Source organism: Leisingera sp. ANG-M1 (assembly GCF_000813745.1).
Taxonomy (GTDB): domain Bacteria; phylum Pseudomonadota; class Alphaproteobacteria; order Rhodobacterales; family Rhodobacteraceae; genus Leisingera.
On the sequence record NZ_JWLC01000014.1, the window covers coordinates 115,344 to 169,739 of the forward strand.

Consider the following 54,396-nt stretch of genomic DNA (forward strand, 5'->3'; position numbering starts at 1 on the left):
GCTTCGGAAAGCGGTGACAAGCATACTGATGCGCAGGCAGCACAGGCGCTGCGCCGCCACTACCCGGACCGCGAGCTGGTGATGCTGAATACTGACCTGCTGTCAGAGCTGGGCGGCGGCATCCATTGCGCCACGCAGCAGATGCCGGCCTGAGGCGCTGCCAGCCCGGCACAACCTTGAGCGCAGGCAACTATTGGCCGGTGCGGCGGGTTTTCCCACTTGACCTGCGGCCTTTCCATGTCATGAACACCGCATGAGCACGGCAAAACTGACAATCAACCTGGATGCGCTGGTGACCAACTGGCGCAATCTGGATGCGCTGACCGGCTGCGAGACCGCCGCTGTCGTCAAAGCGAACGGGTATGGCCTGGATGCAGGCCGGGTGGGAACCGCATTGGCCAAGGCGGGCGCCCGCAATTTCTTTGTGGCCGCGGCCGAGGAAGGCGGCGCGCTGCGCCGCGCATTGGGGCCCGGCCCCGGCATTTCGGTGTTTTCCGGCCATATGGACGGCGACACCAAGCTGCTGAAAGACTTCCAGCTGACGCCGATGCTGAACTCGCTGGATCAGATGCTGCGCCATTTCGAGGCCCTGCCGGGACACCCCTTCGGCGTGCAGCTGGACAGCGGCATGAACCGGCTGGGCATGGAGCCTGGTGAATGGGCCGCAGTGGCCGAGATTGCCCTGGGCCAGAACCCGGTTCTGCTGATGTCGCATCTGGCCTGTGCTGACGAGCCTGACCACGCAATGAACGCGCGGCAGCTGGCCAGCTTCCGTGAGATGACGGATGGATTGGACGTGCCCCGTTCGCTAGCTGCCACCGGCGGCATTCTGCTGGGCAAGGACTATCACTTTGACCTGTGCCGCCCCGGTGTTGGCCTGTACGGCGGGCTGCCGTTCAAGGACGCGGTGCCGGTGGTGCATCTTGATCTGCCGGTCATTCAGGTCCGCGATCTGGAACCGGGCGAAAGCGCCGGCTACGGCAATGCCTGGGTGGCCAAGCGCCCCAGCCGCATCGCCACTGTTGCCGCGGGCTATGCCGATGGCTTGCACCGGGCAATGGGCAACGGCGGCATCAAGGTTTTTGCCGGCCAGACGCCCTGCCCCGTCGTCGGCCGCGTCTCGATGGATCTGATCACCGTTGACGTGACGGATCTCGCCGAGGTGCCGGAAGCGCTGGCGATCCTCAACGAGCAGCAGACCGTCGACATGCTGGCCGATGCGGCCGGCACCATCGGCTATGAAATCCTGACCTCCACCGGCCACCGCTACGCACGGACCTATCAGGGATGAACCCAATTGCCCTCCTGGCCCGGCTGGGCCGCACCGCCTTGGCCGGGATGGCGGCGGTCGGGCGCGCGGCGCTGTTTGCGCTTGGCGCCTTCAGCCACATGCTGCGCCCGCCCTATTACCCGCGCGAGTTCTTTCAAGCGCTGCTGAACATCGGCTGGCTGTCGCTGCCCGTCGTGGGCCTCACTGCGATCTTCACCGGCGGCGCGCTGGCGCTGCAGATCTACGCCGGCGGCGCCCGTTTCAACGCTGAAGCCGTGGTGCCGCAGATTGTCGCCATCGGCATGGTGCGGGAACTTGGCCCGGTTCTGGTGGGCCTGATGATCGCCGCTCGCGTCACCTCTTCCATCGCGGCCGAGATCGCCACCATGAAGGTGACCGAGCAGATCGACGCGCTTGTGACGCTCTCCACGGATCCGATGAAATACCTGGTGGCGCCGCGGGTGCTGGCCGCGCTGATTACCGTTCCAGTGCTGGTAGGCGTTGGCGATATTATCGGCATCATGGGCGGCTATACTGTCGCAGTGCAGAACCTCGGCTTCAACGCTGCCGCCTATCTGAAGAACACGGTCGACTTCCTGGAAGCGCTCGACATCATCTCGTCGCTGACCAAGGGCGCTGCCTTCGGCACCATCGCAGCACTTATGGGCTGTTACTACGGCATGCAGTCGGGCCGCGGCGCCCAGGGCGTGGGCCGCGCCACCAAGGGCTCGGTCGAATCCGCAGCCGTGCTGATCCTGGCCGCCAACTTCATTCTGACAGGGGTGTTTTTCTCGCTATGATCCGCATGGAAAACGTCCGCAAAGCCTTTGGCGACAATGCTGTGCTGAATGGCATGAGCCTGGAAATCCCCAAAGGCACCTCGATGGTGATCATCGGAGGCTCCGGCACCGGCAAGTCGGTGGCACTGAAAAGCATCCTGGGGCTGATCCATCCCGACAGCGGCGAAATCTACGTCGACGGCCGCCCCTCCGGTTCCGGCGACCGCGACAAGTTCCTGGCCCGCTTCGGCATGCTGTTCCAGGGCGCGGCCCTGTTTGACAGCTTGCCGGTCTGGCAGAACGTCGCCTTCCGCCTGCTGCGCGGCCACCTGAAGCGCCCGGCAGAAGAGGCGCGCGAGATCGCCATCGAGAAACTGCGCCGCGTCGGCCTGAAAGCCAATGTCGCCGACCGCTACCCGGCAGAGCTGTCGGGCGGCATGCAGAAACGCGTCGGCCTGGCCCGCGCCATTGCCGCCGAGCCTGAGATCATCTTTTTCGACGAGCCAACCACCGGCCTCGACCCGATCATGTCCGGCGTGATCAACGACCTCATTCGCGAGATCGTGGTGGAGATGGGCGCCACTGCGATGACCATCACCCACGACATGACCTCGGTCCGTGCCATCGCCGACAATGTGGCGATGCTGCATGGCGGGGTGATCCAGTGGACCGGCCCGGTGGCCGAGATGGATCAATCAGGCGATCCTTACATGGAGCAATTCATCCACGGCCGCGCGGAGGGGCCGATTGAGGCGGTGCGGTAAGGCATGGCTGAGGATTGCCTTCCGCTTCATAACCTTCTTGGCTCCGCCCCGAGCCCTTATGCGGTTGCGATGTCCTATATCATCCTGGCCCTGCCTGTTGCCGCAGGCCTTTCCCTGACTGCAAAGCGGCTGAACGGGCAAGCCTCGTCCCGCATCGCAATCGGGATCGCCTCTGCACTTCTCTGGTCCGTCCTGCTGGCGGCAAATTGGGTATCGCCCGGGTTCAGCAGCCGACTCCTGCCGCAAGGCCTGAACACATTGGTTTTTGTGCTGTTGTTCGCCAGCACCATGCTTGACTGGACCGTCCAGGCGTTTCGCAGCAAGCTGCGCCCGCGCCTGAACGATGCATTTGTCCTCCTCCTCATTGCCGCCCTGCCCGCAATGGGCTACGCCGCGTCCAACTCTGCAAGACCGGTATGCGAAGACAGCTTCCAGTAAGAAGCCTTGCCCCCCTTTTCACCTTCTCCAAATACTCCCGCCGGAGGCGTCCTTCACAGGGCCGCAGAAGCCTCAGCAGGAAAGGTTTCCGGTGTTTTCCCCCTTTCCAATCCGGTGCAGAAGGCCCAAGTCTTGGCGGACCAAATATACGAGCCGCCATGATCCTCCGCCTCCTCACCCTGTCGCTGCTGATCCTCTACCCTGTCGCCTGGTTTGCCCCCTTAATGCGGGCGGGGCTGCTGCCGATCTTCGGGCTCAGCGAAATTTCGGTGATCACCGGGCTGCAAAGCCTTTGGGGCAGCGACGCGGCGCTGGCGCTGATTGTCACCTTCTTTGCGATCTTTGCCCCCTACCTGAAAACCATCGGGCTGGCGCTGGTGCAGTGGGATCTCTTGGATGCCAAGGTGCAGCCGGTGCTGCATGTGCTGGGAAAGCTGGCAATGGCGGATGTGTTCCTTATTGCGCTTTACATCACACTGGCCAAGGGCATTGGCCTTGCGACCATAGAAACTGCCTGGGGGCTCTACATGTTCACCGTCTGCATCGTGGTGTCTCTTGTACTCGGCATGCTGACCGAGCGCGCAATGCGCCTCCAAAATTAGGGGCTCTGCCCCCGGCCTGCGGCCTCCCCCGGGGTACTTAAGACCAGAAAGAAGCTGCTTCTTTTTGGTCACAAATACCCCGGAGCGCGAGGCAGAGCCTCGCATCCGCCGGGGCAACAAACGCAGACACTTGAACAAAAGGGAAACATCTGCCAGTGATCCGGCATGGCTAAAACATCATTCTCCTGCTCCGCCTGCGGAGCCAGCTTTTCGAAATGGTCGGGCCGCTGCGAGGGCTGCGGCGAGTGGAACACCATCAGTGAGGATCAGGGGCTGTCCTCCGGCCCCGCCAAGAAGTCGCTGGGCGTCAAGCGCGGCCGCACAATCCCGCTGACCGATCTGTCGGCACGGGAAACGCCGCCGCCGCGGACCTGCTGCGGTGTTGGCGAACTGGACCGGGTGCTGGGCGGCGGGCTGGTGCAGGCTTCGGCCATTCTGGTGGGCGGCGATCCGGGGATCGGCAAATCCACCCTGCTGTTGCAGGCGGCGGCGCGGTTTGCGCAGGCAGGCGTCAAAACCGTTTATGTGAGCGGCGAAGAAGCCAGCGCCCAGGTGCGGATGCGGGCGCAGCGCCTGGGGCTGGCGGATGCGCCGGTGCAGCTGGCGGCGGAGACCAACCTGCGCGATATCCTGACGACGCTGGAAGCGGAAAAGCCGCAGCTGGCCATTATCGACTCGATCCAGACCATGTGGGCCGATCATGTGGACAGCGCGCCGGGATCCGTCAGCCAGGTGCGCGCGGCGGCGCATGAGCTGACCACCTTTGCCAAGCGGCACGGGATTTCGGTGATCATGGTCGGCCATGTCACCAAGGAGGGACAGATCGCAGGCCCCCGGGTGGTCGAACATATGGTCGACACCGTTTTGTATTTCGAGGGCGAACGCGGCCATCAGTTCCGTATCCTGCGCGCGGTCAAGAACCGCTTTGGCCCCGCGGATGAAATCGGCGTCTTCGAGATGACCGGCGGCGGCTTGAGCGAGGTGATCAACCCTTCCGCGCTGTTCCTGTCGGAACGCGGCGAACCTTCGCCTGGCTCGGTCGTGTTTGCAGGCATCGAAGGCACCCGCCCGGTGCTGGTCGAGATGCAGGCGCTGATTGCGCCCTCGCCGCATTCCCAGCCGCGCCGGGCGGTGGTGGGCTGGGACAGCTCGCGGCTTGCCATGATCCTGGCGGTGCTCGAGGCGCGCTGCGGCATCCCATTTGCCGGACTCGATGTCTATTTGAACGTGGCCGGCGGCATGAAAATCTCGGAACCGGCCGCCGACCTGGCGGTGGCCGCAGCGCTGCTGAGCGCGCGGGAAGACGTGGCATTGCCCGCCGACACCGTGATTTTCGGAGAAATTTCGCTATCCGGGGCATTGCGCCCGGCACCGCAGACCGAAAACCGGTTGAAAGAGGCGCAAAAACTTGGTTTCACGGCGGCAATAGCCCCCGGCGGCAGCAAACCGATCTCTGTGACTGGCTTGAAGTTACGTAAAGCCAGCGATTTGGCAGGTTTTGTTGGCGAATTCTTCGGGGCCGGCTAAAGTCGCCAAAATTTGAAATCGCAGGCAACGGGCGAGGGACATGGAAGGTTTCACAATCATCGACGGGGTCGTGGCCCTGGTTCTGGTCGTATCGGCGCTGCTGGCCTATTCGCGCGGTTTCGTGCGCGAAGCCATGGCGATTGCAGGCTGGATCGCCGCCGGTGTCCTCGCCTTTATCTTTGCCCCCCAGGTGGAGCCGCTGATGGCGGAGATTCCGGTGATCGGCGAGTTCATTGCCGACAGCTGCGAACTGGCGATCATCGCCGCCTTTGCCGCGGTGTTTGCGCTGGCGCTGATTGTGGTCTCTTTCTTCACGCCGCTGTTTTCCACCCTGGTGCAGCGCTCTGCGCTTGGCGGGCTGGATCAGGGCGCCGGGTTCTTCTTCGGGGTTCTGCGCGGCATCCTTTTGGTGGCGATTGCCTTCTTCCTTTATAATGTGGTGATGACCGGGCAGAGCTTTACCATTGTTGACGAGAGCCGCTCGGCGGAGGTCTTTGAGCGCTTGATCGGCAAGATCGAAAAGCGCAACCCAGAAGAGGCTCTGGGCTGGGTCACCGCGCAATATGAGGCGCTGATCGGCACCTGCGGCCAGTAATTCCTAGGTTTTACCACCTTCAGCTGAACACACGGGCGCCTCATTGGCGCCCGTTTTGCTTTGAATTCAAAGAGTTCACACAGTTATCCACAGGATCCGGAGGGCAAAGATTAATCACGATCTCCAGCGTTAACCCTTTGTTAACCAACGAGAATCGCGATTCGTGCAGACCGTGAGGCAAGCGTCAAAACCGGGGAAGATATTAACAAATCCTCATCTGGCCCCTCTAAATGGTTAACAATCCCCCGGAAAAACCGGGTTTTGTCCCCAAAAAACCGCCCCATCCCGAAATGGGACGCAAGCCTGCCCCAATTTGGTCCCAATTCAGCGGCTTGATGGCTTCAACGGCAAAACGCCGGGCTAGAAAAGCTCAGAAGGGACGAAACGATGCAGCTGGATCACTTCACACATTTCGCTGACTACCAGCCGGTTGATGTGCTGCTGCTGACCAATCCGCTGCCGCAAAGCCTGAAGCCGGCCCCGGCGCCGAAACGCGAGCGTCTGCGCAGCGGCGGCTTCCTGCCTTCTACCCTCGTCGAGACCGAAGAGGGCTTTAAGCAAGCCCGCGACGTGAAGCCCGGCGACATGGTGTTCACTTTCGATGGCGGCGCCCAGGAAGTGAAATCGGTGAAACACGCGGTGCCGCGCCTGACCACCTGCATGCATGTTCCCGCCGGCGCCCTGGGCAACGACACCGACCTGATGCTGCCGTCCGACCAGAAAGTGGTGCTGGAAATGGAAACCGCCGAGCGCCTGTTCGGCCTGCCGGTTGTCGTTACCAAGCTGATCGCGCTGTCCGGCTACAAGGGCATCACCCCTGCCGCTCCGGAGCGCCTCGGCCGCATCCATTTCGAATTTGAAGAAGAAGAGCTGGTCTGGGCCGAAAGCGGAATGCTGCTGCCCGCAGGTGATGCGGCAGAGGACTCTGCCTTTCACCAGCTGTCCCTGTCCGAGACCCGCCAGGTGCTGGCAAGCGACGAAGGCCGTGCCCTGGCCGAGACCGGCATGGGCGAGGAAGACGCCCGCCTGCCCAGCGCCCTGGACAACCTGCTGGACCGCATTCTGGCGGCCTGACCGCCATCTGATCCCAAGACTTCCCTCCCCCCTCGGGCCCGCCACTGTGCGGGCCTTTCCTTTGCGGTGTACCCAGGCCAGCGGCTGCCGGACCCGGTTGCGAATGCCAAGCTGACGAAAATGTGATACGATGCCAGGCGGGGCGTGAGCGGGCCGGACGGTGCGGCATCCTGCCCATGGGCGGTGCGTTTCTCCACCCCAGGGAGAGTATCCATGCCAAGATTTATTGTGACTGGAAGTTACACAGGGTCTGCCATGAAGGCGATGATCGAGAGCCCCAGCGACCGCGAGGCAGCGGCGCGGGCACTGATCGAGGCAGCTGGCGGCACGCTGGAAAGCTTTCATTTGACCACCGGCGACAGCGATTTTGCAATCATGGTGACCATTGATGACGCAACCGCCCTTTTGGCGGGCCTATTGGTCACCGGCGCCAGCGGCGCGGTCAGCAATCTGAAAACCCAGCGCGCCTTTACTGCGGCTGAGTTTACCGCGATGCAGCAGAAGGCCGGTCAGATCGCCAACGCTTACAAGGCGCCCGGTGGCTAAGCCTCTTAGGCTGCGCCCGCCGCATAGATATGTGTGGCGTCCCTTGCTCCGGTTCTGCGAAAGCCAAGCGTTTCATAGAACCGGGCAGCTTCTGCAGTGGAGGTCCGCAGGCGGATCGTTTGAAAATCCTTTGCGCTCTGTTTCAGCAGCTCATTGACAAGCAGGGTCGCGACGCCACGGCGTCTCGCGGCCTTTAGAACATAGACATGCCGGACACGGCCCATTTGCTCTGCCGTGTAAGGATCCCGGCTGATGCCGCCGCAGGCAACCAGTGAAGTGTCCTGAAAAACGCCGCAGAAGCGCTCCCCCGCCTTCTGAAAGCAGACGCTGCCTGCGTCTGCTTCGGCGATCATCCTGTCCACGAACCGGAAACCCTCCAGACGCGCTTCCGCCGCCAGATGGCGGAGCAGGCGGGAATTAGGGTCAAGGCGGCGGATAGCGGAGTTGGGCAGCATGTCCGCTGGCTACCACCAATGCGTGCCGCAGTCAGCACCGTGATTTCCAAGGGCCGTAAACCTTTCAGCAAATGCCTTCGAAACGCAGCAACGCTGCTTGCGGCAGCGCTCTGCGATCTGTTCCGCTGCCGCCGGTTTCAAGATCCGGCCTGTCGCTTCCATCTCAGCCATAGAGATCCCGGAGACCTAGCGTCATCGCAAGGCGCCCTGCTTGGGCGGCGTCATGGTACCGGTCGCTGCCGGGCCAATCCGGAGAGCAATCACGTTGAGCAATCACAGCGTCGCCACCGAAGACACCACCCTGAAAGGGATCACCCTGCTGGTTCTGGGCCTTGCGGTGTTTTCACTGCAGGATGTCATCATGAAGGTGTTCAGCAGCCAGATGGCGGTGCAGGAAGTGATTTTCCTGCGCGGGCTGGTGACATTGCTGCCGGTCGGCCTTGGTCTCTATCTGACGGGCGGGCGGCGGGCCTTTGCGACACGGCGGCTGGGGCTTTCCTGCCTGCGGGGGCTGGCCGGGTTCATCTGCTTTTCAACGTTTTCCATGGCGCTGGCGGTGCTGCCGCTGGCGGATGCGATGCCGCTTTACTACACCGCCCCGCTGTTTGTGGTGATGTTCTCGATCCCGCTCTTGGGGGAGACTGTTGGCTGGCGCAGCTGGCTGGCGATCTGCACCGGCTTCATCGGGGTGGTGTTTGTGGCGCAGCCCAGCGCAGACGGCATCGAGCCCGCGATGATCCTGGCGGTGATCTCGGCCTGCGCCTACAGCGCCCAAAGCCTGCTGGCGCGGATCCTGGCACCGACCGAGAGCGCGTTGCGCATGACCTTCTATTCGATGCTGACTTTTGTGGCTCTCAGCGGCGCCTTGGGGCTGGTCTTTGGCAGCGGCTGGACGGACCGGTTCGATCACCCCAGCGCCCAGTATATGTTCCGCGCCTGGAGCTGGCCGGACCTCGCCCAGACCGGCCTGATCGTGGCGGTGGGTCTGATTGCCGCCGCCGGGTTCTACTGCATCAGCCAAGCTTACCGGCTGGGCGAGGCCAGCGCCGTTGCCCCGTTCGAGTACAGCTCGCTGCCGGTTGCGGTGCTGTGGGGCTGGCTGTTCTGGGGAGACATTCCAGGCAGCCAGACGCTGATCGGCAGCACCCTGATCGTTGGCGGCGGGCTGTTCATCCTGCACCGCGAAGTTGTGAAGCGGCGCCGGTCCCGCCGGCCGGCCGCCGTAAGCTAGGGACGCGCCGGGGCCTCCCGCCGGATTGTACGGCTGCGAAATCCCGAGCGGCCTATGTTATCTTTGCACAAGCTGGACTATGAGAGCCCGGAACGGATTGCTCCCGGGCCGCCGCGCCCCGGCCTCCTACGAACCTGGAACCCTATGAACAGGACACTTTCGCCATGACTGCCAGCAAACGCATTGCCCTCTCCAGCGACCACGCCGCCATCGAGCTGCGCCAGGCCGTTGCCAAGCATATCGCCGCCAACGGCTGGGAGGTGGAAGACATCGGCCCGACCAGCCCTGAAAGCACCCATTATCCCAAGCACGGCGAGGCAGCGGCACGGCTGGTGGCCTCGGGCGACTGCGGGCTGGGCATTGTGCTCTGCGGCACCGGCCAGGGCATCATGATGGCCGCCAACAAGGTGAAGGGCATCCGCTGCGGCGTGTGTTCGGACACGTTCTCGGCTGCGATGATCCGCCAGCACAACAACGCCAACATGCTGTCGATCGGCGCCCGTGTGGTGGGTGAAGGCCTGGCGCTGGAGATCGTTGACGCCTTCCTGAACGCAAACTTCGAAGGCGGCCGCCACGCCACCCGCGTCGAGATGATCGAGGCGCTGGAGGGCTGACGCCCAAAACCCGCAGGCGGCTGTCTGAGGCTGCCTGCGCATTTGCAGCCGCCGCGCTGCAGCAAGGATTTGTGATCCTTTGATGACAGATCGCAAGAAAGCCTCTATGTGGGGGCCGGAACAGGAAACGGATTCGGAGCCTCACCGCCTTGCCGCTGCTGCAGACGCTGCCCGCCTGCCATCGTGAACACGCCCCCGCGCGCCTCGCGCGTGCTGCCGTGCACCCGAATGGCACTATGGCCCCGGCCCGTTCCCAGCTCTGCGGCCTTGGCGGACCCAGGGCCTCCCGGTTGGCACGCGCATTGGGAAATGCGCTAGACTGCCAGCCGAGCCGCTTCCAGCAGCAACCGAACAGCAAAGCCTAAGTGGGATTGGAGCCAGCCAATGTGCGGGATTTTGGGGATCGCAAGCCGGGACACGGATGTCTTTGCGGAGATATATGACGGCCTACTGATGCTGCAGCACCGCGGCCAGGACGCCTCGGGGATTGTCACCTACACCGGCGAGTTTTTCCGCGAGCGCAAGGCCAACGGGCTGGTCAAGGACGTGTTCGGGCCTTCAGATGCCGAGACTCTCACCGGCCGCACCGGCATGGGCCATGTCCGCTACCCCACTGCGGGCTCGCTGAGCGCGTCCGAGGCGCAGCCGTTCTTCGTGAACGCGCCTTACGGCATCTACCTGGTCCACAACGGCAACATCACCAACACCGCCGAACAGCGCGAGAAGGTGACCGGCAAATACAGCCGCCACCTGCGCACCACGTCGGACTCGGAAATCCTGCTGAACGTGCTGGCTGACAAGGTGGCCGATGCGATCAAAGTGAACGGCAACGCCGAGCCGATCCGCAACATCTTTGCCGGTGTGAAGATGACCATGGAACGGATCCAGGGCGCCTATTCGGTGATCTGCATGATCGCCGGTGTCGGCCTGCTGGCCTTCCGCGACCCGCATGGCATCCGGCCGCTGTCCGTCGGCAAGCGCCCGGCGCAAAGCGGCGGCGAGGATTTCTGCTTTGCCTCGGAAGACGTGGCCTTTGGCATCAACGGCTTTGAGAAGATCCGCGATGTAAAGCCGGGCGAAGCGATCCTGGTGGATCTCGACGGCAACATGCATGAATTCCAGGCGGTCGAGGGCAAGCTGACGCCCTGCATCTTCGAATACGTCTATCTGGCGCGCCCCGATTCCATGATGGACGGTGTTTCGGTCTACAAGACCCAGCTGCGCATGGGCCAGGCGCTGGCCAAGCAGATCCAGGAGGCGGGCCTGGAGATCGACAGCATCATCCCGGTGCCTGATTCGGCCCGCCCGGTGGCGCTGGAAGTCGCCAATGCCACCGGCATCCGCTACCGCGAAGGCCTGGTGAAGAACCGCTACGTCGGCCGCACCTTCATCATGCCCGGCCAGGCCGAGCGGCAGAAATCGGTGCGCCGCAAGCTCAACGCCATTCCGCTGGAGTTCAAGGACCGCAATGTGCTGCTGATCGACGACTCGATCGTGCGCGGCAACACCATCAAGAAGATCGTGCAGATGTGCCGCGAAGCCGGTGCCAAGAAGGTTTATATCGCCTCCGCCTCGCCGCCGGTCGTCTATCCGAACGTCTATGGCATCGACATGCCCACCAAGCATGAGCTGATCGCAAACGGCCTCAGCATCGAGGAAATCCGCGAAGAGCTGGGAGCGGACGCGCTGTTCTACCAGAAGCTCGAGGACCTGATCTGGGCGGCGCAGGAAGGCAACCCGGACATCCAGGGCTTTGACTGCTCCTGCTTTGACGGCAACTACATCACCGGCGTCACCGAAGAGTATCTGGACGCGCTGGAAAACAGCAGCCGGGTGAGTGCGAAGATCAAGGACATGCCGGCGCCGGGCGCCTCCTGGAACGCCTCCAAACTGGCCGCAGGCTGACACTGCTCTCCTCCCGGGCAGGGAGGGGTTTGAACTTCCGGCGGCTTCCGCGTATGAGGGCCGCCAACTGTGCATCGGGGAGGCGCTGGCCGTGACGGCCCGCGCCTTTTCCTATGCTTTTCGACGAAAGGCCGCCCCTTGGACCCGCATCTCGCCCGCATGCTGACTTCCCCGCGCCAGTGCCGCTGCTGCGGCGCAACCTTTGCGCAGCTGCTCAGCCTGTCCTGCGACCGGCCCGACATCTGTCCCGAAGATATGGAGGTCGAGGACAACTCCGCGGTGCTGGCCACCCGCGGCGATATCCTGACCGATGATTTCTGCCGCCTTGGCGATCTGCGCTTTATCCGCGCCGTGCTGGCAGTGCCTTTGGCGAACAGCCGCGGCGAGGAGTTTATCCTCGGCACTTGGGCCAGCCTCAGCCGCGATGATTTCGACGCCTATCTCGACCTGTTCGAGATGCGTGAGACCGAAAAGCTCGGCGACCGCCCGGCCTGGCTCGCCAATGCGATCCCGCCGGACATGCCGATGCCCGCGGGCTGCATGCTGGAGATGCGCCCCGGCGGCCAGTACCCGGAGCTGAAGGTGAGTGAGCAGAACCACCCTTTGTATCCGCTGCAAAAGGACGGCGCCTCGCTGGAGGAGCTCCTGGAGCTGCTCTATGCCTATGGCCACGACCTGCCCTCGCTGGTGTTTGACGCCTGATTGGTGCCAACCGGCGCTTTTCCACTCAGCCCGGGCCAGCCGCCCGCAGTTTCCCGCCGATGCAAGAGGCACGGCCTTGCACCCGCACGCCCCCTTCCCCAGATACGCCCGGACCATTTGGGGATGGACGGTATGGCAAACGCAAAAGCAGCAGACGGCACCTCTGCCAAGGTGGCCGGTCTCGCAACCCAGGACAACGCGGTGAACCGCAGCAACCTGAGCCTTCTCGGGCTGTTCGGCCCGGAGGACAGCCTGACGGCCCTGGTCCGCCTGCCGTCCGGCCGCACCCGCAAGGTGACCCGCGGCAGCCGCCTGTCATCCGGCCGGGTGGTAGCGATCGACGCACAGGGGCTGGTGTTGAACTCAAACGGCGAAACCAGACGCCTGGCGATCCCCGGCAGCTGACCCGTCCCCCTTTTCCGGCATAAATTTCCTGAAAGGAATTTGCCGAGAGTTTTCGAAAATTCCTGGCCGGCGGCACCGCCCCTGCGGTTTGCCGGCCAAACCGCTCCGCTGCCTCTTGACCTGCCCGGGGTCCCGCCGCATGAAGACAGCCATGACAGAAAAGCTTGCTCTTATCACCGGCGCATCACGCGGCCTTGGCAGTGCCCTGGCCGAAGCGCTTGCGCCCACCCATCACATCGTGGCAGTGGCCCGCACTGCCGGCGCTCTCGAGGAACTCGACGACCGGATCAAGGCCGCTGGCGGCAGCGCCACTTTGGCGCCGATGGACATTACCGTGCCCGAAGCCATGGCAACCCTCTGCCGCGGCATCCATGACCGCTGGGGTAAGCTGGATCTGTGGCTGCACACCGCGATCCATGCCACTGCTCTTTGCCCGGCGCCGTCAGTGGCTCCCAAAGACTGGGCCAAGGCCGTGGCCGTCAACGCCACTGCCACGTCAGTGCTGATCCCGTATATCGCGCCGCTGCTGGGCCAGCGGGGCCGTGCGGTGTTCTTCGACGACGTCCGGGCCGGAGAGAAATTCTACGGAACCTATGGCGCCACCAAAGCCGCGCAAATGGCACTGGCCCGCAGCTGGCAGGCCGAATCCGAGCGGACTGGCCCGCAGGTCCGGATCCTGGAGCCGCAGCCAATGGCCACCGCCCTGCGCGCCCGCTTCCATCCGGGCGAGGACCGCAATGCCCTCACCCCGATCCAGGACGAGGCCGCACGCCTGCTGCCGCAGATCCTGGCAGACTGACACCCGCAGCCTGCCCGCGCCGCGCGCCAGCGCGGCGCCCGGCCCAACGCTTGAGACGGCATCTTTGATCCAGTTCCAAGGGGCGGGAGCCCGCCCTCTCCCTGCTTGACGCCCGGCTGCTGCTGCGCCTAGCCTGCCGGCGGACAGGAGACTGGCTGATGCGCGATTTTGCCTTTTACCGCCGGATCACCGGGCAGAGCCGCCTGCAGCGGATCTACAACCGCGCCGCTGCCGGCTGGGAGGCAGGCATCGCCACGCTTGGTTATCCCGAAGCCTACCGGCAGCTGTGCCATGCGGCACTTGCCAGCCTCCCCGTGACCGAACCCGAGCGGGTGCTGGATGCAGGCTGCGGCAGCGGGGCGATGTCCGCCGCACTCTTGCAAGACCTGCCGGCCCCACCTGAGCTGCATCTGCTGGATCTGTCCCCGCAGATGCTGGCGGAAGCTGCAGCCCGGCTGCCGCTGGAAACCATCCGGCACCAGGGCATGCTTGGCGGCGGCCCTCTGCCTTGCCCGCCGTTCTCCCGCATTCTTTGCGCCCATGTGATCGAGCATTGCCCCGATCCCCTGCCGCCGCTGCAATGGCTGCATGAACATCTGGCCCCTTGCGGCCAGCTGATCCTCGTGGTCTCCAAGCCGCATTGGTGCACCGCGCTGCTGCGCTGGCGCTGGGGCAATGCCGCTTACCACCCTGAACAGGTACTGGGCCTGCTGCAGCAAAGCGGCTTCATCAATGTTGAAATCCGCCCCAACCGCAAAGGCCCGCCGTCGCGCACCTCCTGCGGCTACCTGGCACGGCGGGCCTGACCGGGCTGCTGCCCGCCCCCTGTTGCTTCTCTGCCCGGCTTCGGGACGGATACCGCAGCAAACCGCGAAAGGCTTGCCCCCTGCACAGGCAGGTCCTATTCAATCCCAAACGCGGTTGAAACTGGCAGGCAGCACCACCCATGCGCATTCTGATCACCAATGACGACGGCATCAGCGCCGACGGGCTCAAGGTCCTTGAGGCCATCGCACATGAGGTTGCAGGCCCCGATGGGGAGGTCTGGACCGTGGCGCCCGCCTTTGAGCAATCCGGCGTCGGCCATTGCATCAGCTATACCCGCCCCACCATGCTCAGCCAGCTCGGCGAGCGCCGCTTTGCAGCCGAAGGCTCGCCCGCCGACTGCGTGCTAGCGGGACTGCATGTGGTGATGCAGGGCGCCAAGCCGGACCTGGTGCTGTCGGGTGTGAACCGCGGCAACAACTCAGCTGAAAACGCGCTTTATTCCGGCACTCTGGGGGCCGCAATGGAAGCTGCGCTACAGGGCGTCCCGGCCATGGCCTTGTCGCAGTACTACGGCCCCGCCAACCGCGATACGGAGAACCCGTTTGAGGCCGCGGCCGTCCATGGTGCCGCGCTGGTCAAGAAGATCCTGGCCACCATGCCGCCGGACCAGCAGGACTACCGGCTGTTTTACAACATCAACTTCCCGCCGGTTCCTGCCGCTGGTGTCAAAGGCACCCGGGTGGCCACCCAGGGTTTCCGCCGCGGTAGCCATTTCGCAGCCGAGCCGAAGCTGTCGCCCACCGGGCGGCGCTACCTGTGGATCCGCGGCGGCGACCAGCAGGTCCAGACGCTCCCCGGCTCCGACGCGGCGCTCAACATGGACGGCTATATCTCGGTCACCCCGATGCGTGCAGACCTCACGGCGCGCGATGCAATGGACGCACTCAAGGCAATCGAGTGAGCACAGGCATGAGCGGCCCCGATCCGGAAACCAAGATGCAGTTTGTCTACTCCGTGCGCTCGCGCGGGGTGACGGACCAAAAGGTGCTGGAGGCGATCGAAGAGATCGACCGCGGGTTGTTCGTGCGCGGCATCTTTGCCCAGCGCGCCTACGAGGACGTGCCGCTGCCGATTTCTTGCGGCCAGACCATCTCGCAGCCCTCGGTCGTGGGGATGATGACCCAGGCGCTTCAGGTCTCGCCGCGCGACACGGTTCTGGAAGTCGGCACCGGCTCCGGCTACCAGGCGGCAATCCTGTCGAAACTGGCGCGCAGGGTCTATACAATCGACCGCCACGCCCGGCTGGTGCGCGAGGCGCGGGCGGTGTTCGATCAGCTGCGGCTGGCCAATGTGACCTCGCTGGTGGGCGATGGCAGCCACGGGCTGACCGAGCAGGCCCCCTTTGACCGTATCATCGTAACCGCCGCCGCCGAAGACCCGCCCGGGCCCCTGCTGGCGCAATTGAAACCCGGCGGCATCATGGTGCTGCCAGTGGGGCAGTCGGACCATGTGCAGACCCTGATCCGGGTCCGGAAGTCCGAAGACGGCCTGGACTATGACGAGCTGCGGCCGGTACGCTTTGTGCCGCTGCTGGAGGGCCTGGGCAAGGACAGCTAGCGGGCGGCGCAAGCCTGCCCGCACTAGGAATTTCAAGAATCCTTGGCAAGTTGCGTCAACGAAATTTGCACTGTCCTGAGGCCTCTGCCGCCTGCCCTGGATGCAAGGTGCAGCCCGTTCACTGGCTGTGAATTGAATTTCGCTGGCTGCGGCCCTACATTGGCGGCGGATTTCAGCCGCCCGGCCAATTCCTTGGGCTATAGTGATTGACGCCAGAGAATCCCCGCGAAAAAGGGGAAGCGTGTTTTGAGGAGAGCAAAATGACCCGGACCATTCCCACCCGGCCCGCTTCCCGCGGGCGGTCCCGTACAATGGCAAGCGGGGTAAAGCTGCTGGCTGCACTGCCGCTGGCCGGGATGCTGGCCGCCTGCCAAAGCCCGCTGGACTATGACCTGCGCGGCCAATTGGGCGCTTTTAACACCGCCAGCGCAGCGCAATCCGCCACCTCGAACCGCCCTTCCCCTGACAGCCGCGGGCTGATCACCTACCCGTCTTACCAGGTGGCCGTGGCACGGCGCGGCGATACGGTGTCGGATGTGGCTGCCCGCATCGGCCTGCCGCCTGAAGAAGTGGCCGGCTTCAACGGCATGCAGCCTGGCGATGCCATGCGCCAGGGGGAAGTGCTGGCACTGCCGCGCCGCGCCCCTGACAGCCTGCCCCTCGATGGCAGCGCAGCCCCGGGGTCCGTCGACATTGCCAGCCTGGCCGGAGAGGCGATTGAGACCGCACCGCTTACCTCGCCGAACCCGGGCTCGGTGACCACAACCACGATCCAGCCAACGCCGAAACCGAAGCCGCCTGTGGTACAGGACGGCCCTGAGCCGGTACGCCACAAGGTGAAACGGGGAGAGACCGCCTATACGATCTCGCGGCTCTATCAGGTTCCGGTGAAGTCGCTGGCGGAATGGAACGGCCTGGGCAGCGACTTTGCTGTGCGCGAAGGCCAGTATCTGCTGATCCCGCTGAAAGAAGAGCCCGCGCCCGAACTGGCCCCCGCCGCCCCTGCGGTGGTGACCGAACCGGGCGAAGGCAGCGCCACGCCGGTGCCGCCCAGCGCCAGCCAGCCGCTTCCGGATGAGCAGGTGGAGCCTGCCGCGGTCAAGCCGGCAGCCGAGACCCTGCCCAAGCCGGCGCTGCCGGAACCCAGCCGCCAGAGCGATGCCGCTATGGCCTATCCGGTGCAGGGCAAAATCATCAAGACCTACTCCAAAGGCCGCAATGACGGTATCGACATCGCCGCTGCAGCCGGCAGCCCGGTCAACGCGGCCGAGGCCGGCACCATTGCTGCAATCACCAAGGATTCCAACAACGTGCCAATCGTCGTGATCCGTCACAGCCAGAAGCTGCTGACGGTCTATCAGAACGTGGACAACATCACGGTGAAGAAAGGCGAAAGCGTGGTCCGCGGCCAGCGCATCGCTTCGCTGCGCAGCGGCGACGACGCCTATGTGCATTTCGAAGTGCGCGACGGGTTCGAAAGCATCGACCCGCTGAGCTACCTGAACTGACGGCGCTCCCCTTCTCCCGGCACATATAAAGCCCGGCTGCTTGGCCGGGCTTCTTTTCTCATTTGCCCCACTGCGGCCTAAGCCAGCCAGGCAGGCGCCCCGGCGTCTCTGCCGTCCGGCCGATCCGGCGGCTGCCTACAGTCTTCTTTCTGGTCAAAAATACTCCGGGGGAGCCGCCGCAGGCGGCGGGGGCAGCGCCCCCTGCACCGCGGGCAGCGGGGTCGGCTCAGCGCAACGCCACCCCGTGGCGCCCCGCCAGATCGGTGAAGAACTGCCATGCCACCCTTCCTGAGCGCGATCCCCGGGTCGCCTGCCATTCGATCGCCTCGGCACGCACGGTCTCTGCGTCCGCCTCAACCCCGTAGGCGGCGCAATAGCGCGAGATCATCGCCAGGTATTCGTCCTGATCACAGGGGTGGAAACCCAGCCACAGGCCAAACCGGTCGGACAGCGACACTTTCTCCTCCACTGCTTCCGACGGGTTGATGGCGCTGGAGCGCTCGTTCTCGATCATGTCGCGCGGCATCAGGTGGCGGCGGTTGGAGGTGGCATAGAACACCACGTTTTCGGGCCGCCCCTCAATGCCGCCATCCAGCACCGCCTTGAGGCTCTTGTAGTGCTGGTCGTCATGGCTGAACGACAAATCATCGCAGAACAGGATGAACCGGTGCGCCGAGCCGCGCAGATGATTCAGAAGCCGCGCGACCGAGGGCAGATCCTCGCGCTGCAGCTCGACCAGTTTCAGCTGCGGGTGATCATCGACCAGCGAGCCGTGCACGGCCTTCACCAGGCTCGACTTCCCCATCCCCCGTGCCCCCCACAACAGCGCGTTGTTGGCAGCAAACCCCTGGGCAAAGCGGCGGGTGTTGTCCAGGAGCGTGTCGCGGGAGCGGTTGATGCCCACCAGCAGGTCCAGATCGACCCGATTGACGCTCTCCACCGGCTCCAGCCGCTCCGGCCCCACATGCCAGACAAAAGCGCTGGCCGCGTTGAAATCGGGCGTCTCCAGAGGGGCCGGAGACATCCGCTCCAGCGCCTCGGCAATGCGGGTCAATGCGATCTGGTCCATGGGGTGCCTCCGTCCGTTAGCTGACGGATTCCAAAGCATGTTCCAGGGCTAGCGGCAAGTATCTCCTGACCTCTCCTGAAACAACTTGCCCTGCGCCTCCGCCACAATTTGGTACCAAAGCACTGAAAGGATAGCCTAGCATTTTTCATTGAGAGTGTTTCATGCAAAAAGCTTATTACGTAGCTCTGGTGGTCGTTACATCCTTGTGCCTGCTGCTGGCTATTCCCGGCTTCGCCTTGCTGGCTGCCGTTTTCACCTTTGGCCTTGGCTACTTCCTCTTTGCGCCTCTGCCCAACCTAGCCATCTTTCTTTGGGCTTTCCTACCAGCCGTTCGCTGCTGGCAGATCCGCCCTCTTCGCTTGCCAGCGCTGCTGGTTGGCGCGGCATTGCCCGGATATCTGTATTTTGCCCCGCCCATATTGTCTGATCAAGCGATGCAGCACGACCTGGCCTCACGTGGCGATGCGACTGCGGAACCAGTGGAATTCGACCTTCATGTCGGGATAGAAATTCACCGCAAGGCTCTGCCAAAGCCTGACTTGCAAGTGCCTGGAATTTCCTTCCCAAGCCCCGGTTTTTTTAGCACGCTCCCCTGCTTCGAACTCTGTGAACGCCTTTTGACTGGAGGTGACGTTTCCTGGGTCCGAATCGTTCGGACCAATGATGACTTCGGGAGCTACAGGGAAAATAGCCAAGTTCTGCTGGTTGCAGGCTCTGCCAAGGATTGCCGGAAGCTATACAATGACTACCCTGCAGACAAACCCTGTCTGCTCTTTGCTGCCGATCACCGGCTGCCAGCCGGCCTCACGATCCGGATCGAGGAGGAACGCATGACCAGTCAAAAGGAGCTGCCTCCCTATTACAAACCCTACGGATATCGAACTGTCACGGCCTTTGCAGGACCGGACGCCAATGCCCCGTTGGTCTATCAAAAGACACAAATGTTCCACCAGCGTCCCACCCGCTATGTCACTTTTGACTATGGGCGCTTCGGCGACGGTTTCGCCGGATACGGCGGGTATATATATGCTCGCGCAAAGGCGGCCTCACCTCCGATCAATCTTGAAAAGGATATTGAGGTATTGGGGCTGACCTTGGGCCCGCGCCGCATGCCACCGCAACCCGCGTCCGGTTCAGCAAACCAGGAAGAAAGACCATTTCCCGATCCCCAAGATGCCATCTATATCGCGTCCGGCCTTAAGACGGGCGCTGAGGGGCACAGTGTTTTCCCCGCCAGCTTCAAAAACCTCGTCAGCAGCTGGCATCTGGCATTAATGAAAGCGGACCGGCTGACGCCGTCCGACCGAGCGATATTCTGTGCAGCCCGCAAAGATGAACGTCTGGGCCAGCAATTCCAGGCCGACAGGGTCATGCAAAAGCACTCCTTATCGGCCTGCGGGAAAACGCCCTGGTGGGAGAAATGAAAAGCGCGCCCTTCCGGGCGCGCCTTTCCATTTCAATCCGGCTCCGGATTACTTGTCCTTGCCGTCCTCGGCATCGAACTCGGCCATCAGCGGATCGTCGGGATGGGCATCCATCTCGTCTTCATCGTCATAATAGCCATCCGCCCGCAGCTGTGCCTCGCGCTTTTTCTCGACACGGCCCACCAGGAAGATCGAGATCTCGTAAAGCCCGTAAACCACGGTGAACAGGATGATCTGGGTGATCACATCCGGCGGGGTCACCAATGCGGCCAGCACCAGGATCGCCACCACCGCGTATTTGCGCACCGCGCCCAGGCCTTCAGCGCTCACCAGCCCGGCCTTGCCCATCAGCGTCAGCAGCACCGGCAGCTGGAAGCAGAGGCCAAAGGCCACGATGAACTTGATGGTCAGGTTCAGATATTCCTGAGCCGAGCCCTGGAACACCACGCTGAGCCCCTGGTTCACTTCCTCGCCGGTCACCGCTTCACCGCCGGCTCCGAACTGCTGGAAACCCAGGAAGAAGTCATAGGCCAGCGGCGTCACAACGTAGAACGCAAAGCTCGCGCCGAGCAGGAACATGAAAGGCGAAGCAACCAGGAACGGCAGGAACGCGCCCTTCTCGGACTTATAGAGGCCCGGCGCCACAAAGCGCCACATCTGGAACCCGATATAGGGAAAGGCCAGAATGAAGCCGCCCAGGAAGGAGATCTTGATTGCGACAAAGAAACCTTCCTGCGGGCTGATGAAGATCAGCGCACAGTCCTGGCCGCCTTCGGCCAGCACCTGGCACAAAGGCGCAGTGAGGAAGTTGAACACCGGCGTCGCCACGGTGAAACAGATCACCATGCCTACAACAAAGGCCGCCACTGAATGAATCAGCCGCGAGCGCAGTTCGGCCAGATGCTCAATCAGCGGTGCGGTTGAGTCGTCGATCTCATCCGTGTTGCTCATGATTTGGCCTCTTTTTCCGCATTTGGCTCCGCAGGTGCCAGCGCGGCCTCGTATTCTTCCGCCTTGGCCAGCGCCTCCTCAGCCTCGCGCGCCTTGCGCTCGGCTGCAGCACGCGCAGACGATGCCTGGATCTTCTTGGCATTTTCAGCGCGTTCCGCGGCCAGCTTGCCGGTCTCGCTTTCGGGGTCGTATTTGGTGGGGTCGATCGACGACGCCATCTCCTGCGCCGCCTGCTTGACCCCGTCCATGGCCGTGCCCACCGGATTGGCGGCCGCCTTCAGACCCTTGGCAACATCATTGACCCCGGCCTCATCCGCCGCGTCATGCATCGCCCGGCTGAACTCGCGCGCCATGCCCTTGGCCTTGCCCACGAACCGCCCGACATTTCGGAACAGCACCGGCAGGTCCTTGGGGCCGACGACGATCAGCGCAACAACGCCGATGACCAGCAGTTCGGTCCACCCAAGATCGAACATGAGGCCTTACGCCTTGTCTTTTTCGGTCTCGGGGGTGACGTCCTTGGCCTCGGCAGCGGCGTCCTCTTCCAGCTCCTTGCTGCCTTCGTTGATGCCCTTCTTGAACGAAGTGATGCCCTTGCCGACTTCGCCCATCAGCGAGGAAATCTTGCCGCGGCCGAACAGGACCAGAACGACGACAGCGATCAGCAGAATGCCGGGCAGGCCGATGTTGTTGAGCATGAGAGAACTCCTTTTATCTTGCAGCGCCGGATACAAGGCGCCGGTCTTTTCCGTTGCAACGGGTGTAGCGCGCGCGCGGCGCCAAGCGGAAGCGCTTCACCCCGCGCAATGTCTCCCGGCGGGGCTGAATCCGCGGAATTTGCTGCCGCCTCGCATCCAACTGACAGGTTTATGTCAGTTGATGGTCGGTAAATCCACCCCATCACAGCAAACTAGGAGAGACGTGATGAGCAAACATGTGGCCGAAATCGTAACCTTCGAACTGGCCGAGGGCGTCAGCCAGGCGGATTTTGTCGCCCTGAGCCAGGCCAGCGAAGCCTTTGTCCGGGCACAACCCGGCTTTCTGCACCGTCAGCTGAGCCGCGGCGCAGACGGGCGCTGGACCGACTACGTGGTCTGGGAAGACATGGAAACAGCGCAAACCGTGGCAGCCGAATTCCACAAGCAGGACTTCTGCGCCGGTCTGATGAAAGCCATTGCCGATGGCAGTGCAAACATGCGCCATGAAGAGGTCCTGTGGGACATGGCATCCTGAAAACGGCGCGGCACCCGCATCGCGCCGGGTGCCGCTCTTGACCTTGGCCCCCTCCCCGCGCCAAGGCTAGTCCCATGCGCCGCACTGACCGCCTTTTCGAAATCATCCAGATCCTGCGCGACGGGAAGCTGCACCGTGCCCAGGACATTGCCGAACGGCTGGAGGTCTCCACCCGCACCATCTACCGCGACATGGACACGCTGACGGCCTCCGGCGTGCCGGTGGAGGGGGAGCGCGGTGTCGGCTACATGGTGCGCGAGCAGATCAGCCTGCCGCCGCTGACGCTCACTCCGGAGGAGCTGGAGGCGCTGAACCTCGGCATGGCGATCGTGGCCGAAGCCGCTGACCCGGAGCTGAAGGCCGCGGCCCTGGCCCTGGCCTCGAAAATCGACGCCGTGCTGCCGGAACAGACCATTGCCGAGGCGGATGCCTGGAAATTCGCCGTCTACCCGTTCTCGGACGCCGCCCGCGCCCTGGCCCATATGCCGGCCCTGCGCGCCGCGATCAAAGCGCGCCAGAAACTGCAGCTCAGTTACCGCCGCATCGACGGCACCCTGACCGAGCGCAGGATCCGCCCTTTGCACATGGAATACTGGGGCCGGGTCTGGACCCTCACCGCCTGGTGCGAAACCCGCGAGGCCTTCCGGGTCTTCCGGGTCGACCTGATCGAGGACGCCAGCGCCCTGCCCGAGCTCTTCGTGGACGAACCCGGCAAACGCCTGCAGGACTACGATCCCTATGGGAAGCCGTAATAGCCCCTTCCTCTTGCTGAAAATATCCCGGGGGAGCCGCCAAAAGCGGCGGGGGCAGCGCCCCTAACCCAGCTCAAAACTCGTGACGCCATAAATCAGGGGCAGCTCCAGCTGCGGCGCTTCCCCACGGTACATCCGTGCGGTTTCAAACACCGGCTCAAGCCCCAGGGACTGCGCCACTCTCACTGCTTCTGCATGGGGTTCCGGCACATCCAGAAACACCTCCTGCCCCTCTGGCAGTTCCTGCAGCAGCCGCGCCAGCACCGTCTCTGCAGCCTCCCGAGACGCCGCAACAAGCGGCCCGATCTTACATCCGGTGCGGCAGGGGCGCAGGGTACCGAACCCCTCCATGACGCCATCCCGGTAAGCAGCATAGGCGTGATGTCCCTCAGCGCTCAGCCACTCCGCCCAGAACAGAGCCCGCTGCACAGGAAATACGCGGGCGTCCAGCGCCTCCAGCCCGGCCGCAGGCTCCGCCAGCGGCAGCAGGTCAAAGCCTGCGCAAGCCGCCAGCTCGCGCGCCGGCACTCCGCCAAAGCGGATATTGCGGTAGGCCGGTTCAAAGCCCGAACGGCGGTAGTTCTCCTGCTGGTCCACGACCCCGTCGAGACCCACAGTGCGCGTCCCCGAATGTTCCAAGGCCTTCTGCCATAGCGCAAACCCATAGCCCTGGCCGCGATGCTGAGGTGCCACGATGTAGAAGCCGAGGAAAGAAAACGCCGCGCAGTAGTTCACCACCGAGATGCAGGCGATCATCTCCCCGTCCAGGAAGCCGCCCCAGAACCCTTCCGCATCAACTGCACCAAAACAGGCCGCATCCTGATGACCTGGGTTCCAGCCCTCCTGCGCCGCCCACTCCACAGCGGTCCGGATTTCCGCGGGCGTCAAAGCCCGGATGTGATAACCGTCCTGCATTTGCACCTCCTGTTTTCTTGAGGCAACAATGCCTGCTAACACTCAGGCGGGAAAGACAAAACAGCGGTTGCGCCGCACCGTGAGCCACATCGCCCGCCCCTTTTCCGGCAGGAACACATTGGGCACTGTGGCTTTCAGGATCGAGCCGTCGAACTCCATCCGGAACTCCACCAGGCTCTCGCTGCCCAAAAACCGCGCCCGCTCAACAGTTGCGCGCGCCGCAACGCCGTCGCTGGGTGTGGGCAGCGGCCCCTTGCCGCCGCGGTCGAAATCGATACGCAGATGCTGCGGCCGAAAGACGATTTCCACCTCGGTCCCATCCGCCACACCCGGCGCCAGAAACTCGCCAAAGGCCGTTTGCGCCAAGGCGCCATTGACCTGCGATTTCAGCACGTTCACGTCGCTGAAGAACGCCACCGCGGCCTTGTCCGCCGGGTGGGTATAAACGTTGTAAGGCGCGCCTTGCTGCACGATCCGCCCGCCTCGCATCAAGGCGATCTCATCGGCCATCCGCATTGCTTCTTCCGGCTCGTGGGTCACCAGAAGCACAGCGGTGTCTTCCTCTTTCAGCAGGCTCAGCGTCTCGTCGCGAATGCCGTCGCGCAACCGGTTGTCGAGGCCGGAGAACGGCTCATCCATCAGCATGATCCGCGGCCTCGGCGCAATCGCGCGCGCCAGCGCAACCCGCTGCTGCTCGCCGCCCGACAACTGGTGCGGATAGCCGTCGATGAAACGCTTCAGCGACACCCGGTTCAGCAGTTCCTCGACCCGAGCCCGCTTCTCGTCCTTGCTGCCTTTCAGGCCGAAGCCCACGTTGTCGGCCACACTCAGATGCGGGAACAGGGCAAAGTCCTGGAACATCAGCCCGATCTCGCGCCGCTCCGGCGGCACCCGGAACACGGTGTCGCAGATCAGCTTGCCATCTACATAGATTTCGCCCGAGTCCTGCATCTCCACCCCGGCGATCATCCGCAACGTGGTGGACTTACCGCAGCCCGAAGGGCCCAGCAGGCAGGTCACCTGCCCGGCCTGGATCTGCAGCGAGACGTCATCCACCACCGCGCGGCCTTCGAAATGCCGCTTGATGTTGCGGATCTCCAGCCGCGGCGGAGCCATGGTGCTGAGCATGTCGGCAGGGGCAGTATTCATGAGGCCTCGGGGCTGTTTCCGATGAAAACGCTTAGGGTCCCGCCGGGATAGCAACCCCGCCCCCCGGCTGCAAGCATTCCGGACCGGCCGTAGCGCAAACCGCCCTTCGCGGCCGGGCGGAAAGATTTCAGGTGAAACGCCCGTCAGCAGCAGCCTGCTGCTGCCCCCTCCTCATCCAGCCCGTTAAAGGGCGAATTGCCGCCGCAGCCTGCAAAGATCCCGTAATGGGAATCGAAATTTCCGATGAACTCGAAATGCGGCGCAAAACGGCTGTCCTGCAGCATCATCCAAGTGTTGCCGCAGACCGAGAACACCTTGTCCGCCTCGATCACATGATGATCGTCCAGCGCAAACACATGCGGCGCGTGTTCGATGGTGCCTTTGTAGATCACCGCCTGGCCGTAGTCCTCGCAAGCAGGCTCGAGGGCGGGCAGTTTGAACAGCCGGTATGTGGCCGACAGGAATTTCAGCGGCTGCACCCGCTTCTCCAGCACCGGGTTCTCGATGGTCAAGAGGCGCGAGGTCACCATGCGGGGGTCCTTGAAACCGGACTCCTTGGCAATTGACAGGAAGTCGTTCCAATAGAGCGCGCCGGACAGGCACTCGCCATAGAGCACCTCATCCTTGGCCATCTCTTCCGGCACCCGGCGGTCGGCGTAGACGTCCGAGAAATACATCTCGCCGCCCTCTTTCAGCAGATGATGGGCGCCGCGCAGCACCGCGCCCTTGTCGGTGGCCAGGTTGATCACGCAGTTGGAGACGATGATGTCAAAGGAGCCCGGCTCCAGGTCCAGCTCCTCCAGCTTTTCGATATAGCCGTGATGGAATTCCACATTCGACCGGGCATAGCCGAAGGCCTCGGCGTGATAGTCCTGATGGCGCTTGGCCACCTCCAGCTGCGCCGGGGTCATGTCGACGCCCACCACCTTGCCATGCTCGCCCACCAGCGCCGACAGCGCATAGACATCGCGGCCCGCGCCGCAGCCGAGGTCGAGGATGCGCGCGCCTTCCAGCGCTTCCGGAGCGATCAGGCCGCAGCCGTAATAGCGGGTCAGCACCTCGTCATGGATTTTCGACAAGACCGCCTTCACATGATCCGGCATGTCGTCCGGCGTGCAGCAGGCGTTGGTCTGCAGATCGTCGCTGCCCTGCAGCACCTCGCCGTAATAGTTCTGCACGTTTTCATGTTTCATGAGAGCTGCCTTTCCTGTGGTTCCAGACCAATGGGATAGCGGCGCGCAAATGGTGCGGCAATCAGCGAGGCGGGTGATCTGACGCAACTGTGAAGGAGTGTGCGAATAAGCTCTAAGGGCAGCGCCCGTCCGCGGGTGGAAGCGTAGCGCCCGCCCATGGGGGCGGACGGGCGCTGCCCGGCTTGCAGCCGGGCGAAACAGAATTTCAAGAACTAGAGAAAATCTCAGCCCTCGGGCAGCAGCTCAAACGCGGCCTCGGCCCGCACCTTGCCGTTCACCATCAGCTCAATCCGGTGCGGCCCCGGCACCAATTTGAAGGTAGTGGCATCACCTTTCAGCTTATGCTTCTTGCCCAGTTCCAGCTTACCACCGGCGAGTTTTGCCTGTTTCAGCTTGAACACCTTGGCTGAGGCTTTGCCGCCAGAGCGCTGGAAATGCAGGATATAATCCACCAGCACCGGCGCCCCCGCAGCCCCTTCCAGACGGCAGGCGACATCCAGGGCATCCCCGATGCGCACCGTATCCTGGACCTCGATATGTGCCTCCAGCGCCAGCTCCGGATCATAGCCCAGCATCGCCATCGCCCGCGGATGCCCGGCCTTCACCAGCCCGCGCAGAGCGTGGGAGGTCATCCAATCCAGCTCCTTGCGCTGCTGTTTCCCGGCCGCGTGCCAGCTTTCCAGCCGGTCCATCACCAGGTCCGGGTCCTTCTTGGCAATGTCGTTCAAATGGTTGGCAATCGAGCGGGTGACATAGCGGGTGCCATCGCCATGCAGGCTGTCCAGGAGCGGCAGCGGCTCCGCCAGGTCCAGCCCGACAGCCTCGCCCCACGGCAGCCGCGGCCGGGTGCCTTCGCTCACCAGGCGGCGCACATGATAGCTCGAGTGCCCGGCCCAGTGCTCCATCCGCGCCAGCACCTCGGCAGGCCAGCGGTTCAGGAAGGGCCGGATCGCCCATTCCATCGAAAACCGCTGAGTGATTTCTTCCAGCAAATCCAATGAAAGATCACGGTGCGCCTCCACGCCCCGGGCAGCGACATACTCCCCCAAAGGTGCAAAGATGAAATCACCAAAATCATCATCACTCTTGGAAGGGTCCAGCGGCGGCGGCAGAGCTTTCAGCAGCACCGGCGCCGCGTCCGGCAGCGCCTCAGGCAAATGGCGCGCCAGCACGTCTGCAATCAGCGTAATCCGCTGCTTCAGCTCCAGCGCCGGCAGTTCTGCCATCACCTGTTCTTCAAACTCCGAAGCGTCGAACCCAGCCTCCGCCGCAGCAAAAAGGCCCGCCAGATAGCGGACCTTGTCGCGGTTGAACAACTGGTCTTTCAGGGAAAATCCCGAAGCCATATCAGCCCCTTACATCGTGGTGTTGGTGGCGCCGCCATCGAGCAGGATATTCTGCCCGACCATGAAGCCCGCGTGCTGCGAGCACATGAAGGCGCAGGTGGCGCCGAACTCCTGACGGGTGCCGTAGCGGCCCGCAGGAATGGTGGCGCAGCGCGCCGCTTTGGCTTCCTCAGGCGTGATGCCCTGCGCCTTGGCCGCGCCGCCATCCAGCGATACCGCGCGGTCCGTGGCATGGATGCCCGGCTGCAGGTTGTTGATGATGACGCCCTGGCCCGCCACCTGGCGCGCGGTGCCCGCGACATAGCCAGTGAGGCCTGCGCGTGCTGCATTCGACAAGCCCAGAACAGGAATCGGCGACTTGACCGAAACCGAGGTGATGTTGACGACCCGGCCCCAGCCGCGCTCGATCATGCCCGGCACCAGCGCCTTGATCAGCGCAATCGGGGTCAGCATGTTCGCATCCAGCGCGCTGATGAAATCCTCGCGGTCCCAGTCGGTCCACATGCCCGGCGGCGGGCCGCCTGCGTTGGTCACCAGAATGTCGACGCCGTCAGCTGCATCCAGCACCTGGCTCTGCCCCTCCGGCGTGGTCACATCTGCGGCCACGGTCACCACATCCACGCCATATGCGTCGCGGATTGCCTGCGCAGACGCTTCCAAAGCCTCCGCCCCGCGGGCGTTCATCACCAGATTCACACCAGCCTCCGCCAGCGCCTCGGCGCAGCCCAGACCCAGCCCCTTGCTGCTGGCACAGACCAGCGCGCGCTTGCCCGAAATACCCAGATCCATCTTGTCCTCCCTCGGGAATCTTCTCTGTTTGCGCGGAGCTTGCACTGCGCGCGCGCGGATGGCCAGCCCCCTGCCTCCAGGCTGCAAACGTTAAGCTGCCGGAAAATCAGCCCCTTCCCACCGCCTTTCCGCCACATTCTCACGGCAAATTCACAGGACAGGACCCCTTACCGGGCCTATACCGGATTGAAGAGACAGCTCCGCGACCGCATGGGACAGACATTGACCGCCAGCCACGCCTCCGTCCAGGCCTACCGGGCCGAACAGTTCTGCGTCGAATATGGCGCCAATATGGGCGACCCGCTGGGGGTGCTCGAAGACCTGGTGCTGGACGACATCTATATGCTGGCGCTGGCCGAGGCACCGCAGCGGCTGGGCATTGCCGCCCATCACGACGGCAGTTTCAGCATTGCGCATGATACCGCACTCGGCACCGCCGGCGCCGCGCTGCATCTTGACTGCCTGCTCACCCTGATGCCCGACAGCGGCCCCAACACCGAGACCCTGGTGATGGTCGAAGTGGACGCGGACGGCATGATTGCCGGTGTCTTCCTGGTGCCGCTCGCCCCCTTGCAGCCGCAGATGCCCTACACCCTGGTCAAGGCCGAGCGCGAGCCTGCCCGCCGCAAACTGGCGCAATCGGCCTGCGTCTCCTTCACCCGCGGCACCAGCATCACCCTTGCCACCGGCGAGCAGCGCCCGATCGAAGAGATGCGGGCTGGCGACCGCGTCCTCACCCGCGACGATGGCATCCAGCAAGTGCGCTGGGTCGGCCAGTCCACCCTGCGGGCCGTTGGTGACCTGGCCCCGATCCTGATCCGCAAGGGCGCCTTGAACAATGCGAACGACCTGATCGTCAGCCCGTCCCACCGCCTCATGGTCTACCAGCGCAGCGACGAGATCGGCGCCGGCGCCCCCGAAATCCTGGTCCGCGCCCGCGACCTGGTGAACGGCGACACCGTGGTGGTGCTGGACGGCGGCTTTGCCGACTACTTCCAGATCCTGTTCGACCGCCACCACATCATCTACGCCGAGGGCATCGCCGCCGAGAGCACCTTCCTCGACCCCGTCACACGGCCGGTGCTGCCCGAGGATTTCTGGACCGCCCGCCCCGGCGGCCCTCAAGGCACCCTGCCCGCGTCGCACAAACGCGGCGCCCACGGGCTGGACGTGAGCCGGTCGCTCTTGGACCGGCCGGATGCGGTGGGGCTGCTGAAGCGGGCCTCGCTGCGCTGACTTTGGCAAGTACTACGTTTCATCGCAGCCTGAAAAATTCAACGCAAACCGGAAAACTATTCTGATGGGGCGCCAGCCCAGTGGCTGACCCCGCCTTTGGCATGCTGAATCATCCTGGCCAGCAGTTCGATTTTGCGAAAAGGCTTTGCCAGAAAATCGTTCATCCCTGCGGCCAGGCAAGCCTCTACATCGCTGGGTTGTGCGTTGGCCGTAAAAGCAACAATGGGGCATTCGGCAAGACCTGAAGCCTTTTCATGGGCCCGGATCAGGCGTGTGGCCTCCAAACCGCCCAGGACTGGCATCGACAAATCCATTAGGATTAGGTCCCGGGGGCTAGACATGTAGAAGTCCACTGCGAGTTGGCCATTCTCAGCAAAGCAGAGATCCGCCCCCGAAGACTTTAGCATCTTGCGCAGCACCAACTGATTGGTCTTGTTGTCTTCAGCAATGAGCACCCGGAGCCCGGCCAGTTCCTCAGGCTTCAGATCTAGCGCGCTGGTTCCACTGTTTGCACGCAAGGCTTTTCTGTTGTCCTGAAGAAAAGGAACAGCGGCCTGCTTGCCAGGATCTCCGTCCTCCAGCGGCTTTACATTCAAGCTGACTGTAAAAACAGTCCCCTGGCCAGGTGTTGAAGAAACAGAAATCTGCCCCCCCATCCGCTCGACCAACGCCTTGGTAATTGCCAAACCAAGCCCGGTCCCTTCAACCACGCGGGTTACCTGGCGGTTGACTTGTTCAAATGCGGAAAAAATCCAGCTGAGTTGCTCTTTGTCGATCCCTATTCCTGTATCAGAAACCTGTATTCTAAGTGGGCATCCAGGTTCGCTTTCATTGAAAGAAACCCGCAAGGTCACATTGCCCTGTTCTGTGAACTTGATCGCGTTTCCCAGTAGGTTCATCAGGATTTGCCGGACCTTGCTGGCATCGCCGACAAATTCCCGGGGCATTTCCTCGGGATAGTCCGTACGCAGTTCAATACCCTTATACGCAGCCTTGGCCCAAAGAAGCGTTCCAACATCCTGCACCAGATCCAGCAGGGAAAACGGGGCGTCATGCAGGGAGATCTTGTCAGCCTTGATTTTGGAAAAATCCAAAATGTCGTTGATCACGCTGAGCAATGCGTTCGCAGAGTTAAAGATGGTGTTGGCGAAAAGAGCCTGCTGTTCATTCAGCTCAGTCTCTTTCAGGAGTTCGCACATGCCCAGGATGCCGTTCATGGGCGTCCGGATCTCATGGCTCATATTGGCGAGGAAACGTTCTTTTGCCTGACTGGCCTCTTCGGCCTTTTCCAGCGCCATCTTTGTCAACTCAAGCGCTTCGTCCCGTTCCATTTCAGACGTAACGTCTGCAGAAGAGCCGACAAGATAGACAACCGCGCCTTGGTCATTGAAGACAGGCCGTAGTGTCGTGCGGAGGTTCTTTGGCTTATGTTCGGTGGGCAGCACAATGTCGTAGGTGGCTTCCTGCCGGGACTCGATGACGCTCAAATGCAAGTTCAAAGCACGGCGCCCGGTTGCTCCCCCATAAAGCTCCAGGGCAGTCTTACCTGCGAAATCTTTGTATTCGAACTCCGTGAACTCGCGCGCTTTGCTGTTTATGGCTGAATACCGCGGCAGGCCATCTGCACCGACCTTTAAGACGATAACCGCAAGTTCGACTGATTCCAGAACTTCGAATGGGTCAGAAAATTCGTCTTGCTGCAATTCTTCTTCTCGCCTTGGAACTGCTTTTCGGCCCCGCAGTCATCACCGCTTCAGCAGCGGATTGGAAACCTCCTTATCAAGACTATTGGCTAATCTGAAGTTAAGCCAGTGAACCCTGGTCCATGGTTACGGCACCCCCCGTTTTTCTTGCCTCTTCCGGCATTCCTGCTATACGCGCGCTCATGCTGGATTCCGTCACCAACCGCCCCGAACTGCCGCCCGAAATTGCCCGCCGCCGGACCTTTGCGATCATCTCGCACCCGGATGCCGGCAAAACCACGCTGACTGAAAAGTTCCTGCTGTACGGCGGCGCGATTCAGATGGCCGGCCAGGTGCGCGCCAAGGGTGAGGCGCGGCGCACGCGCTCGGACTTCATGCAGATGGAAAAGGACCGCGGGATCTCGGTTTCTGCCTCCGCAATGTCGTTTGATTTCAGCGGCTTCCGGTTCAATCTGGTGGACACGCCCGGCCACTCGGACTTTTCCGAGGATACCTATCGCACCCTGACGGCGGTGGATGCGGCGGTGATGGTGATCGACGGCGCCAAAGGTGTGGAAAGCCAGACCCAGAAGCTGTTCGAGGTCTGCCGCCTGCGCGACCTGCCGATCCTGACCTTCTGTAACAAGATGGACCGCGAAAGCCGGGATACGTTTGAAATCATTGACGAAATCCAGGAGAATCTGGCGATTGACGTAACGCCTGCGGCTTGGCCCATCGGCGTGGGCCGCGATTTCATCGGCTGCTATGACATGCTGCGCGACCGGCTGGAACTGATGGACCGTGCCGACCGCAACAAGGTGGCGGAAAGCATTGAAATCAACGGCTTGGATGATCCCAAGCTGGCCGAGCACGTGCCGGAGCATCTGCTGGAGAAGCTCTTGGAAGAGGTCGAAATGGCCCGCGAGCTGCTGCCGGCACTTGACCCGCAGGCGGTGCTGGAGGGGCATATGACCCCGATCTGGTTCGGCTCGGCGATCAACTCGTTTGGCGTCAAAGAGCTGATGGACGGCATCGGCGCCTATGGCCCCGAGCCGCAGCCGCAGTCCGCTGAACCCCGGCAGGTGAGCCCGGAAGAAAAGAAGGTCGCAGGGTTTGTCTTCAAGGTTCAGGCCAATATGGACCCCAAGCACCGCGACCGGGTGGCGTTTGTGCGGATGGCATCAGGCCACTTCAAGCGCGGTATGAAACTCACCCATGTGCGCACCAAAAAGCCGATGGCGGTGTCGAACCCGGTGCTGTTCCTGGCCTCTGACCGGGAACTGGCAGAAGAGGCCTGGGCCGGCGATATCATCGGCATCCCGAACCACGGGCAGCTGCGTATCGGTGATACTCTGACCGAAGGCGAAGCACTGCGGGTGACCGGCATTCCCTCCTTTGCGCCGGAGCTACTGCAAGGGGTGCGCGCGGGCGATCCGATGAAAGCCAAGCATCTGGAAAAGGCGCTGATGCAGTTTGCCGAGGAAGGCGCGGCCAAGGTGTTCAAACCCTCAATCGGCTCCGGCTTTATCGTCGGCGTGGTCGGCGCGCTGCAGTTCGAAGTGCTCGCCAGCCGGATTGAAATGGAATACGGGCTGCCGGTGCGGTTTGAGGCGAGCCAGTTCACCTCGGCCCGCTGGGTCAGCGGCGACAAGCCGGCGGTGGACAAGTTCATTAATGCCAACAAGCAGCACATCGCCCATGACCACGACGGCGACATCGTCTATTTGACGCGGCTGCAGTGGGACATCGACCGGGTGGTGCGCGATTATCCGGAGTTGAACCTGACCGCGACCAAGGAAATGATGATCTAAGTTCCGGCCTGGCACCCGGGTGCCAGGCCGCTATGGGTATGCCCGAAATTTCGCGGGCAGATTACCACGCAATTTACATAGTGCCTTCCCGTTTTGTTGACGGAGTTTTTTATGAAAAGCACTTTCCGGCGCGCCCGCCTGCGTGCTCTTTCCGCCGGCCGCGCACTGCGGCGCAGGCTGCAGTACGGCAGTTTGCCTGAGCCCGCTGAAACAGATTTGATCATGCCCGGCGGAATTGCCGGGATCGAAGAATACTTCAATCGCCGTGAACGGCCTTACCGGAATGCAAAAGAGGCAATTCCGGATGTCCGGCTGGAACTGCAAGCGGCAAAGGACCGCCGCTTGCCTGCCCCCTCGGCCCCGGTCCCCCGCCGCGCAACCAGTGATGCATGCGTAAAATACCGCGATCTTTGCTGCCAGTTCGCGGGCCAATCCGAGCTTCTCGCCCTGCATGCGCTGGTCTGCGCCTTACTGCGCCGCCGCGGCTGCCCGCCGAGGTACCGGCGGCTGTTTCTTCGCATGTGGCGCGAGGAAGGCGCGTTCCTGGCTGCCAGCCTGAACACCAGATGGCTGATTTCTGCCGCAACCAGTTTTGCAGATGCCGGTGGCACAACCGAACAGCGTGTGGCGGGCCAAGCTTTTGCTTTGGCCTTCGACCTCATCAAACTGCATGACAGCGAACGCAGACTGTCAGGCCGGCCGAACTCGCTTGCCTTTGCCCCCATTGCCAAGGACGACCGGTTTCCGCTTGCCTTCGGCTTGAGACCGTATTCCTTTAACAAAGGAGATCTTGATCTTTCGATCCTGTCCCGGCTCAGCAAGCTGGCGAAATCCGACCCAGTGTTTGAGCCGCTGGGAGACCAGCTGATGGCAAAGCTGATGAGCGATAACCGGAGCGTCTTTGCCAGGACACAGATGCTGAAGCCGCCAAAGAGGAGACAGCGCAGTGGAGCCGGATAAACCCAGCCCCTTGTGGGGGATTGTCAGCACAATAAAAGCGGACGCTAGGACTGTGCTGAACTTTGCGGCCTACCATCTGGATCTGGGAGCCCACCGGCTTCATATTTACCTCGACGAGCCGAACCCCGACGCCTTCAGCCACCTCAAAGCGCATCCTAAAATCCGGGTGCAAACCTGCGACAGCACCTATTGGAAGCAGCGCAAGAAACAGCGCCCGGCCAAGCATCAAACCCGTCAGACACTCAACGCAACCCACGCATATGAGCGGATTCAAACGGATTGGGTGGCACATATCGACGCCGATGAGTTCATCTCCTCCCCCGGCCGGCTAAGCGATGCGCTTGCGGCCGTGCCGAACAGCGCACACTGTGCCCGCATACGCCCTATTGAGGCTCTGCCGGGCCGTGACGGCCATTACAAATCGCTGATTCCAGACGGCCCCGGCCGGGAAGCTGCGGTGCGAGCGCTGTACCCTTCCTTTGGCGTATTTCTGAAAGGCGGCTTCCTGAGCCACGTCGCGGGCAAAGTCTTTGCCAGAACCGGGCTGCCGGACATCCAGCTGCGCATTCACAACCTGTATCAAGGCGGCGAAATCGTGTCTGGGGCCTTCGACCTAGACCAGGTGGACTTGTGCCACCGCCACGCCGACAGCTGGGAACAATGGCAAACCCTTTACAAGTTCCGGCTGGAACGCGGCTCTTACCGGCCGGGCCTGGCACCCGGCTTTCCCCGGCTTGCAGGCGGCCTTAGCAAACACGAGCTTCTGACCCTGATCGAGGAGGAGCACGGCCCCGAAGGCCTGCGCCGTTTCTTTGATGAAATCAGCGCCAAAGATCCGGAGGTGTTCCAAAAGCTGGAGGCACAGGGGCTCTTGAAGATTCGGCATCTCGAGCTGGACGCCAAACGGCAGAAACACTTCCCCGCGTTTGGCTGAATTGTTTCTATTTTGCACAAGTAAACGCCAAAAACTCTGCAAAACCGGGCGTTAATTGACGATCACGCAGGATTTTGATATGCCGCCCCACGAGCCGGAAGCTGCCATCCCGCATGACCTTTGCGGAGCCGGCTGCAACACACACGCGCGGGCCAGGTCAGTGTCCGCAATGACGGATACAGATGACAAAATTCACCGATCTGAACCTTAATCCCAAGGTCCTCAAAGCCATTGAGGAAGCGGGATATGAAAACCCCACTCCGATTCAGGCAGGCGCCATTCCGCCTGCGCTCGAGGGGCGCGATGTTCTGGGAATCGCCCAGACCGGCACCGGCAAAACCGCGTCTTTCACGCTTCCGATGATCACCCTGCTGGCCCGCGGCCGCGCCCGCGCCCGGATGCCGCGCAGCCTGGTGCTGTGCCCGACCCGCGAGTTGGCGGCGCAGGTGGCCGAGAACTTCGACACCTATGCCAAGCACGTGAAGCTCACCAAGGCGCTGCTGATCGGCGGTGTCTCCTTCAAGGAGCAGGACGCGCTGATCGACAAAGGCGTCGACGTGCTGATTGCCACCCCGGGCCGCCTGCTCGACCATTTCGAGCGCGGCAAGCTGCTGCTCACCGGTGTGCAGATCATGGTGGTGGACGAAGCGGACCGGATGCTCGACATGGGCTTCATCCCGGATATCGAGCGTATCTTCTCGCTGACCCCGTTCACCCGCCAGACGCTGTTCTTCTCGGCCACCATGGCGCCCGAGATTGAGCGGATCACCAACACCTTCCTGTCGGCCCCGGCCCGTATCGAGGTCGCCCGCCAGGCCACCGCGTCCGAGACCATCGAACAGGCAGTTGTGCAGTTCAAACCTTCGCGCCGCGACCGCGAAGGCAGTGAAAAGCGGAAAGTCCTGCGGGCGCTGATCGATGCCGAAGGCGAAAAGCTCACCAATGGCATCATCTTCTGCAACCGCAAGACCGACGTGGATATCTGCGCGAAATCGCTGAAGAAATACGGCTATGATGCGGCTGCGATCCATGGCGACTTGGATCAGAGCCAACGGATGAAGACGCTTGATGGATTCCGCGACGGCTCCTTGCGGATCCTGGTGGCCTCCGACGTGGCCGCCCGCGGCCTGGATGTGCCTAGCGTCAGCCATGTGTTCAATTTCGATGTGCCCGGCCATGCCGAGGACTACGTGCACCGGATCGGCCGCACCGGCCGTGCCGGCCGCGAAGGCAAAGCGATCACCATCTGCTCGGTACGCGACGAAAAAGCCATGGATGCGGTTGAGAAACTGATCCAGAAGGAAATCCCGCGTCTTGAGAACCCGGTGAAGCCGGAGCCGAAAAAGGAACGCGCGCCCCGTGCTGCCAAGCCCGAGGCCGAGAGCCGCAAGGACGACAAGCCCGTGCAGAAGCCGGAGCGCGAGCGCTCCTCCGGCGGTCGCGGCAAATACGGCAAGCGCGACGACAAGGTTGTGGTCGGCATGGGCGATCACCTGCCCAGCTTCATTGCGCTGAGCTTTGCGGAACGCCGCGCCAGCTGACACGCCGCAAGACCAATAAATCCGGGCCGCTCCCCTTGGGAGCGGCCTTTTTCGTGGCTGAACCAAACAGCAATGCACTCGCAGCAATGCGACCTTTGCACTTGCAGCATAACGGGGTTTCGATCTTGGCTGGCGTAATTCCGCGCAAGCCGGCGTATTGCTGGGGCAACACTGAAACGCGCCATTCAAGATGGGCCACGCCATGACCACCGACACCAATACCCTGACTATTGCCCAATTCCAGGCCATCGAAGCCCGCGCCCACGAGCTGCGTGCCGAGGCCTTCGCCAGCTTTACCCGCCGCCTGTTCCGCGCGGTTTTCCTGGCGCCTTTCAAACTGCTCTCCCGCCCGGCCTGCGCCCGTCCGCTGCACGGCTGAGGCAACGGCCGCTTGCCTGCGGCACAGTCACAGAAAAGAAAACGCCGCGGGCCTCCTTGGCCGCGGCGTTCTTCTTTTTCGGTGATGTCCTGCGGCCGCGCCGTGGGCCCGCAGGGTCCGCGGCGCCGGGCCCAACCGGGCCTGCTGCATCTTTGATGCAGCTTGGGCCGGGCGGGAGTGCCGCCCTGCCCCGCTTCAGCGCATGCGGCTGACGATGACCGTGACTTCCGGCTTCTTGCCGATTTCTGCCTGAGCTGTCTGGCGGGTGATCCGGCGCAGCTCCTGCTCCAGCTTGTCGTCATCGCGCAGGGTCTTGGCGCCTGCGCGCATCAGGAACTGATTCAGATCCTCTTCCAGCACTTCGACCAAGGCGGCGTTGGAGGTGCCGGTCTCTGCCAGCCCCTTCAGATCGCACCAGGGCTCGCCCAGCGGCTCGTCGTCCTCGTCCAGGATCACCGTCACTACCACATGGCCATTGAGCGCCATACGGATGCGGTCGCGGACAATGCCGTCCATCGCGCCGTATTTAACCGAACCGTCCAGATAGGTGCGGCCGGTTTCGATCCACTCGGTGACTTTCGGCGCATCGCCCGACAGATCCATCATCATACCGTTCACGACCACTGCGCTGGGGATGCCCTTGGCTTCGCCCAGGCGGGCGTGCTGGCGCAGGTGGCGGTGCTCGCCGTGCATCGGGATCAGCATCTTCGGCTTCAGCAGCTCATGCACCTTTTCCAGATCCGGGCCATTGGCGTGACCGGAGACGTGGTAGAGGCCAGAGCTGTCGTCGACCACATCCACGCCTTTTTCGGAAAACTGGTTGATGATGCGGATGACGCCCTTCTCATTGCCCGGAATGGTTTTGGAGGAGAACAGGAAAGTGTCACCCTCCTTCAGCTCCAGTCCGCGGTATTTGCCGCGCGCGAGCTGCGCGGTGGCAGCACGGCGTTCGCCCTGGCTGCCGGTGGTGATCAGCATCAGGTTGTCGCGCGGAATGTCGCCTGCGTCCTCGGGGCTGACCACCTTGGGGAAGTCCGTCAGCACGCCGGTCTCCGTCGCCGCCTCGATCATCCGCCGCATGGCGCGGCCCAGGAGAACCACGGAACGGCCTGCCCGCGCACCAGCCTCAGCCAGGGTTTTCACCCGCGCGACGTTAGAGGCAAAGGTGGTGGCCGCAACCATGCCCTTGGCTTCGGAAATCAGCTTGGTGATTTCTTCCGGCAGCTCGGATTCCGAGCGGCCCGGATGCTGCGAGAACACGTTGGTGGAATCGCAGACCAGCGCCTGGATGCCATCCTTGGCGATCTCCGCCCACATCTCCGGGTCAAAGGGCTCCCCCACCAGCGGGTCGGGGTCCAGCTTGAAGTCGCCAGTGTGCACCACCCGGCCAGCCGGGCTGTCGATCACCAGCGCGCCGCTTTCGGGGATCGAGTGGCTCATCGGGGCAACGCCCACGGTGAAGGGGCCAAGCTTGGTCACTTCCGGCCAGGCTTCGACCGTGTGGACGTTGGCCGTGTCGTGGCCCGCCTCTTCCATCTTGCGCCGGGCCAGGTTGGCGGTGAAGGGGCGCGCGTAGACGGGCACGTTCAGTGCCGAGTACATATGCGCGATGGCGCCGATGTGGTCCTCGTGGCCATGGGTGATGAAGATCCCTTCCAGCCGGTCTGCGCGTTCCTTCAGCCAGGTCATGTCCGGCATAATCAGGTCCACGCCGGGGGTGGTGTCCATATCCGGGAAGGTCACGCCCAGGTCCACCAGGACCAGGCGCTCCTTGTCCTGGGCTCCGAACCCATAGACATAGGCATTCATGCCAATTTCTCCCGCCCCGCCAAGGGGCAGGTAGATCAGTCGTTCACTGCTCATACGTCAGTTCCGTTTTCCTTATTGTATTTATGGATGATCTGCAGGCCATGCATGGTGAGGTCGTCCTCAAAGGCATCAAACAGATCGGCAGATTGCTGGAATAATGGCGCCAGCCCGCCTGTTGAGATTACTTTCATCGGCACGCCGCGCTCAGCCTTGATCTGGGCGCAGATCTCACGGACGAGACCGACATAGCCCCAGAACACGCCGGCCTGCATGCAGGCGACGGTGTTGGTGCCGATGACGTTGTCGGGTTTGGAAATATCCACATGCGGCAGCGCGGCGGCTGCCTGGTGCAAAGCTTCGAGGCTGAGGTTCACACCCGGCGCAATCACCCCGCCGATATAGGCGCCATCCTCGGCCACCACGTCGAATGTGGTGGCGGTGCCGAAATCCACCACGATCAGATTGCCGCCATGCTGGTCAAAACCCGAAACGGTGTTGACCAGCCGGTCCGGGCCGACGGCTGTGCCCTCGTCCACGCGGACGGCAACCGGCAGCAGACAGTCCGGTTTCCCCACCACCAGCGGCCGTGTGTTGAAGTAGCGGTCCGCCAGCACACGCAGGTTGAACACCACCCGCGGCACGGTGGAGGAGATGATCATGTCGGTGATGTTTGCCTCGATCCCCTGCAGCTTCATCAGGGTGCTGAGCCAGACGTAGTACTGATCCGCCGTGCGCTGCCATTCGGTGGCGGTGCGCCACAGGCCGATGAACTTCTCACCGTCGTAGATCGAGAAGACCGTGTTGGTATTGCCGCAATCAACTGCCAGAAGCATGGGGCTCCCCCGCCTAGAAATAGATGTCCGCCGCAGGGATGCTGACGCAGCCCTTGGCGGTGTTTAGGACAAGGTTGCCGCTGGCGTCCACCGTTTCAAAGGTGCCTTCGGTCTCTGACGCAGCGGTGCGGGCGGTGATCACTTCGCCCAGTTTCGCGGCACGCTCCAGCCAAGCGGTGCGGATCGGCTCGAAACCATAGGTGGAGAACTGCTGCTCGTAGCGGGCAAAGGCTTCGGCTACGGCCTCGAGGAAGGTTTCCGGATCAACCTGCACGCCTGTCTCGGCCATCAGCGAGACCGGGTAGACTGCTCCGGGCTCCAGCCACTCCTGCATCGGGGTTTCCACCAGATTGACGCCGATGCCGACAAACAGGTGGTTCACCCCCTGCCCGCGTCCAGCACTTTCCAAAAGGATACCGGCCAGCTTGCCGCCCTTCATCAGCACGTCGTTGGGCCATTTCAGCGACAGGCCTTCGCTGCGGCCCGTGACCGCGACGCAGGCGTCATAGACCGCCAAGGCTGCTACAAAACTGCGCAGCGCTGCCTGATCCGGCGCGCCTTCGGGCCGCATCACCAAAGTGGCGGCAAAGTTGCCCTTGGGGTCTTTCCAGTCGCGGCCGCGGCGGCCGCGCCCTTGGGTCTGGCGCAGGGCCAGAATCCATTCCGGGCCTGCCAGATCATCGGCGATGCGGGCGGCCTCGTTCAGGGTGCTGTCAACCTCGGCAAGCACCCGTTTTCCGTATCCTGCTGGCCAGCTCATGCGCGCTCCTTAAGTGCGAAAAGGCCCGGTCGCAAGACCGGGCCTCCTTAGCCTGCTGAAAAGCAGATCAATTTACAAGGGTTGCTGCGGCTGCAGCGGCGGCGCCGTCGATGCCGAACTGGTAGACCACACCCACCAGCATCAGCGCGGCGGAAGCCATCAGAGCAAGCGTCAGAACCGGCGAGCCCTTCGCTTCGACATCATCTTCACCAGTGCCGAAGTACATGTAGAATACGATGCGCAGGTAGTAGAAGGCGCCGATGACAGAAGCGACGGCAGAGGCAATGACCAGCGTCATGAGGCCCGCATCGACACCAGCCTGCCAAACACCGAATTTAGCAAAGAAGCCGAGCATCGGCGGCACGCCTGCCAGCGAGAACATCAGGACCAACACCGCCAGGGCCTTGCCCGGTTCGCGCGAAGCAAACTGGTTCAGGGCCAGGATGTCGGTCACCGGCTTGCCGTCTTTCTCCAGCATCAGGATGAAGGAGAAGGTACCGATGTTCATGGTGACGTAGATCGCCAGGTAGACCAGCATCGCGGTGACGCCTGCCTCGGTGCCCGCGGCCAGGCCGATCATCGCATAGCCCATGTGGGCAATCGACGAGAAAGCCATCAGGCGTTTGATGTCGCGCTGGCCGATTGCCGCGATTGCGCCTAGGAACATCGACAGCACCGACAGCACCACGATGATCTGCTGCCAGTCGGAGATGGCACCGCCGAAGGCGTCAAAAAGCACGCGGGCGAACAGACCCATCGCGGCCACTTTCGGCGCGGTGGCAAAGAAAGCCGTGACCGGGGTCGGCGCGCCCTCATATACGTCGGGGGTCCACATGTGAAAGGGAACCGCCGAAACCTTGAAGGCCATGCCGGAAATCATGAACACGAGGCCAAACAGCATGCCGATGGACATGGACCCATGCTCCGCAACCTGGATGATGCCCGCGAACTGGGTGGTGCCGGCAAAGCCGTAGACCAGCGAGGCGCCGTAAAGCAGCAGGCCGGAGGACAGCGCGCCCAGTACGAAATACTTGAGGCCCGCCTCGGTCGATTTGACGCTGTCGCGGCGCATGGCGGCCACGACATAAAGCGACAGCGACTGCAGCTCGAGCCCCATGTAAAGCGCCATCAGGTCGCCTGCAGAGACCATCATCATCATGCCGACGGCGGCCAAGGCCACCAGGATCGGGTATTCGAACCGCAGCATGCCGCGGCGTGCCATATAGTCCTGGCCGACCAGCAGCACGGCCGCAGCGCCCAGGAGCAGCGCCACCTTGGCAAAGCGCGAGAAGCCGTCGTCGATGAACATGCCGTTGAAGGCGGTCTGGGTACCCGCGCCGGAGGTGCCGATCCAGACGGCGACCACAGCCAGCAGGGCTGCAGTGCTCCAGACCAGCGGAACCGCCAGCTTGTCCTTGCCGGTGTAGACCGCACCGATCAGCGCGCCCATGGCGTAAAGCGCCAGAACGATCTCTGGCAGGATTACAGTAAGATCAGCTTGGATCATCTGCCTGATGCTCCCTTAGTGCGAAGCAATCTGGGTCACGGCGGGCGCAGTGTCCGCAGCAGCCAGAGACTGGTTGAAGTTTGCGATCAGCGCCTCGGTCGAGGGGCTGATGATGTCGGTGACCAGCGACGGGTAGACACCCAGCAGCAGGGTCATGACCACCAGCGGCGCAAAGACAAAACGCTCGCGCGCGGACATGTCCTTAATGCCCATCAGGCTGCCCTTGATCAGGTCGCCGAATACCACCCGGCGGTAGAGCCACAGGGCGTAGCCGGCCGAGAAGATCACACCGGTTGCTGCCACTGCAGTGACCCAGGTGTTTTTCTGGAAGGCGCCCATCAGGGTCAGGAATTCACCGACGAAGCCCGAGGTGCCCGGCAGGCCGACGTTGCCCATGGTGAAGAACATAAAGACCAGCGCGTATGCGGGCATCCGGATCACCAGACCGCCATAGGCGTCGATGTCACGGGTGTGCATGCGGTCATAGATCACACCGACACAGAGGAAGAGCGCGGCGGAGATGAAACCGTGCGACAGCATCTGGAAGATAGCGCCGTCGATGCCCTGCTGGTTGGCGGCAAAGATACCCATGGTGACAAAACCCATGTGCGCCACCGAGGAATAGGCGATCAGCTTCTTCATGTCCTCCTGCACCATCGCCACCAGCGAGGTGTAGACCACCGCAATCGCCGACATCCACAGAACCACATCGGTCATCACGTCGGCGCCGACCGGGAACATCGGCAGTGAGAAGCGCAGGAAGCCGTAGCCGCCCATTTTCAGCAGGATCGCCGCCAGCACCACGGAACCCGCTGTCGGCGCCTGCACGTGTGCGTCCGGCAGCCAGGTGTGCACCGGCCACATCGGCATCTTCACCGCGAAGGAAGCAAAGAAGGCCAGGAACATCAGCGTCTGCGCGCCGCCCACGATGTGCAGCCCCAGCACGTCAAAGGACGCGGCCGAGAAGCTGTGGGTCAGCAGAGTCTCGATATCGGTGGTGCCGGCATCCACATACATGAAGACCATCGCCACCAGCATCAGAACCGAGCCGAAGAAGGTGTAGAGGAAGAATTTGAAGGAGGCGTAGATCCGTTCCTTGCCGCCCCAGATCCCGATGATCAGGAACATCGGAATGAGGCCTGCCTCGAAGAACAGGTAGAACAGCACCAGGTCCAGCGCCATGAAGACGCCCAGCATCAGGGTCTCCAAGAGCAGGAAGGCGACCATGTATTCCTTCACACGGTCCGTGACCGACCAGCTGGCCAGGATGGTCAGCGGCATGATGAAGGTGGTCAGCATCACAAACAGCACCGAGATGCCGTCGACGCCCATCTTGTACTTCAGGCCAAAGATCCACTCCCGGTCCTCAACGAACTGAAAGCCGGTGTTGGCGGGATCGAACTCGAAATAGATGCCCAGGCTCACCAGGAAGGTGATCGTGGTAGCAAAGAGCGCAACATATTTGGCGTTGCGCTGCGCCGCCTTATCCTCGCCGCGCAGGAACAGGGCCAGGATGGCCGCCGCGAGCGCCGGGATGAAGGTGACAATAGAAAGGAGATTGTCCATCAGTGCGCTCCTCCGCCGATCGACATCCAGGTGACCAGGGCTGCAATGCCCAGCACCATCCAGAAGGCATAAGTGAAGATGTACCCGGACTGTGCGCGTCCGGCGAGACGGGTGAAGAAGGGCACAACGCCCATGGCCAGGCCATTGAGGAAGCCGTCGATGGTATTGCCGTCGCCGCGTTTCCAGAAGAAGCGGCCAATGGCAATTGCCGGTTTGACGAAGATCACGTTGTAGATCTCGTCAAAGTACCACTTGTTCAAGAGGAACAGGTACAGCGGGCGCTGCTGCTCTGCCAGGCGCTTGGGCAGCGACGGGTTCCAGATGTAGAACCACAGAGCCAGTACCAGGCCTGCCACCATTGCGGCAAACGGAGACAGCTTCACCCATTTCGGAGCCGCATGCGCATCCTCCAGGATATGGTTGTCCGGCGCGATATACAGCGCGCCCTCACCCGGCTTGCCGGTAAACACATAGTGATGCTCCTCACCATGGGCTTCCGCCTCGGCCACCGGGATGCCGTAGAATTTGCCCACTTGGTCATTGTGGCCAAAGAAGCTGCTGTACCACAGCATGCCCGAGAAGATCGCACCCAGAGACAGAACGCCCAGCGGCACCAGCATGGTCCAGGGGCTTTCGTGCGCGTGGTCATGGGTGTGCTTGTCGCCGCGTGCTTCGCCATAGAAAGTGAGGAACATCAGGCGCCAGGAGTAGAAAGAGGTCATGAAGGCGGCAATCACCAGAGCCCAGAAGCCGAACATAGAACCGCCCGCATAGGCGCTTTCGATGATCGCGTCCTTGGATACGAAGCCCGCAAAGCCGACCCAGCCGCTGAGCGGGATGCCAACGCCAGTGATCGCCAGCGTGCCGATCATCATCGCGCGGAAGGTCCACGGGATCTTTTTGCGCAGCGCGCCATAGTTCCGCATGTCCTGCTCGTGATGCATAGCGTGGATCACCGAACCGGCGCCCAGGAACAGCATCGCTTTGAAGAAGGCGTGGGTGAACAGGTGGAACATCGCCGCCGAGTACATGCCGACGCCTGCGGCCACGAACATGTAGCCCAGCTGAGAGCAGGTTGAATAGGCGATCACGCGCTTGATGTCGTTCTGCACCAGGCCGACGGTGGCTGCAAAGAAGGCTGTCGCGGCGCCAAGCACGGTGATGAAGGCAGTTGCGTCAGGTGCAAACTCCATCAGCGGCGACATGCGGCAGACCAGGAACACGCCCGCGGTCACCATGGTGGCCGCGTGGATCAGCGCCGACACAGGGGTCGGGCCTTCCATCGCGTCCGGCAGCCAGGTGTGCAGGATCAGCTGCGCCGATTTGCCCATGGCACCGACGAACAGCAGGAAGGCCAGCAGGTTCGCCGCGTTCCATTCGGTCCACAGGAAGGAGACCTGGGTTTCCGCCAGCGTGGGGGCAGCGGCAAAAATGTCGGACAGGTTGATGCTGTCGGTCAGGAAGAACAGGCCGAAGATCCCCAGCGCAAAGCCGAAGTCGCCGACACGGTTCACGATGAAGGCTTTCATCGCCGCGGCATTGGCCGTGGGCTTGCGGTAGTAGAAGCCGATCAGCAGGTAGGAGGCGACACCAACGCCTTCCCAGCCAAAGAACATCTGCACCAGGTTGTCGGAAGTCACCAGCATCAGCATCGCGAAGGTGAAGAACGACAGATAGGCAAAGAAGCGCGGCTTATAGCTTTCGCCCTCTTTCCACTGCGGGTCATGGTCCATGTAGCCGAAGGAATAGAGGTGCACGAGCGAGGACACCGTGGTGATCACGATCAGCATGATCGCGGTCAGACGGTCCAGGCGGATCGCCCAGTCGGTGGACAGCGTGCCGCTTTCAATCCAGCGCAGGATCTGGATGGTCTCGGTCTGCCCGTCAAAGGTCAGGAAGGTGATCCAGCTGAGCAGTGCGGCCAGAAACAGCAGCGCCGTGGCGGTTACTGTGGCGGCTTTCTCGCCGATCATCTTGTGGCCGAAGCCGCAGATGATCGCGCCAACCAGCGGGGCGAAGAGGAGGATGGTTTCCATGTTTCTTTAGCCCTTCATCACGTTGACGTCTTCGACGGCGATGGTGCCGCGGTTGCGGAAGAAACAGACCAGGATCGCAAGGCCGATGGCGGCCTCAGCCGCGGCCACGGTCAGCACGAACAGGGTAAAGACCTGCCCCACCAGATCCCCCAGGAAGCTGGAGAAGGCCACCAGGTTGATGTTCACCGCCAGAAGCATCAGTTCGATGCTCATCAGCAGGATGATCACGTTCTTGCGGTTCAGGAAGAGCCCGAAGATGCCGATGACGAACAGCGTCGCCGCGACGGTCAGATAATGTTCAAGTCCGATCATTGGATCAAAGCCCCTGCCCCGGTTTCACGTCCTTGAGCTCCATCGCCGCGGCCGGGTCGCGCATCATCTGGGCAACCACGTCCTGGCGCTTGACGTCCTGGCGGTGGCGCAGCGTCAGCACAATCGCGCCGATCATCGCCACCAGCAGGATCAGGCCTGCCAGCTGGAACAGAAGGAAATATTGATCATAGATGATGAGGCCCAGGGCCTCGGTGTTGTGGCGGTCGGCGGGCACCGGATTGGCCAGCAGCTCGGGCGCCTTATGGGCGGTTTCCCAGACGCCGAAGGCCATCACGAACTGCATCAGGATCACCAGGCCGATCAGCAGCGCCAGCGGCATGTATTTTGCCATCTCCGCCTTCAGCTCAGCAAAGTCCACATCCAGCATCATCACCACAAACAGGAACAGCACCGCGACTGCGCCCACGTAGACGATGACCAGCAGCATGGCGACGAACTCCGCCCCCAGCAGCACAAACAGCCCGGCCGAGGAAAGGAAGGCCAGAATCAGCCACAGTACCGAATGCACCGGCTGGCGGCTGATCACGGTGAACAGCCCGCCGGTGATGGCGCTGATGGCGAAGAGGTAGAAGGCAAAAACGCTCATGTCTCATCGTCCCTTTTGTCGTCCATGGCCTCTTGCGCCAGATCCAGCGCCCGGTTCATGGCCGGGATGCCGGCAAAGACCGACATCTGTCCGATCGTTTCCACGATCTCTTGTTTCTTGGCGCCTGCTTCCAAAGCGTGGCGCACGGTCTGGCGCACGGCACTGTCAGCCTGTGCGCCCTGCATTGTCAGCCCGGCCAGTGTCAGCAGCAGCCGGGTTTTGGCATCCAGCCCGTCCTTGTTGACGGTGTTGCCGAACATCATTTCCATGACCTCTTTGGGCATGGTCGGCCACAGGGCCTCGAACCCTTTCGGAGAAAAGCTCTCCAGCGCCGGGTTCAGCGCCTTGGCCATCTCCTGGGCCTGGGCCATCATGGCCTCAAAAGGGTTCTTGGGATCGGTCATCGGTACGGCGCGTCGATTTCCAGGTTGCGGGCAATCTCGGCTTCCCAGCGCTCGCCGTTGGCCAGGAGCTTTTCCTTGTCGTAGAACAGCTCTTCGCGGGTCTCGGTGGCAAACTCGAAGTTCGGGCCTTCGACGATCGCATCCACCGGGCAGGCTTCCTGGCAGAAGCCGCAGTAGATGCATTTGGTCATGTCGATGTCATATCGCGTGGTGCGGCGGCTGCCGTCCTCGCGCGGTTCCGCGTCAATGGTGATCGCCTGCGCCGGGCAGACAGCCTCGCACAGCTTGCAGGCAATGCAGCGCTCCTCGCCGTTCGGATAGCGGCGCAGCGCGTGCTCACCGCGGAAGCGGGGCGACAGCGGGCCCTTCTCGTGCGGGTAGTTCAGGGTGGCCTTGGGCGCGAAGAAATACTTCAGCCCCAGTTTGAAGCCGACCCAGAAATCCTGCAGCAGGAAGTATTTGGCGGCGCGGGTATAGTCGATGTTCGCCATCGGTCAGCCTCCCACGGTCCAGCGGGCGAAGATGCCCCAGAACCAGTCAAATTTTGCAGCAAAGGACACGAAGACCACCCAGGCCAGCGAGAACGGCAGGAACACTTTCCAGCCCAGGCGCATCAGCTGGTCGTAGCGGTAGCGCGGGGTGATCGCCTTTACCATTGCGAAGAGGAAGAAGAAGAACGCCATCTTGCCAACCATCCACAGGACGCCATCGGGCAGGCCCGGGATCGGGGACAGCCAGCCGCCGAAGAACAGCAGGGTTGTCAGGGCGCACATCAGGAAGATGGCGATGTATTCGCCGGCCATGAACAGAAGGAACGGGGTGGCCGAGTATTCCACCTGGTAGCCCGCCACCAGTTCCGATTCCGCTTCCGGCAGGTCGAACGGCGGGCGGTTGGTTTCCGCCAGCGCCGAGATGAAGAACAGGAAGACCATCGGGAAATGCGGGATCCAGTACCAGTTCAGCAGGCCCAGATCGCCGTCCTGCGCGCGCACGATGTCGCCGAAGTTCATGGAACCGGTGGAGATGATCACGCCGATGATGATCAGGCCGATGGACACCTCGTAGGAGATCATCTGCGCAGCAGAGCGCAGCGAGCCCAGGAACGGGTATTTCGAGTTCGACGCCCAGCCGCCCATAATCACGCCGTAGACCTCAAGCGAGGAGACGGCGAAGACATAAAGGATGGCGACGTTGATGTCCGACAGAACCCAGCCGTCGTTGAAGGGGATCACCGCCCAGGCGATCATCGCCAGCACGAAGGACGTCATCGGCGCCAGGATAAAGACCGTGCGGTCGGCGCCGGCCGGGATCACTACCTCTTTCACCACATATTTCAGCGCGTCGGCCACCGATTGCAGCAGGCCGTAGACGCCCACCACGTTCGGGCCCCGGCGCATCTGGACTGCGGCCCAGATCTTGCGGTCCCCGTAGACGAGGAACAGGAGCGAGATCATCACAAAGGCAACAACTGCAAGCACTTGCGCCAGGATCAGAACAGCGATGCCGCCTGGAGTGTTAAAGAAATCAGCCATAGGTCCTCACACCGTGGGTATTCCGTTCTCCGCGCAATCCGCGACCACGACTTCGGCGTCGATGGTGCGCAGGCCGCGCGGAAGAGAGGGCGAAATCAGATAAACCGCATCAGCGGTCCGGCTGCCCCCTGCCTGTTTCGTTGTTGTGCGCACATGGCGCGCAAACCCGTAGCCCCGGATCAGCGCGTATTGCGCGGCGGCGCATTCCGCATAGTCATCAAGGTGTTCCTGCACGGCCGCGCCGCGCATGGAGACGTGAAATTGCACCAGATCGCCCTCCAGCAGGCTGGTTTCCACCCCTTCGTATACCGGGGCGGGCCGCTCACCTTCGCTGCCGGGCGCCATTGCGCAAGCGGCCAGCAGGAAGGGTGTTATGAGGGCGAAGCGGATCATTCGGCGGCCAGGGCTCCAGTTTCGCGGGCTTTCACGCCGGCCGAAAGCTCCGCCATCAGCTGGGATGCGCGGGCAATCGGGTTGGTCAGGTAGAAGTCGCGGACCGCGGGCAGGAAATCGGCCTTGCCAAGCTTGTCCTGCTCCAACGCTTCGCCTTCCTTTTCGGCTACTTCGTCGATCTTCGCCAGATGCGGCACTTCGGCAACCAGGGCCTGGCGCAGCTGGGCCAGCGAGTCATACTCCAGTTTGGCATCCGCTTCGGCGCTGAGCGCACGCAGAATGGCCCAGTTTTCCTTGGCCTCACCCGGTGCAAAGCTGGCGCGCATGGCCAGCTGCGGGCGGCCCTCGGTGTTTACAAACAGGCCGTTTTCCTCGGTGTAGGCCGCGCCCGGCAGGATCACGTCGGCGCGGTGCGCGCCGCGGTCGCCGTGGGAGCCCTGGTAGATCACAAATGCACCAGCGTCGATTTCGACCTCATCAGCGCCCAGGTTGTAGATCACCTCAGCCCCGTCGATGGCGGCAGCCATGCCGCCCTCGGTCACCGCGCCGATGTCCATCGCGCCAACACGGGAAGCCGCGGTGTGCAGGACCATGAGCTTGGAACCGGTGTCTTCGGCCAGTTTCTGCGCCGCGGCCAAAACCGCCAGGCCATCGGCTTCGCGCAGTGCGCCCTGCCCCACGATCACCACAGAGGGCGCATCCTTGACGGCGCCGTATTCCTTGCCCAACAGGCTTTCCAGCGCGGCACGGTCGGTGCCGACATGGGCATATTCATAGGTCAGGTCCACCGGCTGGCCGACCAGGCCAACCTGAGCGCCGTTCAGCCAAGCCTTGCGGATGCGGGCGTTCAGTACCGGCGCCTCGTCGCGCGGGTTGGTGCCGATCAGCTGGATGAACTTGGCGTTGTCGATATCCTCGACTGTGGCAGTGCCGGAGTAGCCCGCGCGGTTGCCTATCGGCAGGCGGGCGTTGTCGGTGCGGCATTCCACCTTGCCACCCAGCCCTTCGACCAGTTGTTTAAGAGCGAAAGCTGCCTCGACCGGCACCAGATCGCCAATCAGGCCCGCGACCTTTTTGCCCTTCATAGCGTTTGCGGCTGCTGTCAGAGCTTCCGGCCAAGTTGCTGGCTTCAGCTTGCCGTCAACCCGCACATAGGGGCGGTCCAGGCGCTGGCGGCGCAGGCCGTCCCAGACAAAGCGGGTCTTGTCGCTGATCCATTCCTCGTTCACGCCGTCATGGTTGCGCGGCATGATGCGCATCACTTCGCGGCCCTTGGTATCGACGCGGATGTTCGAGCCAAGCGCGTCCATCACGTCGATGGTTTCGGTCTTGGTCAGCTCCCACGGACGGGCGGTGAAGGCGTAAGGCTTGGAGGTCAGCGCGCCAACCGGGCAGAGGTCGATGATATTGCCCTGCAGGTTCGATTGCAGCGTCTGGTTCAGATAGGAGGTGATCTCAGCATCTTCGCCGCGCCCGGTTTGGCCCATCTGAGTGATGCCCGCGACCTCAGTCGTGAAACGGACGCAGCGGGTGCAGGAAATACAGCGGGTCATGGTGGTGGAGACCAGCGGGCCGAGGTCCAGATCATCCACCGCGCGCTTGGCTTCCTTGAAGCGGCTGCCCGACAAGCCATAGGCCATCGCCTGGTCCTGCAGGTCGCACTCGCCGCCCTGGTCGCAGATCGGGCAGTCCAGCGGGTGGTTGATCAGCATGAATTCCATCACGCCTTCGCGGGCCTTCTTGACCATCGGCGAGTTGGTTTTCACCTGCGGCGCCTGGCCTTCGGGGCCGGGGCGCAGGTCGCGCACCTGCATGGCGCAGGAGGCTGCGGGCTTGGGCGGGCCGCCAACGACCTCCACCAGGCACATGCGGCAGTTGCCGGCAATCGACAGGCGCTCGTGGTAGCAGAAGCGCGGGATCTCGACACCGGCCTCCTCACAGGCCTGGATCAGGGTCATCGCCCCATCCACCTCGATCTCGGTTCCGTCAATGTTGATCTTGCGGAGGTCAGACATGGTCTATTTCGCCCTCAGTAACACGCCGATCGCGCTGTTCTTTTCGATTTCCGCGCGGCCATAGGCGCAGAAGGTTTCCGGTTGGCCGTAGTCAACGCCGTTTTGCGCAAGGAGCTTCTCTCCCTTGGCGCGCATCCGGGCCTTTTCGACATCAGAGTCGATGTAGGCGCGGATTTCCGCGTCCGAGTAACCCAGCTCGTTGGCCCGCGCCTTGAGCCGGCGCAATTCGCCCAGCCCTTTCAGGTAACGCGGTGCGATCCGGTCGCAGTGGTCGGCCACTTCCTTGGCGACAGCGACGGCAAACAGCGGGTCTTCGATTTCCTGCACTTCGCGCAGCGAAGGCTTGGCAAGCGCCGCGGCAGGCAGGGCAACAACAGTGGACAGGGCAATGGCAATCACGGCACGCATGGCTAGGATCTCCTTCATGATGGAGATGCCACTGCGCAAACGCAGCGCGCTGCTATTCAATAGCAGCCGGGCTTTCAGACCCGGATATGCCCGAATTCCGCTCACGGATTGCAGGTTCCCTGGAAGATGGCGCGCCCATCCGTGAGTGTCAGCTGGGCCTCTTCGTCCATCGGGTCGGCAACCCAGGCAATCTTGGACGAGCCGTAGTTCTGCACGCAATACTTGGTGCCGCCATGCGCCGCAGCCTCGCGTGCGCCCTTAATCGAGCGGCCGGCGTTTTTGATCTCAATGGAGAACGTGGCCGGATCCGTTTTCTTGTCGATTGGTTTCGCTTTAACCTTGAAGGGCACCCCGTCATAGACGGGCCGGTTGCTGGTAGCGGTTGAACCGCAAGCCGCGAGGGCTGCCACGGCCACAAGGCCGGCAATAGGAAAAAATTTCATTCCCGTGGTCCCGTTACGGAGCCTGCAAATGAGGCCCGCTCGTTTATTGGTTGCCAGGCCGCTCAAAACACTGCCGCCAAAGTCAAAAGCGCCAAGCCGCCCATGCAAGCCCAGCCGATAACATAAAATACAGAGCGCAGCCCGCCATGCGGTTTGCCGCTGCCTTGCAGGTGAATCAAGATCATGATCACCCGCGAGACAAGTGCCAGCGAGGCCAGCAGGTTGACCCAGAACGGTGCCGCACCTGCCAGGATGGCCGCCAGGGTTACGGTCAGGAACGCCGGCAGCGTCTCGCAGCCGTTCAGGTAGGCCCGGTTCAGGCGATAGGCCTTTTCCGCATAGTCTTCTTCCGGCGTGGCCCCCGGAGCGAGACCCGCCTTTTGCTTGGCAAGTGCCGAGAACGGCGACAGCGCCAGGATGATCAGGGTAAAGATCACCAGCGCAGCCAAAGCGTGGGAGTATGCGGAGAAGGCTTCCATCGGTTACTCAGCCGCCATCGCGCCCATACGGCCAGTCTTTTGAGCCTTGATACGGTCTTCGATTTCCTCGCGGAAGTTCTTGATCAGGCCCTGGATCGGCCAGGCCGCCGCGTCGCCAAGAGCGCAGATAGTGTGGCCTTCGACCTGCTTGGTCACGTCCCACAGCATGTCGATCTCTTCCAGCTCGGCCTCGCCCTTCACCAGGCGGTCCATGACGCGCATCATCCAGCCGGTGCCTTCGCGGCAGGGGGTGCACTGGCCGCAGCTTTCGTGCTTGTAAAACTTGGACAGGCGCCAGATTGCCTTAATGATGTCGGTCTGCTTGTCCATCACGATCACCGCCGCGGTGCCAAGGCCAGAACCAAGCTCGCCGCGCAGGTAGTCGAAGTCCATGATGGCGTCGCGCATGTTTTCGCCGCGCACACACGGGACGGAGGAGCCGCCGGGGATTACGGCCAGCAGGTTGTCCCATCCGCCGCGGATGCCGCCGCAATGCTTTTCGATCAGCTCTTCAAAGGAGATCGACATCGCTTCTTCAACAACACAAGGGTTGTTGACGTGGCCGGAGATCGCAAACAGCTTGGTGCCTGCGTTGTTCTGACGGCCGAAGGAGGCAAACCAGTCTGCACCGCGGCGCAGGATGGTGGGCACCACCGCAATGGATTCCACGTTGTTCACAGTGGTCGGACAGCCGTAAAGGCCTGCGCCTGCCGGGAACGGAGGCTTCATCCGGGGCATGCCCTTCTTGCCTTCAAGGCTTTCGATCAGCGCGGTTTCCTCGCCGCAGATATAGGCCCCTGCACCGTGGTGCAGGAACACGTCGAAATCCCAGCCTGAACCGGCTGCGTTTTTGCCCAGGAGGCCTTGGTCATAAGCCTCATCAATGGCCGCCTGCAGCGCCTCGCGCTCGCGGATGTATTCACCGCGCAGGTAGATGTAGCAGGTATGCGCGTTCATCGCGAAAGAGGCGATCAGCGCCCCCTCGATCAGCGTATGCGGATCATGGCGCATGATTTCCCGGTCCTTGCAGGTGCCGGGTTCGGATTCGTCGGCGTTGATCACCAGGTACGCCGGGCGGCCGTCGCTTTCCTTGGGCATGAAGGACCATTTCAGACCCGTGGGGAAGCCCGCGCCGCCGCGGCCGCGCAGACCGGAATCCTTCATGGTCTGAATGATCCAGTCGCGGCCCTTTTCGATCAGCCCTGCGGTGCCGTCCCAATGGCCGCGCGCCTTGGCGCCCGCCAGAGTGCGTTCGTGCATGCCGTAGAGGTTGGTAAAGATCCGGTCCTGATCCTTCAGCATGTGTGCCTACCTTTGGCTGTTTTGGCGCATGCGCCAGAGTTGAAATATGTTGACCAAGGCATAGATCATGCCTGCCAGCGCGGCGAAGTCGAACAGCAGCGCAAAGCGCCCCGGCAGCCCCAGCATGGGGCCGATGAACAGCGACAGCACGACCCACAGCGAAATGGTCCCGGCAATCACAAGCGCGATGTGCCGGCCCTTAGCTGCGATAGCCTGGTCCTGTTCCTTGCTCATCTGTTCCCTATCACCCGGACGCGGCCCCGCTGGGCCGCCCCCTCATCAGTCTTCTTCTTCGTAGAGGCCTTCGTCCTTGGCTCGTTTGGCGAATTCGGTTTCATCGCCAACCTGCAGCCGCTTGGCCTGTTCGATCCAGCCGTCGCGTTGAATGCGCCCCTTGAACTTGAGCCGCGCATCGACCCAGGCCACCTCGGCCTCGGTCCAGTCGGCAATCTGGTCAAAGTGGAAGAAACCCAGATCGTTGAGTTTCTCTTCCAGCTTCGGCCCCACGCCTTTGAGCAGCTTGAGGTCATCCGGCAGGCCGCCACGGGCTTCTTTCAGAACTTCCGGCTCTTTTTCTTCGGCAGCAGGAGCCTCTTCTTTCTTCACTTCCGCCGCCTGCTTAACGGCGGGCTTCGGCGCCTCGGGAGCTTTGGGCGGCGCATCCGCGGCAGCACGTCCAGCCACAACACCGTCTTTGCCGACCCAGGGGGTCAGCAGCGGCACTTCATCGCCCTGGATGCGCTTGACGCCGTCCTTGATGTCCATCGCCAGCTGCACCGATGCATTGTACTGGGTTTTGCCGCTGTCAAACTCGGTCAACGAGGTAAGGCCCGATTTCGGCTCAGCCGCATAACGGCCGTTCTGCGGGCCCGGTGCCACGACCTTGCCTGCGGCCAGATCGTCCAGCAGCTTGGTAAAGCTCTCGACGGTCAGGTCTTCGTAGTAATCCTTGCCGATCTGCGCCATCGGAGCGTTGGTGCAAGCACCCAGGCACTCGACCTCTTCCCAGGTGAACTTGCCGTCCGCC

At 62.6% G+C, this 54,396-nt stretch carries 59 protein-coding genes (2 of these 59 running past the window's edge); 29 read left to right on the plus strand and 30 right to left on the minus strand.

Features of this window, described 5'->3' with window-relative positions; genetic code table 11:
* From RA19_RS12910 to RA19_RS12955, 10 genes are all read left to right on the plus strand, one after another.
* Positions 1-153, plus strand: the final stretch of a protein-coding gene (locus RA19_RS12910; protein ID WP_241479063.1) for an agmatine deiminase family protein. Its footprint begins 840 nt before the window's first position; only the last 153 of its 993 coding nucleotides appear in the window; its start codon lies beyond the left edge, outside the window; the stop codon is at positions 151-153.
* 100 nt (positions 154-253) lie between these two features.
* Complete coding sequence (gene alr / locus RA19_RS12915; RefSeq protein WP_039163166.1) at positions 254-1,291, plus strand: alanine racemase; 1,038 nt, start codon at positions 254-256, stop codon at positions 1,289-1,291.
* Positions 1,288-2,070 (plus strand): MlaE family ABC transporter permease, encoded by a 783-nt coding sequence (locus tag RA19_RS12920; protein WP_039163168.1) that lies wholly within the window; start codon positions 1,288-1,290, stop codon positions 2,068-2,070. Before alr ends, RA19_RS12920 begins: the two co-directional genes overlap by 4 nt.
* A complete protein-coding gene (locus tag RA19_RS12925) occupies positions 2,067-2,813 on the plus strand; it encodes an ABC transporter ATP-binding protein (RefSeq protein ID WP_039163170.1) in 747 nt (248 codons plus the stop codon). Before RA19_RS12920 ends, RA19_RS12925 begins: the two co-directional genes overlap by 4 nt.
* A gap of 69 nt (positions 2,814-2,882) precedes the next feature.
* A complete protein-coding gene (locus RA19_RS12930; protein ID WP_152615757.1) occupies positions 2,883-3,251 on the plus strand; it encodes a hypothetical protein in 369 nt (122 codons plus the stop codon).
* Between the two features lie 158 nt (positions 3,252-3,409).
* Entirely contained in the window at positions 3,410-3,853 is a 444-nt protein-coding gene (locus tag RA19_RS12935; protein WP_039163174.1) for a paraquat-inducible protein A, read from the plus strand.
* Positions 3,854-4,018: 165 nt separating this feature from the next.
* The gene (radA, locus tag RA19_RS12940; protein ID WP_039163176.1) at positions 4,019-5,380 is read left to right on the plus strand and encodes a DNA repair protein RadA; all 1,362 of its coding nucleotides are present in this window, start codon (positions 4,019-4,021) and stop codon (positions 5,378-5,380) included.
* A 40-nt stretch (positions 5,381-5,420) separates the two neighbouring features.
* Positions 5,421-5,975, plus strand: a complete 555-nt coding sequence (locus RA19_RS12945) for a CvpA family protein (RefSeq protein WP_039163179.1) — start codon at positions 5,421-5,423, stop codon at positions 5,973-5,975.
* 387 nt (positions 5,976-6,362) lie between these two features.
* The gene (locus RA19_RS12950; RefSeq protein WP_039163180.1) at positions 6,363-7,049 is read left to right on the plus strand and encodes a Hint domain-containing protein; all 687 of its coding nucleotides are present in this window, start codon (positions 6,363-6,365) and stop codon (positions 7,047-7,049) included.
* 213 nt (positions 7,050-7,262) lie between these two features.
* Positions 7,263-7,595 carry a GYD domain-containing protein gene (locus RA19_RS12955; protein ID WP_039163182.1) on the plus strand — a complete coding sequence of 111 codons (333 nt, stop codon included), beginning with the start codon at positions 7,263-7,265 and terminating at the stop codon, positions 7,593-7,595.
* 5 nt (positions 7,596-7,600) lie between these two features.
* Here the strand turns inward: RA19_RS12955 and RA19_RS12960 are convergent, their stop codons facing one another.
* On the minus strand, positions 7,601-8,050 hold the full coding sequence (locus RA19_RS12960; RefSeq protein WP_052261780.1) for a GNAT family N-acetyltransferase: 450 nt from the start codon (positions 8,048-8,050) through the stop codon (positions 7,601-7,603).
* A gap of 265 nt (positions 8,051-8,315) precedes the next feature.
* Between RA19_RS12960 and RA19_RS12965 the strand changes: the two genes are divergently transcribed.
* The 10 genes from RA19_RS12965 to RA19_RS13010 all read left to right on the plus strand — a co-directional run bounded on the left by RA19_RS12965 (position 8,316) and on the right by RA19_RS13010 (position 17,599).
* Positions 8,316-9,281, plus strand: coding sequence for a DMT family transporter (locus RA19_RS12965; protein WP_052261781.1), 966 nt, complete (start codon positions 8,316-8,318; stop codon positions 9,279-9,281).
* Positions 9,282-9,445: 164 nt separating this feature from the next.
* The gene (gene rpiB / locus RA19_RS12970; RefSeq protein ID WP_039163183.1) at positions 9,446-9,895 is read left to right on the plus strand and encodes a ribose 5-phosphate isomerase B; all 450 of its coding nucleotides are present in this window, start codon (positions 9,446-9,448) and stop codon (positions 9,893-9,895) included.
* A 384-nt stretch (positions 9,896-10,279) separates the two neighbouring features.
* Positions 10,280-11,800, plus strand: a complete 1,521-nt coding sequence (gene purF, locus RA19_RS12975) for an amidophosphoribosyltransferase (protein ID WP_039163184.1) — start codon at positions 10,280-10,282, stop codon at positions 11,798-11,800.
* A gap of 159 nt (positions 11,801-11,959) precedes the next feature.
* Complete coding sequence (locus tag RA19_RS12980) at positions 11,960-12,502, plus strand: DUF2199 domain-containing protein (protein ID WP_039163185.1); 543 nt, start codon at positions 11,960-11,962, stop codon at positions 12,500-12,502.
* A gap of 132 nt (positions 12,503-12,634) precedes the next feature.
* Complete coding sequence (locus RA19_RS12985) at positions 12,635-12,907, plus strand: hypothetical protein (protein ID WP_039163186.1); 273 nt, start codon at positions 12,635-12,637, stop codon at positions 12,905-12,907.
* Positions 12,908-13,058: 151 nt separating this feature from the next.
* On the plus strand, positions 13,059-13,706 hold the full coding sequence (locus RA19_RS12990) for an SDR family NAD(P)-dependent oxidoreductase (protein WP_039163187.1): 648 nt from the start codon (positions 13,059-13,061) through the stop codon (positions 13,704-13,706).
* Between the two features lie 158 nt (positions 13,707-13,864).
* On the plus strand, positions 13,865-14,512 hold the full coding sequence (locus RA19_RS12995; RefSeq protein ID WP_052261782.1) for a class I SAM-dependent DNA methyltransferase: 648 nt from the start codon (positions 13,865-13,867) through the stop codon (positions 14,510-14,512).
* A gap of 140 nt (positions 14,513-14,652) precedes the next feature.
* Positions 14,653-15,435 carry a 5'/3'-nucleotidase SurE gene (surE, locus tag RA19_RS13000; protein ID WP_039163188.1) on the plus strand — a complete coding sequence of 261 codons (783 nt, stop codon included), beginning with the start codon at positions 14,653-14,655 and terminating at the stop codon, positions 15,433-15,435.
* A gap of 8 nt (positions 15,436-15,443) precedes the next feature.
* A complete protein-coding gene (locus RA19_RS13005; RefSeq protein WP_039163189.1) occupies positions 15,444-16,091 on the plus strand; it encodes a protein-L-isoaspartate(D-aspartate) O-methyltransferase in 648 nt (215 codons plus the stop codon).
* A gap of 260 nt (positions 16,092-16,351) precedes the next feature.
* Positions 16,352-17,599, plus strand: a complete 1,248-nt coding sequence (locus RA19_RS13010) for a M23 family metallopeptidase (RefSeq protein ID WP_039163191.1) — start codon at positions 16,352-16,354, stop codon at positions 17,597-17,599.
* Between the two features lie 226 nt (positions 17,600-17,825).
* On the opposite strand, the gene RA19_RS13015 is transcribed toward RA19_RS13010, so the two are convergent.
* Complete coding sequence (locus tag RA19_RS13015) at positions 17,826-18,668, minus strand: ATP-binding protein (protein ID WP_039163192.1); 843 nt, start codon at positions 18,666-18,668, stop codon at positions 17,826-17,828.
* Between the two features lie 161 nt (positions 18,669-18,829).
* On the opposite strand from RA19_RS13015, the gene RA19_RS13020 reads away from it, so the two are divergent.
* Complete coding sequence (locus RA19_RS13020; RefSeq protein WP_039163194.1) at positions 18,830-20,092, plus strand: hypothetical protein; 1,263 nt, start codon at positions 18,830-18,832, stop codon at positions 20,090-20,092.
* 48 nt (positions 20,093-20,140) lie between these two features.
* On the opposite strand, the gene tatC is transcribed toward RA19_RS13020, so the two are convergent.
* From tatC to RA19_RS13035, 3 genes are read right to left on the minus strand one after another with little or no spacing between them, the layout of a single operon-like run.
* Positions 20,141-21,043: a twin-arginine translocase subunit TatC gene (gene tatC, locus RA19_RS13025; protein WP_039163195.1), complete on the minus strand. Its 903-nt coding sequence runs from the start codon at positions 21,041-21,043 to the stop codon at positions 20,141-20,143.
* Positions 21,040-21,519: a Sec-independent protein translocase protein TatB gene (tatB, locus tag RA19_RS13030; protein WP_039163197.1), complete on the minus strand. Its 480-nt coding sequence runs from the start codon at positions 21,517-21,519 to the stop codon at positions 21,040-21,042. Before tatB ends, tatC begins: the two co-directional genes overlap by 4 nt.
* A gap of 6 nt (positions 21,520-21,525) precedes the next feature.
* Complete coding sequence (locus tag RA19_RS13035; RefSeq protein ID WP_039163199.1) at positions 21,526-21,741, minus strand: twin-arginine translocase TatA/TatE family subunit; 216 nt, start codon at positions 21,739-21,741, stop codon at positions 21,526-21,528.
* 226 nt (positions 21,742-21,967) lie between these two features.
* Between RA19_RS13035 and RA19_RS13040 the strand changes: the two genes are divergently transcribed.
* Together RA19_RS13040 and RA19_RS13045 are read left to right on the plus strand one after the other, a co-directional pair.
* Entirely contained in the window at positions 21,968-22,276 is a 309-nt protein-coding gene (locus RA19_RS13040; RefSeq protein ID WP_039125887.1) for an antibiotic biosynthesis monooxygenase family protein, read from the plus strand.
* 74 nt (positions 22,277-22,350) lie between these two features.
* A complete protein-coding gene (locus tag RA19_RS13045) occupies positions 22,351-23,028 on the plus strand; it encodes a helix-turn-helix transcriptional regulator (protein ID WP_039163201.1) in 678 nt (225 codons plus the stop codon).
* Between the two features lie 63 nt (positions 23,029-23,091).
* On the opposite strand, the gene RA19_RS13050 is transcribed toward RA19_RS13045, so the two are convergent.
* The 5 genes from RA19_RS13050 to RA19_RS13070 form a co-directional block, all read right to left on the minus strand.
* A complete protein-coding gene (locus RA19_RS13050; protein WP_039163204.1) occupies positions 23,092-23,943 on the minus strand; it encodes a GNAT family N-acetyltransferase in 852 nt (283 codons plus the stop codon).
* A gap of 42 nt (positions 23,944-23,985) precedes the next feature.
* Positions 23,986-25,092, minus strand: a complete 1,107-nt coding sequence (locus tag RA19_RS13055) for an ABC transporter ATP-binding protein (RefSeq protein ID WP_039163205.1) — start codon at positions 25,090-25,092, stop codon at positions 23,986-23,988.
* 143 nt (positions 25,093-25,235) lie between these two features.
* A complete protein-coding gene (locus tag RA19_RS13060; RefSeq protein WP_039163207.1) occupies positions 25,236-26,285 on the minus strand; it encodes a methyltransferase domain-containing protein in 1,050 nt (349 codons plus the stop codon).
* A gap of 224 nt (positions 26,286-26,509) precedes the next feature.
* Entirely contained in the window at positions 26,510-27,631 is a 1,122-nt protein-coding gene (locus tag RA19_RS13065; RefSeq protein WP_039163208.1) for a hypothetical protein, read from the minus strand.
* A gap of 9 nt (positions 27,632-27,640) precedes the next feature.
* Positions 27,641-28,420 (minus strand): SDR family oxidoreductase, encoded by a 780-nt coding sequence (locus RA19_RS13070; protein WP_039163209.1) that lies wholly within the window; start codon positions 28,418-28,420, stop codon positions 27,641-27,643.
* Between the two features lie 210 nt (positions 28,421-28,630).
* On the opposite strand from RA19_RS13070, the gene RA19_RS13075 reads away from it, so the two are divergent.
* Positions 28,631-29,656 carry a Hint domain-containing protein gene (locus RA19_RS13075; RefSeq protein WP_039163210.1) on the plus strand — a complete coding sequence of 342 codons (1,026 nt, stop codon included), beginning with the start codon at positions 28,631-28,633 and terminating at the stop codon, positions 29,654-29,656.
* Positions 29,657-29,712: 56 nt separating this feature from the next.
* Here the strand turns inward: RA19_RS13075 and RA19_RS13080 are convergent, their stop codons facing one another.
* Entirely contained in the window at positions 29,713-31,359 is a 1,647-nt protein-coding gene (locus tag RA19_RS13080) for an ATP-binding protein (RefSeq protein WP_052261783.1), read from the minus strand.
* 182 nt (positions 31,360-31,541) lie between these two features.
* Between RA19_RS13080 and RA19_RS13085 the strand changes: the two genes are divergently transcribed.
* The 5 genes from RA19_RS13085 to RA19_RS26995 all read left to right on the plus strand — a co-directional run bounded on the left by RA19_RS13085 (position 31,542) and on the right by RA19_RS26995 (position 36,963).
* Complete coding sequence (locus RA19_RS13085) at positions 31,542-33,149, plus strand: peptide chain release factor 3 (protein WP_039163212.1); 1,608 nt, start codon at positions 31,542-31,544, stop codon at positions 33,147-33,149.
* 222 nt (positions 33,150-33,371) lie between these two features.
* A complete protein-coding gene (locus RA19_RS27205; protein WP_206540277.1) occupies positions 33,372-34,109 on the plus strand; it encodes a hypothetical protein in 738 nt (245 codons plus the stop codon).
* A 52-nt stretch (positions 34,110-34,161) separates the two neighbouring features.
* Complete coding sequence (locus RA19_RS13095; RefSeq protein ID WP_241479064.1) at positions 34,162-35,043, plus strand: glycosyltransferase family 2 protein; 882 nt, start codon at positions 34,162-34,164, stop codon at positions 35,041-35,043.
* Positions 35,044-35,225: 182 nt separating this feature from the next.
* Positions 35,226-36,584 (plus strand): DEAD/DEAH box helicase, encoded by a 1,359-nt coding sequence (locus tag RA19_RS13100; protein WP_039163216.1) that lies wholly within the window; start codon positions 35,226-35,228, stop codon positions 36,582-36,584.
* 202 nt (positions 36,585-36,786) lie between these two features.
* Positions 36,787-36,963: an RSP_7527 family protein gene (locus RA19_RS26995; RefSeq protein ID WP_241479065.1), complete on the plus strand. Its 177-nt coding sequence runs from the start codon at positions 36,787-36,789 to the stop codon at positions 36,961-36,963.
* 195 nt (positions 36,964-37,158) lie between these two features.
* Here RA19_RS26995 and RA19_RS13110 read toward each other — a convergent pair whose 3' ends face one another.
* The 19 genes from RA19_RS13110 to nuoE all read right to left on the minus strand — a co-directional run.
* Positions 37,159-38,826 carry a ribonuclease J gene (locus tag RA19_RS13110; RefSeq protein ID WP_039163220.1) on the minus strand — a complete coding sequence of 556 codons (1,668 nt, stop codon included), beginning with the start codon at positions 38,824-38,826 and terminating at the stop codon, positions 37,159-37,161.
* Complete coding sequence (locus RA19_RS13115; RefSeq protein WP_039163222.1) at positions 38,823-39,605, minus strand: type III pantothenate kinase; 783 nt, start codon at positions 39,603-39,605, stop codon at positions 38,823-38,825. The genes RA19_RS13110 and RA19_RS13115 overlap by 4 nt, the downstream gene beginning before the upstream one ends.
* 13 nt (positions 39,606-39,618) lie before the next feature.
* A complete protein-coding gene (locus RA19_RS13120) occupies positions 39,619-40,365 on the minus strand; it encodes a biotin--[acetyl-CoA-carboxylase] ligase (RefSeq protein ID WP_039163224.1) in 747 nt (248 codons plus the stop codon).
* A 67-nt stretch (positions 40,366-40,432) separates the two neighbouring features.
* On the minus strand, positions 40,433-41,872 hold the full coding sequence (nuoN, locus tag RA19_RS13125) for an NADH-quinone oxidoreductase subunit NuoN (protein ID WP_039163226.1): 1,440 nt from the start codon (positions 41,870-41,872) through the stop codon (positions 40,433-40,435).
* Positions 41,873-41,887: 15 nt separating this feature from the next.
* Positions 41,888-43,438 (minus strand): NADH-quinone oxidoreductase subunit M, encoded by a 1,551-nt coding sequence (locus RA19_RS13130; RefSeq protein ID WP_039163229.1) that lies wholly within the window; start codon positions 43,436-43,438, stop codon positions 41,888-41,890.
* Entirely contained in the window at positions 43,438-45,474 is a 2,037-nt protein-coding gene (nuoL, locus tag RA19_RS13135; RefSeq protein WP_039163231.1) for an NADH-quinone oxidoreductase subunit L, read from the minus strand. Before nuoL ends, RA19_RS13130 begins: the two co-directional genes overlap by 1 nt.
* Before the next feature lie 6 nt (positions 45,475-45,480).
* Positions 45,481-45,786 carry an NADH-quinone oxidoreductase subunit NuoK gene (nuoK, locus tag RA19_RS13140; protein ID WP_008553673.1) on the minus strand — a complete coding sequence of 102 codons (306 nt, stop codon included), beginning with the start codon at positions 45,784-45,786 and terminating at the stop codon, positions 45,481-45,483.
* Positions 45,787-45,790: 4 nt separating this feature from the next.
* Positions 45,791-46,393 carry an NADH-quinone oxidoreductase subunit J gene (locus RA19_RS13145; RefSeq protein ID WP_039125916.1) on the minus strand — a complete coding sequence of 201 codons (603 nt, stop codon included), beginning with the start codon at positions 46,391-46,393 and terminating at the stop codon, positions 45,791-45,793.
* The gene (locus RA19_RS13150; protein ID WP_039163233.1) at positions 46,390-46,797 is read right to left on the minus strand and encodes a carboxymuconolactone decarboxylase family protein; all 408 of its coding nucleotides are present in this window, start codon (positions 46,795-46,797) and stop codon (positions 46,390-46,392) included. Before RA19_RS13150 ends, RA19_RS13145 begins: the two co-directional genes overlap by 4 nt.
* The gene (gene nuoI, locus RA19_RS13155) at positions 46,794-47,288 is read right to left on the minus strand and encodes an NADH-quinone oxidoreductase subunit NuoI (RefSeq protein ID WP_039163235.1); all 495 of its coding nucleotides are present in this window, start codon (positions 47,286-47,288) and stop codon (positions 46,794-46,796) included. Before nuoI ends, RA19_RS13150 begins: the two co-directional genes overlap by 4 nt.
* Before the next feature lie 3 nt (positions 47,289-47,291).
* Entirely contained in the window at positions 47,292-48,329 is a 1,038-nt protein-coding gene (gene nuoH / locus RA19_RS13160) for an NADH-quinone oxidoreductase subunit NuoH (protein WP_027237100.1), read from the minus strand.
* Positions 48,330-48,335: 6 nt separating this feature from the next.
* The gene (locus tag RA19_RS13165) at positions 48,336-48,722 is read right to left on the minus strand and encodes a hypothetical protein (protein ID WP_039163237.1); all 387 of its coding nucleotides are present in this window, start codon (positions 48,720-48,722) and stop codon (positions 48,336-48,338) included.
* On the minus strand, positions 48,719-50,737 hold the full coding sequence (gene nuoG / locus RA19_RS13170) for an NADH-quinone oxidoreductase subunit NuoG (RefSeq protein ID WP_039163239.1): 2,019 nt from the start codon (positions 50,735-50,737) through the stop codon (positions 48,719-48,721). The genes RA19_RS13165 and nuoG overlap by 4 nt, the downstream gene beginning before the upstream one ends.
* A gap of 3 nt (positions 50,738-50,740) precedes the next feature.
* On the minus strand, positions 50,741-51,145 hold the full coding sequence (locus tag RA19_RS13175) for a DUF5333 domain-containing protein (RefSeq protein ID WP_039163241.1): 405 nt from the start codon (positions 51,143-51,145) through the stop codon (positions 50,741-50,743).
* A 101-nt stretch (positions 51,146-51,246) separates the two neighbouring features.
* Positions 51,247-51,588 (minus strand): hypothetical protein, encoded by a 342-nt coding sequence (locus tag RA19_RS13180; RefSeq protein ID WP_039163245.1) that lies wholly within the window; start codon positions 51,586-51,588, stop codon positions 51,247-51,249.
* A gap of 62 nt (positions 51,589-51,650) precedes the next feature.
* Positions 51,651-52,067 (minus strand): MAPEG family protein, encoded by a 417-nt coding sequence (locus RA19_RS13185; protein WP_039163247.1) that lies wholly within the window; start codon positions 52,065-52,067, stop codon positions 51,651-51,653.
* A 3-nt stretch (positions 52,068-52,070) separates the two neighbouring features.
* Entirely contained in the window at positions 52,071-53,369 is a 1,299-nt protein-coding gene (gene nuoF, locus RA19_RS13190) for an NADH-quinone oxidoreductase subunit NuoF (protein WP_039163249.1), read from the minus strand.
* 6 nt (positions 53,370-53,375) lie between these two features.
* Positions 53,376-53,603, minus strand: a complete 228-nt coding sequence (locus RA19_RS13195) for a DUF5337 domain-containing protein (protein WP_039125924.1) — start codon at positions 53,601-53,603, stop codon at positions 53,376-53,378.
* A gap of 45 nt (positions 53,604-53,648) precedes the next feature.
* Positions 53,649-54,396 carry the 3' portion of an NADH-quinone oxidoreductase subunit NuoE gene (gene nuoE, locus RA19_RS13200; RefSeq protein ID WP_039163251.1) on the minus strand. Its footprint extends 374 nt past the window's final position, so the window shows 748 of its 1,122 coding nt (coding positions 375-1,122); its start codon lies off the right edge, out of view — the gene reads right to left on this strand; it ends in the stop codon at positions 53,649-53,651.

Bases quoted from the DNA above. Each gene is read 5' to 3' on its own strand.
- RA19_RS13020 (WP_039163194.1), top strand. From the start codon at position 18,830: ATGCAAAAAGCTTATTACGTAGCTCTGGTGGTCGTTACATCCTTGTGC.
- nuoF (WP_039163249.1), bottom strand. From the start codon at position 53,369: ATGCTGAAGGATCAGGACCGGATCTTTACCAACCTCTACGGCATGCAC.
- RA19_RS13010 (WP_039163191.1), top strand. From the start codon at position 16,352: ATGACCCGGACCATTCCCACCCGGCCCGCTTCCCGCGGGCGGTCCCGT.
- nuoI (WP_039163235.1), bottom strand. From the start codon at position 47,288: ATGGCGAACATCGACTATACCCGCGCCGCCAAATACTTCCTGCTGCAG.
- RA19_RS13075 (WP_039163210.1), top strand. From the start codon at position 28,631: ATGGGACAGACATTGACCGCCAGCCACGCCTCCGTCCAGGCCTACCGG.
- nuoL (WP_039163231.1), bottom strand. From the start codon at position 45,474: ATGGAAACCATCCTCCTCTTCGCCCCGCTGGTTGGCGCGATCATCTGC.
- RA19_RS12990 (WP_039163187.1), top strand. From the start codon at position 13,059: ATGACAGAAAAGCTTGCTCTTATCACCGGCGCATCACGCGGCCTTGGC.
- purF (WP_039163184.1), top strand. From the start codon at position 10,280: ATGTGCGGGATTTTGGGGATCGCAAGCCGGGACACGGATGTCTTTGCG.
- RA19_RS13110 (WP_039163220.1), bottom strand. From the start codon at position 38,826: ATGAGCAGTGAACGACTGATCTACCTGCCCCTTGGCGGGGCGGGAGAA.
- RA19_RS13040 (WP_039125887.1), top strand. From the start codon at position 21,968: ATGAGCAAACATGTGGCCGAAATCGTAACCTTCGAACTGGCCGAGGGC.
- RA19_RS12960 (WP_052261780.1), bottom strand. From the start codon at position 8,050: ATGCTGCCCAACTCCGCTATCCGCCGCCTTGACCCTAATTCCCGCCTG.
- rpiB (WP_039163183.1), top strand. From the start codon at position 9,446: ATGACTGCCAGCAAACGCATTGCCCTCTCCAGCGACCACGCCGCCATC.
- RA19_RS12930 (WP_152615757.1), top strand. From the start codon at position 2,883: ATGTCCTATATCATCCTGGCCCTGCCTGTTGCCGCAGGCCTTTCCCTG.
- RA19_RS12925 (WP_039163170.1), top strand. From the start codon at position 2,067: ATGATCCGCATGGAAAACGTCCGCAAAGCCTTTGGCGACAATGCTGTG.
- RA19_RS13165 (WP_039163237.1), bottom strand. From the start codon at position 48,722: ATGATCCGCTTCGCCCTCATAACACCCTTCCTGCTGGCCGCTTGCGCA.
- RA19_RS26995 (WP_241479065.1), top strand. From the start codon at position 36,787: ATGACCACCGACACCAATACCCTGACTATTGCCCAATTCCAGGCCATC.
- RA19_RS12985 (WP_039163186.1), top strand. From the start codon at position 12,635: ATGGCAAACGCAAAAGCAGCAGACGGCACCTCTGCCAAGGTGGCCGGT.
- RA19_RS13100 (WP_039163216.1), top strand. From the start codon at position 35,226: ATGACAAAATTCACCGATCTGAACCTTAATCCCAAGGTCCTCAAAGCC.
- RA19_RS12955 (WP_039163182.1), top strand. From the start codon at position 7,263: ATGCCAAGATTTATTGTGACTGGAAGTTACACAGGGTCTGCCATGAAG.
- RA19_RS13195 (WP_039125924.1), bottom strand. From the start codon at position 53,603: ATGAGCAAGGAACAGGACCAGGCTATCGCAGCTAAGGGCCGGCACATC.
- RA19_RS12920 (WP_039163168.1), top strand. From the start codon at position 1,288: ATGAACCCAATTGCCCTCCTGGCCCGGCTGGGCCGCACCGCCTTGGCC.
- RA19_RS13050 (WP_039163204.1), bottom strand. From the start codon at position 23,943: ATGCAGGACGGTTATCACATCCGGGCTTTGACGCCCGCGGAAATCCGG.
- RA19_RS13060 (WP_039163207.1), bottom strand. From the start codon at position 26,285: ATGAAACATGAAAACGTGCAGAACTATTACGGCGAGGTGCTGCAGGGC.
- RA19_RS12935 (WP_039163174.1), top strand. From the start codon at position 3,410: ATGATCCTCCGCCTCCTCACCCTGTCGCTGCTGATCCTCTACCCTGTC.
- RA19_RS13180 (WP_039163245.1), bottom strand. From the start codon at position 51,588: ATGAAATTTTTTCCTATTGCCGGCCTTGTGGCCGTGGCAGCCCTCGCG.
- RA19_RS13185 (WP_039163247.1), bottom strand. From the start codon at position 52,067: ATGGAAGCCTTCTCCGCATACTCCCACGCTTTGGCTGCGCTGGTGATC.
- RA19_RS13005 (WP_039163189.1), top strand. From the start codon at position 15,444: ATGAGCGGCCCCGATCCGGAAACCAAGATGCAGTTTGTCTACTCCGTG.
- RA19_RS13150 (WP_039163233.1), bottom strand. From the start codon at position 46,797: ATGACCGATCCCAAGAACCCTTTTGAGGCCATGATGGCCCAGGCCCAG.
- nuoN (WP_039163226.1), bottom strand. From the start codon at position 41,872: ATGATCCAAGCTGATCTTACTGTAATCCTGCCAGAGATCGTTCTGGCG.
- RA19_RS13065 (WP_039163208.1), bottom strand. From the start codon at position 27,631: ATGGCTTCGGGATTTTCCCTGAAAGACCAGTTGTTCAACCGCGACAAG.
- RA19_RS13055 (WP_039163205.1), bottom strand. From the start codon at position 25,092: ATGAATACTGCCCCTGCCGACATGCTCAGCACCATGGCTCCGCCGCGG.
- alr (WP_039163166.1), top strand. From the start codon at position 254: ATGAGCACGGCAAAACTGACAATCAACCTGGATGCGCTGGTGACCAAC.
- RA19_RS12945 (WP_039163179.1), top strand. From the start codon at position 5,421: ATGGAAGGTTTCACAATCATCGACGGGGTCGTGGCCCTGGTTCTGGTC.
- RA19_RS13045 (WP_039163201.1), top strand. From the start codon at position 22,351: ATGCGCCGCACTGACCGCCTTTTCGAAATCATCCAGATCCTGCGCGAC.
- RA19_RS13115 (WP_039163222.1), bottom strand. From the start codon at position 39,605: ATGCTTCTGGCAGTTGATTGCGGCAATACCAACACGGTCTTCTCGATC.
- RA19_RS13070 (WP_039163209.1), bottom strand. From the start codon at position 28,420: ATGGATCTGGGTATTTCGGGCAAGCGCGCGCTGGTCTGTGCCAGCAGC.
- surE (WP_039163188.1), top strand. From the start codon at position 14,653: ATGCGCATTCTGATCACCAATGACGACGGCATCAGCGCCGACGGGCTC.
- tatC (WP_039163195.1), bottom strand. From the start codon at position 21,043: ATGAGCAACACGGATGAGATCGACGACTCAACCGCACCGCTGATTGAG.
- RA19_RS13120 (WP_039163224.1), bottom strand. From the start codon at position 40,365: ATGAGCTGGCCAGCAGGATACGGAAAACGGGTGCTTGCCGAGGTTGAC.
- RA19_RS13145 (WP_039125916.1), bottom strand. From the start codon at position 46,393: ATGAGCGTTTTTGCCTTCTACCTCTTCGCCATCAGCGCCATCACCGGC.
- RA19_RS12950 (WP_039163180.1), top strand. From the start codon at position 6,363: ATGCAGCTGGATCACTTCACACATTTCGCTGACTACCAGCCGGTTGAT.
- nuoH (WP_027237100.1), bottom strand. From the start codon at position 48,329: ATGGCTGATTTCTTTAACACTCCAGGCGGCATCGCTGTTCTGATCCTG.
- RA19_RS12980 (WP_039163185.1), top strand. From the start codon at position 11,960: ATGCTGACTTCCCCGCGCCAGTGCCGCTGCTGCGGCGCAACCTTTGCG.
- nuoG (WP_039163239.1), bottom strand. From the start codon at position 50,737: ATGTCTGACCTCCGCAAGATCAACATTGACGGAACCGAGATCGAGGTG.
- RA19_RS13085 (WP_039163212.1), top strand. From the start codon at position 31,542: ATGCTGGATTCCGTCACCAACCGCCCCGAACTGCCGCCCGAAATTGCC.
- nuoK (WP_008553673.1), bottom strand. From the start codon at position 45,786: ATGATCGGACTTGAACATTATCTGACCGTCGCGGCGACGCTGTTCGTC.
- tatB (WP_039163197.1), bottom strand. From the start codon at position 21,519: ATGTTCGATCTTGGGTGGACCGAACTGCTGGTCATCGGCGTTGTTGCG.
- radA (WP_039163176.1), top strand. From the start codon at position 4,019: ATGGCTAAAACATCATTCTCCTGCTCCGCCTGCGGAGCCAGCTTTTCG.
- RA19_RS13035 (WP_039163199.1), bottom strand. From the start codon at position 21,741: ATGCTCAACAACATCGGCCTGCCCGGCATTCTGCTGATCGCTGTCGTC.
- RA19_RS27205 (WP_206540277.1), top strand. From the start codon at position 33,372: ATGCCCGGCGGAATTGCCGGGATCGAAGAATACTTCAATCGCCGTGAA.
- RA19_RS13130 (WP_039163229.1), bottom strand. From the start codon at position 43,438: ATGGACAATCTCCTTTCTATTGTCACCTTCATCCCGGCGCTCGCGGCG.
- RA19_RS13175 (WP_039163241.1), bottom strand. From the start codon at position 51,145: ATGCGTGCCGTGATTGCCATTGCCCTGTCCACTGTTGTTGCCCTGCCT.
- RA19_RS12995 (WP_052261782.1), top strand. From the start codon at position 13,865: ATGCGCGATTTTGCCTTTTACCGCCGGATCACCGGGCAGAGCCGCCTG.
- RA19_RS13015 (WP_039163192.1), bottom strand. From the start codon at position 18,668: ATGGACCAGATCGCATTGACCCGCATTGCCGAGGCGCTGGAGCGGATG.